Annotated in this window: 55 protein-coding genes and 1 pseudogene (2 of these 56 cut by a window edge); 30 read left to right on the top strand and 26 right to left on the bottom strand. The window is 64.8% G+C overall.

The window, feature by feature from the left end; genetic code table 11:
- From F2P46_RS03680 to F2P46_RS03620, 13 genes are all read right to left on the bottom strand, one after another.
- On the bottom strand, positions 1-451 hold the 5' portion of the coding sequence (locus F2P46_RS03680; RefSeq protein WP_166885298.1) for a prepilin-type N-terminal cleavage/methylation domain-containing protein. 101 nt of this gene lie to the left of the window's left edge; the window shows 451 of its 552 coding nt (coding positions 1-451); it begins with the start codon at positions 449-451; its stop codon lies beyond the left edge, outside the window.
- 58 nt (positions 452-509) lie between these two features.
- Positions 510-1,205, bottom strand: a complete 696-nt coding sequence (locus tag F2P46_RS03675) for a hypothetical protein (protein WP_166885297.1) — start codon at positions 1,203-1,205, stop codon at positions 510-512.
- Entirely contained in the window at positions 1,205-1,942 is a 738-nt protein-coding gene (locus tag F2P46_RS03670) for an ABC transporter permease (protein ID WP_166885296.1), read from the bottom strand. The genes F2P46_RS03675 and F2P46_RS03670 overlap by 1 nt, the downstream gene beginning before the upstream one ends.
- A gap of 3 nt (positions 1,943-1,945) precedes the next feature.
- Positions 1,946-2,653, bottom strand: coding sequence for a prepilin-type N-terminal cleavage/methylation domain-containing protein (locus tag F2P46_RS03665; RefSeq protein ID WP_166885295.1), 708 nt, complete (start codon positions 2,651-2,653; stop codon positions 1,946-1,948).
- Complete coding sequence (locus F2P46_RS03660) at positions 2,650-3,039, bottom strand: hypothetical protein (protein WP_166885294.1); 390 nt, start codon at positions 3,037-3,039, stop codon at positions 2,650-2,652. Before F2P46_RS03660 ends, F2P46_RS03665 begins: the two co-directional genes overlap by 4 nt.
- Positions 3,036-3,677 (bottom strand): hypothetical protein, encoded by a 642-nt coding sequence (locus F2P46_RS03655; RefSeq protein WP_166885291.1) that lies wholly within the window; start codon positions 3,675-3,677, stop codon positions 3,036-3,038. The genes F2P46_RS03660 and F2P46_RS03655 overlap by 4 nt, the downstream gene beginning before the upstream one ends.
- Positions 3,677-5,233 carry a hypothetical protein gene (locus F2P46_RS03650; RefSeq protein ID WP_166885289.1) on the bottom strand — a complete coding sequence of 519 codons (1,557 nt, stop codon included), beginning with the start codon at positions 5,231-5,233 and terminating at the stop codon, positions 3,677-3,679. The genes F2P46_RS03655 and F2P46_RS03650 overlap by 1 nt, the downstream gene beginning before the upstream one ends.
- A gap of 32 nt (positions 5,234-5,265) precedes the next feature.
- On the bottom strand, positions 5,266-6,471 hold the full coding sequence (locus F2P46_RS03645; RefSeq protein ID WP_166885287.1) for a type II secretion system F family protein: 1,206 nt from the start codon (positions 6,469-6,471) through the stop codon (positions 5,266-5,268).
- Positions 6,471-8,174, bottom strand: coding sequence for an ATPase, T2SS/T4P/T4SS family (locus F2P46_RS03640; protein WP_166885285.1), 1,704 nt, complete (start codon positions 8,172-8,174; stop codon positions 6,471-6,473). Before F2P46_RS03640 ends, F2P46_RS03645 begins: the two co-directional genes overlap by 1 nt.
- A gap of 4 nt (positions 8,175-8,178) precedes the next feature.
- A complete protein-coding gene (locus F2P46_RS03635; protein ID WP_166885284.1) occupies positions 8,179-9,597 on the bottom strand; it encodes a tetratricopeptide repeat protein in 1,419 nt (472 codons plus the stop codon).
- A gap of 1 nt (position 9,598) precedes the next feature.
- Entirely contained in the window at positions 9,599-11,473 is a 1,875-nt protein-coding gene (mshL, locus tag F2P46_RS03630; RefSeq protein WP_166885282.1) for a pilus (MSHA type) biogenesis protein MshL, read from the bottom strand.
- Between the two features lie 67 nt (positions 11,474-11,540).
- Positions 11,541-12,467, bottom strand: coding sequence for an AAA family ATPase (locus tag F2P46_RS03625; RefSeq protein ID WP_229509004.1), 927 nt, complete (start codon positions 12,465-12,467; stop codon positions 11,541-11,543).
- Positions 12,455-13,171, bottom strand: coding sequence for an ABC transporter ATP-binding protein (locus F2P46_RS03620; protein ID WP_166885279.1), 717 nt, complete (start codon positions 13,169-13,171; stop codon positions 12,455-12,457). The genes F2P46_RS03625 and F2P46_RS03620 overlap by 13 nt, the downstream gene beginning before the upstream one ends.
- Before the next feature lie 294 nt (positions 13,172-13,465).
- Here F2P46_RS03620 and F2P46_RS03615 point away from each other — a divergent pair, with 294 nt between their 5' ends.
- The 16 genes from F2P46_RS03615 (at position 13,466) to F2P46_RS03540 (ending at position 29,859) form a co-directional block, all read left to right on the top strand.
- A complete protein-coding gene (locus tag F2P46_RS03615; RefSeq protein ID WP_166885277.1) occupies positions 13,466-15,169 on the top strand; it encodes a GspE/PulE family protein in 1,704 nt (567 codons plus the stop codon).
- A gap of 3 nt (positions 15,170-15,172) precedes the next feature.
- On the top strand, positions 15,173-16,405 hold the full coding sequence (locus F2P46_RS03610; protein WP_166885275.1) for a type II secretion system F family protein: 1,233 nt from the start codon (positions 15,173-15,175) through the stop codon (positions 16,403-16,405).
- Positions 16,402-16,923, top strand: coding sequence for a prepilin-type N-terminal cleavage/methylation domain-containing protein (locus tag F2P46_RS03605; protein WP_166885273.1), 522 nt, complete (start codon positions 16,402-16,404; stop codon positions 16,921-16,923). The genes F2P46_RS03610 and F2P46_RS03605 overlap by 4 nt, the downstream gene beginning before the upstream one ends.
- Before the next feature lie 79 nt (positions 16,924-17,002).
- Positions 17,003-17,524 (top strand): type II secretion system protein, encoded by a 522-nt coding sequence (locus F2P46_RS38515; protein WP_166885271.1) that lies wholly within the window; start codon positions 17,003-17,005, stop codon positions 17,522-17,524.
- Between the two features lie 97 nt (positions 17,525-17,621).
- On the top strand, positions 17,622-18,164 hold the full coding sequence (locus F2P46_RS03595) for a type II secretion system protein (RefSeq protein ID WP_166885269.1): 543 nt from the start codon (positions 17,622-17,624) through the stop codon (positions 18,162-18,164).
- Positions 18,154-18,768: a type II secretion system protein gene (locus tag F2P46_RS03590; protein ID WP_166885267.1), complete on the top strand. Its 615-nt coding sequence runs from the start codon at positions 18,154-18,156 to the stop codon at positions 18,766-18,768. The genes F2P46_RS03595 and F2P46_RS03590 overlap by 11 nt, the downstream gene beginning before the upstream one ends.
- Positions 18,765-19,613 carry a type II secretion system protein gene (locus F2P46_RS03585; protein ID WP_166885265.1) on the top strand — a complete coding sequence of 283 codons (849 nt, stop codon included), beginning with the start codon at positions 18,765-18,767 and terminating at the stop codon, positions 19,611-19,613. Before F2P46_RS03590 ends, F2P46_RS03585 begins: the two co-directional genes overlap by 4 nt.
- Positions 19,610-20,083: a pilus assembly PilX N-terminal domain-containing protein gene (locus F2P46_RS03580; protein ID WP_166885263.1), complete on the top strand. Its 474-nt coding sequence runs from the start codon at positions 19,610-19,612 to the stop codon at positions 20,081-20,083. The genes F2P46_RS03585 and F2P46_RS03580 overlap by 4 nt, the downstream gene beginning before the upstream one ends.
- Positions 20,080-23,217, top strand: coding sequence for a DUF11 domain-containing protein (locus tag F2P46_RS03575; protein ID WP_166885261.1), 3,138 nt, complete (start codon positions 20,080-20,082; stop codon positions 23,215-23,217). The genes F2P46_RS03580 and F2P46_RS03575 overlap by 4 nt, the downstream gene beginning before the upstream one ends.
- Before the next feature lie 175 nt (positions 23,218-23,392).
- Entirely contained in the window at positions 23,393-24,334 is a 942-nt protein-coding gene (locus F2P46_RS03570; RefSeq protein ID WP_166885259.1) for an agglutinin biogenesis protein MshI, read from the top strand.
- Positions 24,331-25,056, top strand: a complete 726-nt coding sequence (locus F2P46_RS03565) for a PilN domain-containing protein (RefSeq protein WP_208296487.1) — start codon at positions 24,331-24,333, stop codon at positions 25,054-25,056. The genes F2P46_RS03570 and F2P46_RS03565 overlap by 4 nt, the downstream gene beginning before the upstream one ends.
- A complete protein-coding gene (locus tag F2P46_RS03560) occupies positions 25,053-25,739 on the top strand; it encodes a hypothetical protein (RefSeq protein WP_166885257.1) in 687 nt (228 codons plus the stop codon). The genes F2P46_RS03565 and F2P46_RS03560 overlap by 4 nt, the downstream gene beginning before the upstream one ends.
- Positions 25,736-26,104: a hypothetical protein gene (locus F2P46_RS03555; protein WP_229509003.1), complete on the top strand. Its 369-nt coding sequence runs from the start codon at positions 25,736-25,738 to the stop codon at positions 26,102-26,104. Before F2P46_RS03560 ends, F2P46_RS03555 begins: the two co-directional genes overlap by 4 nt.
- 47 nt (positions 26,105-26,151) lie before the next feature.
- Entirely contained in the window at positions 26,152-27,921 is a 1,770-nt protein-coding gene (mshL, locus tag F2P46_RS03550) for a pilus (MSHA type) biogenesis protein MshL (RefSeq protein ID WP_166885353.1), read from the top strand.
- 1 nt (position 27,922) lies between these two features.
- Positions 27,923-28,813: an AAA family ATPase gene (locus F2P46_RS03545; RefSeq protein WP_166885255.1), complete on the top strand. Its 891-nt coding sequence runs from the start codon at positions 27,923-27,925 to the stop codon at positions 28,811-28,813.
- Positions 28,810-29,859: a tetratricopeptide repeat protein gene (locus F2P46_RS03540; RefSeq protein ID WP_166885253.1), complete on the top strand. Its 1,050-nt coding sequence runs from the start codon at positions 28,810-28,812 to the stop codon at positions 29,857-29,859. Before F2P46_RS03545 ends, F2P46_RS03540 begins: the two co-directional genes overlap by 4 nt.
- 41 nt (positions 29,860-29,900) lie before the next feature.
- Here the strand turns inward: F2P46_RS03540 and F2P46_RS03535 are convergent, their stop codons facing one another.
- Positions 29,901-30,296 carry a RidA family protein gene (locus F2P46_RS03535; RefSeq protein ID WP_166885251.1) on the bottom strand — a complete coding sequence of 132 codons (396 nt, stop codon included), beginning with the start codon at positions 30,294-30,296 and terminating at the stop codon, positions 29,901-29,903.
- 137 nt (positions 30,297-30,433) lie between these two features.
- Between F2P46_RS03535 and F2P46_RS03530 the strand changes: the two genes are divergently transcribed.
- Positions 30,434-31,351, top strand: a complete 918-nt coding sequence (locus F2P46_RS03530; RefSeq protein ID WP_166885249.1) for a LysR substrate-binding domain-containing protein — start codon at positions 30,434-30,436, stop codon at positions 31,349-31,351.
- Positions 31,352-31,372: 21 nt separating this feature from the next.
- On the opposite strand, the gene F2P46_RS03525 is transcribed toward F2P46_RS03530, so the two are convergent.
- From F2P46_RS03525 to F2P46_RS03510, 4 genes and pseudogenes are all read right to left on the bottom strand, one after another.
- Positions 31,373-32,470, bottom strand: coding sequence for an HD-GYP domain-containing protein (locus tag F2P46_RS03525; protein WP_166885247.1), 1,098 nt, complete (start codon positions 32,468-32,470; stop codon positions 31,373-31,375).
- 24 nt (positions 32,471-32,494) lie between these two features.
- Positions 32,495-32,704 (bottom strand): annotated as a pseudogene (locus tag F2P46_RS03520) (methionine aminotransferase); the annotation flags it as partial.
- A 39-nt stretch (positions 32,705-32,743) separates the two neighbouring features.
- Positions 32,744-33,112 carry a hypothetical protein gene (locus F2P46_RS37450; protein WP_166885243.1) on the bottom strand — a complete coding sequence of 123 codons (369 nt, stop codon included), beginning with the start codon at positions 33,110-33,112 and terminating at the stop codon, positions 32,744-32,746.
- Positions 33,113-33,322: 210 nt separating this feature from the next.
- The gene (locus F2P46_RS03510) at positions 33,323-34,480 is read right to left on the bottom strand and encodes a pyridoxal phosphate-dependent aminotransferase (protein WP_166885241.1); all 1,158 of its coding nucleotides are present in this window, start codon (positions 34,478-34,480) and stop codon (positions 33,323-33,325) included.
- A 145-nt stretch (positions 34,481-34,625) separates the two neighbouring features.
- Between F2P46_RS03510 and F2P46_RS03505 the strand changes: the two genes are divergently transcribed.
- The 3 genes from F2P46_RS03505 (at position 34,626) to F2P46_RS03495 (ending at position 38,630) form a co-directional block, all read left to right on the top strand.
- Positions 34,626-35,657: a hypothetical protein gene (locus F2P46_RS03505; protein WP_166885239.1), complete on the top strand. Its 1,032-nt coding sequence runs from the start codon at positions 34,626-34,628 to the stop codon at positions 35,655-35,657.
- Between the two features lie 218 nt (positions 35,658-35,875).
- On the top strand, positions 35,876-37,297 hold the full coding sequence (locus tag F2P46_RS03500) for a hypothetical protein (RefSeq protein ID WP_166885237.1): 1,422 nt from the start codon (positions 35,876-35,878) through the stop codon (positions 37,295-37,297).
- A gap of 70 nt (positions 37,298-37,367) precedes the next feature.
- Positions 37,368-38,630, top strand: coding sequence for an NAD(P)/FAD-dependent oxidoreductase (locus F2P46_RS03495; RefSeq protein ID WP_368737873.1), 1,263 nt, complete (start codon positions 37,368-37,370; stop codon positions 38,628-38,630).
- Between the two features lie 81 nt (positions 38,631-38,711).
- Here the strand turns inward: F2P46_RS03495 and F2P46_RS03490 are convergent, their stop codons facing one another.
- Positions 38,712-39,164, bottom strand: coding sequence for a putative toxin-antitoxin system toxin component, PIN family (locus tag F2P46_RS03490; RefSeq protein ID WP_166885233.1), 453 nt, complete (start codon positions 39,162-39,164; stop codon positions 38,712-38,714).
- A 37-nt stretch (positions 39,165-39,201) separates the two neighbouring features.
- Here F2P46_RS03490 and yaaA point away from each other — a divergent pair, with 37 nt between their 5' ends.
- Entirely contained in the window at positions 39,202-39,972 is a 771-nt protein-coding gene (gene yaaA, locus F2P46_RS03485) for a peroxide stress protein YaaA (RefSeq protein ID WP_166885231.1), read from the top strand.
- Positions 39,973-40,304: 332 nt separating this feature from the next.
- Here the strand turns inward: yaaA and F2P46_RS03480 are convergent, their stop codons facing one another.
- A complete protein-coding gene (locus tag F2P46_RS03480) occupies positions 40,305-41,123 on the bottom strand; it encodes an outer membrane protein assembly factor BamD (protein ID WP_166885229.1) in 819 nt (272 codons plus the stop codon).
- A 65-nt stretch (positions 41,124-41,188) separates the two neighbouring features.
- On the opposite strand from F2P46_RS03480, the gene F2P46_RS03475 reads away from it, so the two are divergent.
- Positions 41,189-42,238, top strand: coding sequence for an RluA family pseudouridine synthase (locus F2P46_RS03475; protein WP_166885228.1), 1,050 nt, complete (start codon positions 41,189-41,191; stop codon positions 42,236-42,238).
- Entirely contained in the window at positions 42,238-43,026 is a 789-nt protein-coding gene (gene pgeF, locus F2P46_RS03470; protein ID WP_208296486.1) for a peptidoglycan editing factor PgeF, read from the top strand. The genes F2P46_RS03475 and pgeF overlap by 1 nt, the downstream gene beginning before the upstream one ends.
- Before the next feature lie 11 nt (positions 43,027-43,037).
- Here the strand turns inward: pgeF and F2P46_RS03465 are convergent, their stop codons facing one another.
- Complete coding sequence (locus tag F2P46_RS03465) at positions 43,038-43,421, bottom strand: hypothetical protein (RefSeq protein ID WP_166884739.1); 384 nt, start codon at positions 43,419-43,421, stop codon at positions 43,038-43,040.
- On the opposite strand from F2P46_RS03465, the gene phaC reads away from it, so the two are divergent.
- The 4 genes from phaC (at position 43,420) to F2P46_RS03445 (ending at position 48,713) form a co-directional block, all read left to right on the top strand.
- Positions 43,420-45,207, top strand: coding sequence for a class I poly(R)-hydroxyalkanoic acid synthase (gene phaC / locus F2P46_RS03460; protein WP_166885226.1), 1,788 nt, complete (start codon positions 43,420-43,422; stop codon positions 45,205-45,207). The two genes, F2P46_RS03465 and phaC, sit on opposite strands and share 2 nt — an antisense overlap.
- A 209-nt stretch (positions 45,208-45,416) precedes the next feature.
- Positions 45,417-45,971, top strand: coding sequence for a polyhydroxyalkanoate synthesis repressor PhaR (phaR, locus tag F2P46_RS03455; protein WP_166885223.1), 555 nt, complete (start codon positions 45,417-45,419; stop codon positions 45,969-45,971).
- Between the two features lie 135 nt (positions 45,972-46,106).
- Positions 46,107-47,486, top strand: coding sequence for a 30S ribosomal protein S12 methylthiotransferase RimO (gene rimO, locus F2P46_RS03450; RefSeq protein ID WP_166885221.1), 1,380 nt, complete (start codon positions 46,107-46,109; stop codon positions 47,484-47,486).
- 63 nt (positions 47,487-47,549) lie between these two features.
- Positions 47,550-48,713, top strand: a complete 1,164-nt coding sequence (locus F2P46_RS03445) for a cystathionine beta-lyase (protein ID WP_166885219.1) — start codon at positions 47,550-47,552, stop codon at positions 48,711-48,713.
- A gap of 82 nt (positions 48,714-48,795) precedes the next feature.
- On the opposite strand, the gene F2P46_RS03440 is transcribed toward F2P46_RS03445, so the two are convergent.
- Both F2P46_RS03440 and trxC read right to left on the bottom strand, forming a co-directional pair.
- Positions 48,796-49,173, bottom strand: coding sequence for a hypothetical protein (locus tag F2P46_RS03440; RefSeq protein WP_166885217.1), 378 nt, complete (start codon positions 49,171-49,173; stop codon positions 48,796-48,798).
- A 75-nt stretch (positions 49,174-49,248) separates the two neighbouring features.
- A complete protein-coding gene (trxC, locus tag F2P46_RS03435) occupies positions 49,249-49,692 on the bottom strand; it encodes a thioredoxin TrxC (RefSeq protein ID WP_166885216.1) in 444 nt (147 codons plus the stop codon).
- A 99-nt stretch (positions 49,693-49,791) separates the two neighbouring features.
- On the opposite strand from trxC, the gene F2P46_RS03430 reads away from it, so the two are divergent.
- The gene (locus tag F2P46_RS03430) at positions 49,792-50,583 is read left to right on the top strand and encodes a DUF72 domain-containing protein (protein WP_166885214.1); all 792 of its coding nucleotides are present in this window, start codon (positions 49,792-49,794) and stop codon (positions 50,581-50,583) included.
- Here F2P46_RS03430 and F2P46_RS03425 read toward each other — a convergent pair.
- Entirely contained in the window at positions 50,549-52,744 is a 2,196-nt protein-coding gene (locus tag F2P46_RS03425; RefSeq protein WP_166885212.1) for an ATP-binding protein, read from the bottom strand. The genes F2P46_RS03430 and F2P46_RS03425 overlap by 35 nt on opposite strands.
- A 114-nt stretch (positions 52,745-52,858) precedes the next feature.
- Positions 52,859-53,131 (bottom strand): hypothetical protein, encoded by a 273-nt coding sequence (locus F2P46_RS03420; RefSeq protein WP_166885210.1) that lies wholly within the window; start codon positions 53,129-53,131, stop codon positions 52,859-52,861.
- A 161-nt stretch (positions 53,132-53,292) separates the two neighbouring features.
- Here F2P46_RS03420 and F2P46_RS03415 point away from each other — a divergent pair, with 161 nt between their 5' ends.
- Positions 53,293-53,691, top strand: coding sequence for a GFA family protein (locus F2P46_RS03415; RefSeq protein ID WP_166885208.1), 399 nt, complete (start codon positions 53,293-53,295; stop codon positions 53,689-53,691).
- Positions 53,692-53,697: 6 nt separating this feature from the next.
- On the opposite strand, the gene F2P46_RS03410 is transcribed toward F2P46_RS03415, so the two are convergent.
- Entirely contained in the window at positions 53,698-54,108 is a 411-nt protein-coding gene (locus tag F2P46_RS03410) for a hypothetical protein (RefSeq protein ID WP_166885206.1), read from the bottom strand.
- A gap of 160 nt (positions 54,109-54,268) precedes the next feature.
- On the opposite strand from F2P46_RS03410, the gene F2P46_RS03405 reads away from it, so the two are divergent.
- Positions 54,269-55,685 carry the 5' portion of a serine/threonine-protein kinase gene (locus F2P46_RS03405; protein ID WP_166885205.1) on the top strand. It continues 761 nt past the right edge of the window, so 1,417 of the gene's 2,178 nt are visible here — the first part of the coding sequence; it begins with the start codon at positions 54,269-54,271; its stop codon lies off the right edge, out of view.

The following is a 55,685-nucleotide window of genomic DNA, read 5'->3' as shown; positions in this document are numbered from 1 at the left end:
TGTCGAGCTGCTGGGCGAAGGAGTCGGGCAGGTTGTCGAAGCGCAAACCATTGCCGCTGCGCCCGCCCACGGCGTCGTTGTAGATGTATACCGCGCCGCCCTGGGCGCTGGTCATGAAGTCGGTGGTGCCGTTGTAGGCGCCGGTAATGAAGCCGGACAAGGCCAGGTGCTGCGGCGCCGACAAGTATTCGGTGATCTGGCCGTCGCCGTTGCCGTTCGCTGTCGCGCCCGCCACATGGGTGGTGGCCAGCACATCGTCACCCGGCAGCGCGCGGAATTTATCCTGGTAGGCGTTCACCGCCGCCGACAGCGAGTTCGATTGCTGGATGATGTTCTTGACCTTGGCGCTGTCGATCAGCCCCTGGCCCTTGAGCACGCCGCCAAGCAGCAAGCCGATGATCACCAGCACGATGGCGATTTCGACGAGGGTAAAGCCTTGTTGTCGTTGCATGGAATTCTCTCTGTGGTGACGGCGGCGGCGTGTTATTCCTGCACATTATTCTAGCCTATCAAGGATGGGCCTGGCGTTGGCGCGCCGAAATGTCGTGCAGGCGCCGTTCCAGCAACGCCAGTTCGCGCGGATCGCTGACCTGGCCGGTAGACAGCATGGCGCCGATCAGCGCTTTGGCGCTGTCGTCCTCGCCCATGTCGTCGAGGATGAACAGTTCCATCTGGCGCGCCCACGCGGGCAGCACGCCAGGCGTGGTGCGCGTGCGGATGGCGTGCGCATAGTGGCGCGCCAGCGCCGCATCGTGCAGCCGGTGGCGCGCCACCAGCGCCGCATGCGCCAGCCATGGCCAGCGCCGGTCGGGATCTTCGCCAAATCGCCGGTAGACAAAATCGAGCATGATGCGCATGCGCGCCGGGTCGGTGCTGGCGGCGTACACCTGGCTGGCGGCCAGCAAGGGCGCCTGCCCGCGCGGATCGAGGTCGACGATGCGCTCGAACCAGCTGCGCAAGGCTGCGTAATCGATGCTGTTGAGCGGTGTATCGGCCGCGTCCTGGCCTTGCGCGTGCAGCGTCATGGCCTTGGCCAGCGCCACCGGTTCGCCCAGGCCGGCCAGGCGCAGCACGTCCAGCGGTGGCGCCTGGGCCAGGGTCGCCAAGGCGCGCTGCCGGGGCGCGCGCGTGGCCTGGTAGCTCACCTGGAGCGCCAGCGCGCCAAGCAGCAGCAGCGTGACGGGCAACGGCACGCGCGAGGCCATCACAGGTCCTTGCGGTAAAAGTCGAACAGGGCGGCGGCGCCCAGCAAGGTCACATAGATGGCCGTTTGCGCCAGCAGCGGCGCCACCTGGGCGCCGCCGTACACCAGCCATTCGCCGCGCGTGAACTGGTCGAGATGCGGCAGCATGGCCGACAGCGCGTCGATGGCGATGCGCGGTAGCGCCGCCGCATCCTGCGCCATCGCCTGCAGGGCGCCGATGGCGCGCGCCAGCACATAGAAGGCCAGCGTGGCCGCCAGCGCCGCAAGCACCTGCCCGAACGTGAGTACGCACAGCAGCGCAAATGCGGCGACGATGCACAGCTCGCACCACAGCGACAGCGCCCACGCGGCGCACCAGGGGGCCGGCGCCAGCGTCAATGCCATGGCGCCGAACAGCAGCGCGGGCAGCAGCGCCACCAGCGCGAAGCCCGCCAGTTTGCCCAGCACATACGCCGCGCGCGGCAGCGCCAGCGCAAGCAGCAGTTCCTGGCCTTTGTCGCCCGTTTCGCGCACCACGCTGGTGGCGACAAAGCCCGCGACCAGCAGTACGCAGCACACGCGCAGCAGCGCCGCCAGCAGGGCCGCTTGCAGCGCGCCGCTTTCGGTGAGCGCCAGCTGGCCCAGAAAACCGCCCAGCGCCACCGCGCCGATGGCAAGCAGGCCCAGTACCCAGGCCAGGCGGTTGCGCAGCGCTTCGAGCAGGGTGTAAGTGGCAATGGTGAAAATGTGGCCCGACATGGACTAGCGCGGCAGCGTGCCGGCGGCAACCATGCGGTTGAACAGCACATTCGGCGACAACCAGATCACCAGGTCGTCGTACTCGCCGCCCGGCGCGGTGGGACGCTCGCTCGGGGTGCGTGCCACGAAAGCGATCCCGGTGCTGTTGGCGTTGGTGCGCTCGTCGACGTTGGTGGTGCTGTTATCGAGACTGCGGATGCCGGTGTCGCCAAAGCCGCCGGCGCCGTTCTTCCCGTGCGAGACAATTACCGCCGGAATGTCGTTGATGGCGGTCGCCGCCACCAGGTTGCCGCGCGCATCGCGCGTGCCGATGGTGATGTCGCGCGGGCTTTGCAGCGTGAACATGGCGCCGCTGTTGCTGTAGGCTGGCGCCACGCTGTAGTGGAATGCGCGCCCCCAGCTATCGAGCTTGGGCAGGCCGAGCGTGGCCCACGGCAGCACGCCCTGGCGCTTGCCGTCGCGGCAGGTGGCGCCGCTGCGGTCTTCCAGGCCGTTGACCGGCGAGATGGCGGGGCAGGGCAGGTAGCCATTGCGCAGCGCGAAACCCATCAGCGCTTCGCGCGCTTCGTCCATGGTTTTTTGGGTGTCGCTGATTTTGCGCTGCTCCATCTGCACCGCCAGTGGCGTGAGCAAGCCGCCGATCATCAGGCCGGCGATGACCAGCACCACCGCCATTTCGACCAGGCTGAATCCTTCCTGCGCGCGCTTCATGGCTGGTGCTCGCTGACAGTGCCGGCGTTGGCGTCGACGCTCTGCCCGGGCTTGACGCTCACCTTCCGGCCCGAGGGCAGCGTCACCGTCACGCGCGGCGCCTGCGCCGGCCCGCTCAAGCGGTTGCGCGCGCCATCCTGCGCCTCGTTGTTGACCCACACGGTGGACTTGCCGCCGCTGCACCGCACGAAGCCGTTGACGGTCATCGGCTGCGGCGCGGGCGGCGCAGCGGCCACCGGTGGCGGTGGCGGGGGCGCCACCAGGCCGCGCGCGATGTCGAGCTGCTGGCGTTCGGCCGGCGTGGTGAACAGGCGCCCGATCTGGGGCTGGGCCCGGGCAGTCATGGCTGCGCCGAGCAGGATGCAGGCGCTGATCATCAATTTCATGGCGTTCCTTTGGCAAGCGTCAGGAACACCAGCGTGCAGTTGGCGTTCAAGCGCGCCACGCCGACCGATTCGGCCGGTGCGTCGGTGCGTTTCATTTTGCAGTCCTGGACCGTGAAGCGCCCGGCGCCGCGCAGATCGTCGATGAAGTGGAACAGGTCGAGTTCGTGCACCAGCCCCAGCTCGACGCGCATGCGGCTGCCGCGCAGTTGGTAGTCGCCCAGCGCCATCGGGCTTGCCAGCACCAGCGCCTGCTGCGGTTCGATCTCGTAACTGGCCGATATCAGCTTACGGTTGCCCTGGATCGCCTTGATCGCTTCGATCCACGCCAGCCGGTTTTCGTCGCCGATCAATCCCCCGGCCTGCAGTTCCACGAAGCGCGGCTGGTAGATGGCGATGTCCTGTTTTTCCGATTCGACGTTCTGGAAGCGGCTGGAAGCGGCGGCGCGCACCCGGGCCGCTTGCGCCAGTTCGCCCGCCTGTTGCGCAGCGTGCCACGACGCGGCGCCCACCAGCAGTGCGGCGCCGAGCAGCACCCCGGCGCACAGCCTGGCCGGCGCGGCGATCAAGTCCAGTTCATCGCGCCAGCTCGGCGTGCTGGTGTCGGCCTGCTTGCCGCGCGCGGGTGTCGGCTTGGCCATCATGGTTTCCAGGTCACGTTGATGGCAAAGCGGGGCTTGACGGAAGCGGCATCGCCGCTGTCGGTCTTGCCGCTTAACTTGACGCTCTGGCGCACGTCGACCGGCGCTTCGACGATGTGCACGGCCACGCCGGGGTTGGCCGCCATGTCGCGCGCGAACTGGTTCACGCTGTCGACGATGGCGCGGTAGTCCGATGGTCCGAATTCGACTTCGCCGTCGATGCGCAGCACCTGCGGCGGCGCCGCCGGCAGCCCGACCACGCTGGCGGCGATCGGTTCGGCGCCGCCGTCGCTCTGTTTCAGCGCACCGGCGTCGAGCCCCGGCTGCGCAATTGGCGCTTGCGTCGGTTGCGGCGCCGGCTGCACTTGCCAGTCCAGCGCCAGCAGGCGGATCGCCGGTGCGCGTTCGAGCGAGCGGCTCACCAGCGTCACCAGCGGCGCGGGAGCGGGCGCTGTGGCGGCGAGCAGGCCGTCGAGCTGCACCGCGGCCTTCATGTTGGCGCTGCGCGCGGCCGTCGGCGGCAGGCTCGCCATGATGGCGCGGTAGCGCGCGTCCAGTTGCGCCGCCTCGGCCAGCAGGCGCGTTCCTTCCTGGTCGTCGCGCACGCCGCCCCACACGCTGGCCAGCAGCCATAGTGCGCCCACCAACGCGATCGCGGCGCTGGCGCAGTTAAGCGCCAGGCGCGCGCGCCAGAGCTGGTAAAAGCGTCCGGCGGCGCCAGGCGGGTACTGGCCCGGCGGCGCGTCGCGCCCCAAAAGGCCCAGTAACAGCTGTTCGGCCGTGTCCATGTCCCCGGCCAGCTTGAGGCGCGCGCAGGCGCTGTCGATGTCGACGAAGTGAAAGGCCAGTTCCTGGTCGTCCTCGCAGCGCTGTTCCAGCGCTTCCACCCGCGCCAGGGGCGCGAGCACCACCACGTGCAGCATCTGGCCTCGTCCCAGCAGGCGGGTGCTGGTCAGGAACTGCTGCATCTTGGCCGTCTCCGAGGCAGTCGCTTCGACCACGTTGTCGTGCGCGGCGAGCACCGTCAGGCGCGAAAATTTGAGGTGAGGACCCTGGAAATAGCTCTGGCGCAGGCCGCCGCCTTGTTCGGCGATCAGCAGCAGGTGTTCCTGGGCGATGCCCATCCGTCGCACCAGCTGCGCCGACAGGTGCGCCGCCGAATACAGCCCCGCCAGCGGGACTTTGTTCTGCTCCATCAGCGCCACCCACGGCTGCACCATGGCGGCGTTGGTCAGGGCCGAGAACAGGGTATGGTCGTCGCGCCGGCCTTCGCTGTCGCGGTCCTGGATCTCGGCGTGGCGGAACGGGGTGTCGCGGTAGGCGTGCGAGAGGCGCCGTTCGACCAGGCTGCGCCCGGCCCGGCCACCCACGTGCGGCAGCAGGCAGCGCGCGAAGTCTTCTTCGACCAGGTCGGCGACCAGGTAGGCGCGCGCCTGTTGCGCGCCATCGAGATGACGCGCGAAGGCGTCCATGCCATCCCGGTCGGCGCCAAAGCAGGGGCCGGGCGTGAGCGTGCCGGCGCGCCAGTCGAAGGCGCACAGCCGGTCGTTCGTCACGTAGAATAATTGTTTAGGCAGCACACCCGTCCTTAGGTTTTCAACTGGCTCATGGTGTCGTAGATCGGTCCCAGCACGGACAGCATGATCCATCCGAGCAGCAGGCCAAGCGTGACCGTCATGGCCGGTTCGATCAGCGACTGCACGCGCTCGATCATTTCCTTCACTTCGCGATTATAGAAGTAGCTGACGTTGCGCAGCGCGCTCTCGAGCGAGCCGGTGGACTCGCCCACCCGCAGCATGCGCAGCACCAGCGGCGGAAAGATGCCGCTGTTCTGGAACGCCAGGGTCACGCTCTGGCCATCCGAGATCAAATGCGCCGCGCGTTGCAGGCCGGCCGCCACCACGCGGTTGGCGACAATGCCTTCGGACAGGCGGATGCATTCGAGGATGGTGATGCCGGAGCCGTACATCAGCCCGAAAAAGGTGGCGAAGCGCGCCAGGATGATCTTGTGCAGCACGGGGCCGATCAGCGGCAGGCGCAGTTTGAGCCCGTCGGCCAGCATGCGCGCGCTGTCGCTGCGGCGCAGCCACGCGCGCCCCCCGAACCAGGCCAGCAGCGGCAGGGCGAGCAAGATGGTCCAGTAGTGGATGAACACATTCGATACCGCGATCAGCGCCCTGGTATGGAACGGCAGCTCGCCACCCATGTTCTTGATGAAGGAGGTCAGTTGCGGCACCAGCACGATCATCAGGAAGAAGGTCACGGCCAGCACCACCACCGCGACCACGATCGGGTAGGTGATGATTTTCTTGGTCTGGGCGGCCAGTTCATCCTGCCATTTCAGGCTTTCCGACAGGTTGCGGAATACCTCGGCCAGCTTGCCGCTCGATTCGCCCGCCGTAATCAGGCTGGTGAAGGTGTTGTCGAACACTTCGTCGTGGTGGCGCAGCGCTTCGGACAGGGTCAAGCCGCCTTCGATCGACTCGATCAGGTCGGTGACGATCTCGCGAAAGCGCGGGTGGTCGAGCGAGTCGCGCAGGTCGCCCAGGCCGTCGAGGATCGGCACGCCGGCGGCGGTCAACTGCTCCATGTGGAAGCAGAAGTTGATCAGGTCCGTGCGCCGCACCACGCGCTTGCCGAAAGCGACCGCCCTCTGGCCCGCCACGCGAAAGTCGATCAGGTCCAGATCCATGCGGCGCAGGCGCAGTTCCAGGTCGGCGCTGTTGGTCGCGTCCATGGCGCCGGGCACCATCTGGCCGGCCAGGTCCATTGCGCGGTAGGCGTACAGCGGCATCAGGCCAGCCTGTCGGTCAGGTCGACCACGCGCGCCACTTCGTCGAGCGAGGTGGCGCCCTCCAGCACGCGGCGCACGCCGTCGTCCACCAGCGAGCGGAAGCCGGCGGCGCGCGCCGTCTCTTTCAGTTCGCGCAGCGAGGCGCGGCGGGCGATGGCTTCGTCGATGTCGGCGTTCACCTTGAGCAGTTCCATGATCGCCATGCGGCCCTTGTAGCCCTGGTGGCCGCAGGCTTCGCAGCCGGCCGCCTGGCAGATGGTGGCCGGCGGGTCTTCCTGGCCCAGGCCAAGCAGGCGCCGCTCGGTCGCGTCCGCGATCGCCCCGGTCTTGCATGACTGGCACAGGCGCCGCACCAGGCGCTGGGCGATGATGCCGATGATGTTCCCGGCCATGATGTCGGGCAGGATGCCGATGTCGAGCAGGCGCGAGACCGAGCCGATGGCCGAATTGGTGTGCAGCGTGGTGTACACCTGGTGCCCGGTCATGGCGGCCGAAAACGCCATCTCGGCGGTCTCCTTGTCGCGCACTTCGCCGACCAGGATGATGTCCGGGTCCTGCCGCATCATCGAGCGGATGCCTTCGGCGAAGCCCATCTTGGCCGATTCGTTGATCGAGGTCTGGCGGATCATGTTCATCGGGTACTCGACCGGGTCTTCCAAGGTCATGATGTTCACGCTCTCGGTGTTGATGTGGTTCAGGATCGAGTACAGGGTGGTGGTCTTGCCGCTGCCGGTCGGCCCGGTCACCAGGATCACGCCGTGCGGGCGCGCGATCATCAGTTTCAATAAGTGCAGTTCGTCTTCGCCCAGTCCCAGGCCGTCCAGCGGCACCAGGCCTTTCTGGCGATCGAGCACGCGCAGGACAAAATTTTCGCCGTGGGTGGTCGGTTGCGCGGAGGCGCGAAAGTCGATCTGGCGGCCCGAAAACTTGATCGAGATGCGCCCGTCCTGCGGCGCGCGCGATTCGGCGATGTTCATGTTGCTCATCACCTTCAGGCGCACCGCCATCGCCGGCCAGTACGACTTGTGCAGGCTGCGGATCTGGCGCAGGATGCCGTCGATGCGGTAGCGGATGCGCAGGAAACTCTGCTCCGGCTCGAAGTGGATGTCGGAGGCGCCGTTCTGCACCGCGTCGGCCAGCAGCGCGTCCATCAGGCGCACCATCGGCTGGCTGTATTCGTCGGTGGTGGCGGCCATGGCGGCGTAATTGACTTCGCCGGTTTCAATCTCCAGCAAGATGCCGTCGATCGACAGTTCGAAGCCGTAGTACTGGTCGATGGCGCGCGTGATGTCCGATTCGTTGACCAGCATGGCCTCGATCGTGATGCCCTTGACCAGCATGGCGCTGATCTGGTCGAGCGCGACGATGTTGCTGGTGTCGGCCATTGCCAGGATCAGGTTGTCGGTATCGCGCTCGTACACGATCGGGAAGACGCGGTAGCGCTTGGCCACGTCTTTCGGGATCAGTTTCAAGGCGATGGCGTCGACCACCAGGCTGGTGAGGTCGGCGCTTTGCTGGTTCAGGTTTTCGGACAGCGCTTCGCGCACCGTCGCTTCGGTGACGAAACCGAGCGTGATGAGCAGTTTGCCGAGCGGCTCGCTTGAGCGTTTTTGCTCGATGAGGGCGATCCGCAGCTGGTCTTCGCTGATGACCCCTTTCTGGATCAGCAGTTTACCGAGGGGGAATTTTGCGTGTTCCGTCATGCGCTTATGGTCCGCCCACTTGCGCGCCCAGTTCGCGCGCGCGCGTGGCCGCCGCGTCGCGCTCGAAATTGACGGCGCCGCGCGGCGCCAGCTCCAGCGCGCGCTGGTAGTACGTCAATGCCAGCTTGCCCTGGTTCAGGCGGTCCAGCCCAATGGCCAGGTTGAAGGCGTAGTCGGCGTTGTTCGGGTTGGCTGAATAGGCGCGGAAGTAGTGCTGCTGGGCTTCCGGCCAGCGGCCCTGGCGCGCGTACAGGTTACCGAGCGCGAACAGCAAGGGGCCGGATTCGGGATTGCGCTCGACCATGCGGCGCAGGCGCCCTTCGGACTGGCCGGGGTCGCCCTGGCGCACGCTGGACAGGCCGGCCAGCGCGTCGTTGTCGTTCGGATCGAGCTCGAGCAGGCGCGCGTAGATGCCGGCGGCTTGCTCGGCCTGGTTGTCGCGCGCGGCGAGCGCGGCCATGCCGAGCAGGGCGTCGCGGTTGTTCGGGTCTTGCCGCAGCACGGACTGGTAGCTCTGGCGCGCGGCCGGCAGGTCGCCGTTGTTGTAGGCCGTAAAGCCGTTCTGGAGCGAGGGGTTCACTTGCTCCGGCTTGGCAACCCGGGCCACGCGGATGCCGCTCGTATCGGCCGCCGCAACGGTGCGGGCACTGGCGCTGTTAGGTACTGGCGCGGGCGCGGCGGCTTGCGGCGGCGCCTGCTGTTGCAGTTGTGCCAGGCGCATCGCTTCATCCGGCGGCATCTGCTCGCGCGAGGAGGGCGCCGGCGTTGGCGGCGCATACGCCTGGACCGGCTGGGACGCTGGCGCTTCCACGCCGGCTTGGACGGCAAGCACGGGCACGCCGGCCACGGCGGCGTCGGGAGCGCTTGCCAGCGGCTGGTTCTGGCCCGGCATCGGCACCATCGGCAAGCCGCGGCTGGAACCGGGGCCGTACACGGCGTGCCAGTAGATATAGCCGAACACGGCGGCAATCAGCACGGCGATGCTGCCAAGCACCGCAATGCGGATGGTGCGCGCGTCCATGCGCGCCGCCATGGCGCGCTTCTGGGCCTTGACCCGGGGCGGCGCTGGCGGCGGGGCGTTGCGCGAGCGGCGCGGCGGTTCGGCCTGGGGATCGGGCGTGGCCATGCGCGGCGCCTCGGGGGCGAAGTCGATGGCCGGCCCGGTGCGCGCGGTAACCGGCGCGGCAGCCGACGCGGCAGCCGACGCGCTAGCCGACGCGCTAGCCGGCGCGCTAGCCGAAGCTTCGGCCGGCCCGGCGTCCAGCGGCGACAGGGTCAGCGGCTCGGCGGCCCTGGCGTCCTCCTGCGGCGTGAGCGCCAGCACTTCGTCGTAGGCTTCGGACGGCTTGGCCAGTTCCTCGTCGGGAACATGGTTTTGCTTGGCGCGCTCGGCTTTCTTGAGCGCCTGCATCAACAGGCTCATGTCAGTTCACCTTTACGCGCACGGGTTCGGAGTACGGCTCAGAGGCGGCGCCGGTGGTGTCCGGCAGCAGGTAACGGTAATCCTTGTAGTCGCCATTCACGCTGGCGTTCTTGACCACCACGGGACGGATGAAGATCACCAGTTCGGTCTTGCTGACTTTTTCGTTACGGTACGAGAACAGCTTGCCGAAGATCGGCACTTGGCCCGCGCCCGGCACGGCGTCCTTGGCGTTGTCGACCGAGTCCTGCATCAGCCCGCCCAGCACGGAAATATCGCCGCTGTAGACCTTGAGGATGGATTCAATTTCGCGCGCCTGGATCACCGGCACCCGGCTGGTCACTTTTTCGGCGGCCAGGGCCGGATTCGGGTCTTGCACGTAGTCGACGATGCGGGTGATGGTCGGGCGCACGTTGAGCGTGACTTCGTCGTTGTCGGCAATCTGCGGCGTGACGCTCATGACAAAGCCGACCGGCACCGTCTCGAGCCGCGATTCGTAGGTGGCCGGGGTGGTCACGTTGCCGTTCACGCCAATCACGGCGGGCGTGACCTTGATGGTGAAGAAGACGTTGTTGTCGACCACCTTCAGCATCGCGGTCTGGTTGTTCAGCACGCTGATCTTGGGGCTGGACAACACCTTGACCTTGCCGAACGATTCGAGCAACTGGATCGCGGCGGTGATGTTGCCCAGCGCCGAGGTCGGATTGACGTAATTGAGGGCGAAGATGCCGGGCGTGGCGCCCACCACCACGTTCGACGACAGCGGCGCGGTGCCGACCTGCCTTTGCGCGAGAGACAGGCCGCCCGAGACGCCGTCGCGCACGCGGCTCCAGTTGATGCCTTGCTGATACTGGTCGGACAGGCGCACTTCGATGATGGTCGCTTCGATCAGCACCTGGCGCTTGGCGCTGCCGAGCACGATGTCGAGGAATTGCTGGATTTTTTCGTGCTGGCGGCCGCTGGCGCGCACGGCCAGTAAACCCGCTTCGGCGTTGACGATCACCGACGGCGCGTTGCGCTGGCGCTCGCTTGATGAGGCGTTGAAGGCGGCCAGCACATTGTCGGGCACGGGCACGGGCACGGGCTGGGTCGCCTGCGCTTGTTGATTGGGCGCGACCGGGGCCGCGCCTGGCGCCGCCTGCACCGCTGGCGGCGGCGCCGACGAGATCGTGCTCGGTGCGTCGCCCAGCGTCGTTTCGCGCAGCATGTCGCGGATATTCTTTTCCAGGCTGCCCCAGAAGTTGTTTTCCGAGCGGTTGGTGACCGAGGTGGTCGAATTGTTGTTGCCCGACCCGGTATTGCCCGCCGCCGCGCCGCCGCTGGTGCTGCCGTTGGCGTTGGTCAGGGTCGGGGAACTCGAACCGCCGCCGGCGGTCGAAATCTGGGTGGCGATGTTGACGCTGCTGTTGGTGCTGCGCGCCATGTTCACATAATCGACCTTGTAATTACGCCACACCGGCGTGTCCGGCAGCACGCTCAGGGTGGCGCCGTCGATCTCGTAGCGCATGTCGATCTGGCGCGCGATGCGGGTAAGCAATTGCGGCAGGGTCTGGTCGAGCGCGTTCAGGGTGACCGTGCCTTCAATGCCGGGGTGGATGTCCACGTTCAGGCGGGCGTCGCGCGCCAGCGCGAACAGCAGCGACTGCACCGGCACCTTGTGCACCGTCACGCTGTAGGTGTCGACCTTGGGCGTGGCTTTGGGCGGCGGCAGCGGCGCGCTGTGCAGCACCGGATCGGGAATGCGGCCGGCGGCGCGCGGCGTTTCCGTCACATGCGAGGGCGAAGCGGTCATGGTGGGCGTGGCGCACGCGCTCAAGACGACGCAGACAATGGCGCTGCCGACAGTGCTCAGCGGAAAAACAGGTTTTTTCAGGGTCATTGGTGCGCTCTTGAGTGCCAAGGCACAATAATGGCGGAAAAGTAAGCGTGGGGCAATTGCCGCACGTCTAATGGAAGAAGATGCTGCGCGAAACAAGCCACGCCAGCAACGATAGCGTGGTCATGCCGACAACTGCCATTGCCAGCGTCTTGCCGCCGGCCCTGTTTGGGCTGGCAAAGGCGCAGTCGGCGATTGCCGCCTTGGCGTGGCGCGCTTCGACCCGGTCGGACTCGTCGATGTAGGCCGCCATCAGGGCTTTGTCCGCCAGAATGTTAATGCGGCGGACGATGCCTTGCGACACGCGCGCGATGTGCCTGGCGGCGGCGGCGCTGAACACGGCCGGGCCGTTGTAGCCGGCCGCATGCAGGCGGAATGCGAGGAAGTCGGCAATCACATCGGGCGGCATGGCCGGCACCACGAAATTGTGGGTGATGCGTTCCTTGAACTGGCGCATGCTGGCCAGGTTCAGGTGCGCGTCGAGCTCGGGTTGTCCGAACAGCACGATTTGCAGCAGCTTGTGGCGCGCCGTTTCCAGGTTCGAGAACAGGCGCACTTCTTCCAGCGTTTCCAGGGGCATGGCCTGGGCTTCCTCGACCAGCAGCACCACCTGCTTGCCGGCGCTGTGGCGGGCGATCAGGTCCGCTTGCAGCATGCGCGTGACTTCGTCGATGCGCTTGCCGCTCACGTCGAGTTCGAGTTCGCCGGCGATGGCGTAGGCGACCTCGGTGTTTTTCAGGGTCGGATTGGCCAGGTAGATCACGTCTATGTGCTTGGGCAACTGGTTTTCCAGCATGCGGCACAGCATGGTTTTTCCGCTGCCTACTTCACCGGTCACCTTGATGATGCCTTCGCCGTGCTCGACCGCGTAGAGCAGGGCGTCCAGGATCTCGCCGCGCGTGTTGCCCGCGTAGAAGAAGGCCGGGTTGGGCGTGATGCCGAAGGGCGACTGGTGCAGGCCGAAATGCTTGTGATACATCTTGTTCAATTCACGCATGCGAGAAAGGCCTGTTCCAGCGTGGCCGCGTGGTAGGCGGCGCGGCAGGCCGCCGGGGTGCCGATGAAGCGCAGCCGGCCGCCGTGCAGGATGGCCATGCGGTCGCACAGTTCCTCGATGTCGGCCAGCGCGTGCGAGCTGAAAAACACGGTGGCGCCCTGGGAGCGCGCGTGTTGCAGGCGCTCTTTCAGGCGGGCGCGCGCCTTGGGGTCGAGGCCGCTCATGGGTTCGTCGAGCACGTAGGCTTGTTTGTTGGCCAGGAAGCAGGCGGCCAGGCCGAGCTTTTGGGTCATGCCTTTCGATTGCTTGCGTGCGGGCATGGCGAGGGCAGCGTGGTCGAGCTCGAGCGCGTCGAGCATGGCGCGGGCCTCGGCGCTGTCGTAGCGATTGCCGTGCAGTTTGGCCATGTAGGCGAGGAATTCGGCGCCGCTGAGGTAATAGGGCGGCATGAAGCGTTCGGGCAGGAAGGCCAGCGCGCCGCGCGCGCCGGGTTCGCGGTGGCTGCGGCCGAAGATGTCGATGCTGCCGCTGTCGACCCGCACGAAATCGAACAGGCATTTGAGCAGGCTGGTTTTTCCGGCGCCGTTGACGCCGACCAGGCCCACGCATTCCCCGGGCGCGATGTCGAGGTCGATACCTTCCAGCACCGGCGTGCCGGCGTAGCGTTTGACTAGCTGGCGAAAGCGCAGCGCGGGTGTGCTCATGTTGGCAATGTTGGCGAGTTTGGCAAGGTTGAGCAGGGGACGAGGCTCCGACTGTAGCCTATTCAGTATCGCATGCACAATGGTTGCACGTTAGTACGACACAAAATCATTGCGATTGTAAAAAACGAGTGTTTCTGGAATAGAATAGTTCGACGGTTTTGCGCGCGCGGATGCAAATGCCGCTAACTCTACAACCGTCATTCCCGCCTGCGCGGGAATGACGGCGCTAAGTGCGGTGGGCAACAGGCGCAGCCGCCGTCTTATTCTCTCGACAAGCATTCAACAAGGGTCTTCATGGCACGGCCAGAAAAAGTCCGCCTCGGCGAAATCCTCGTCCAGCAAAAGCTGTTATCCGAAGAGCAATTGGGTGCGGCGTTGCAAGACCAAAAGCGCACCGGCCGCAAACTCGGCCGCGTGTTCATCGAAAACGGCTTCGTCACCGAGGAACAAATTTCGGGCGCGCTCGCCAAGCAGCTCGACATTCCCTACATTAACCTCAAGTTTTACAACACCAATCCGGACATCGTGCGCCAGTTGCCGGAAACCCAGGCCCGGCGCTTTCGCGCCATCGCCCTGGAAGACCGCCGCGGCGTCCTGCTGATCGGCATGTCCGATCCGACCGACCTGTTCGCCTACGACGAGATCGCGCGCCTGGTCAAACGCAATATCGAACTGGCCGTGGTCAACGAGACCGAAGTGCTGGCCGCGATCGACCGCATCTACCGCCGCACCGACGAGATCACCGACTTCGCGCGCGAACTCGAACAGGACCTGGGCGACACGTTCGTCGACTTCGGCACCCTGGCCGCCAATCCGGGCCTGGAAGAAGCGCCCATCGTCAAGCTGCTGCAATCGGTGTTCGACGACGCCACCCAGGTGCGCGCTTCGGACATCCACATCGAACCGCAGGAAACCCGGCTGCAAATCCGTTTCCGCATCGACGGCGTGCTGCACCTGCAAACCGAGGCCGATATCAAGATTGCCACGCCGCTGGCGCTGCGCCTGAAACTCATGTCCGACCTCGACATTTCCGAAAAGCGCTTGCCGCAAGACGGTCGCTTCGCCGTCAAGGTCAAGCAGCAGCGCATCGACGTGCGGATTTCGACCATGCCGACCCAGTACGGCGAATCGGTGGTCATGCGGCTCCTGAACCAGGGCGGCACCACCCTGCGCCTGGACGCGATCGGCATGCCGGCGCGCCTGGTCGAAAAATTCCGCGCCATCGTGCAGCGCCCCAACGGCCTGGTGCTGGTCACCGGCCCGACCGGTAGCGGCAAGACCACCACCTTGTACAGCGCCTTGTCGGAACTCAATTCTGTCGAGAAAAAGCTGATCACGGTCGAAGACCCGGTCGAGTACCGCTTGCCCGGCATTAACCAGGTGCAGGTCAACGACAAGATCGAGCTCTCGTTCGCGCGCGTGCTGCGCTCGGCGCTGCGCCAGGATCCCGACATCGTCCTGGTGGGCGAGATGCGCGACCAGGAAACCGCCCAGATCGGCCTGCGCGCCGCGATGACGGGTCACCTGGTGCTCTCGACCCTGCACACCAACGACGCCGCCAGCACCCCGCTGCGCCTGATGGACATGGGCGTGCCGCGCTACATGGTGGGCAGTTCCCTGCAAGCGGTGCTGGCGCAGCGCCTGGTGCGGGTGATCTGCGAAAGTTGCAGCACCACCTATGAAGCCACGCCGCTTGAGCGCCAATGGCTGCGCGCCGAACTGCGCGAGCTGGCCGAGACCACCCAGTTCTATCACGGCAAAGGCTGCTCGCATTGCAACGGCATGGGCTACCGCGGCCGGACCGGCGTGTACGAGCTGCTGGAAATGACGTCCGCCGTGGTGGACGCCGCCAACCATCCCGACCCGGCCCACTTCCTCAAGGCCGCGCACGCCGAAATGCAGGGCGAAACCTTGCGCCGCCACGCCGTGCAACTGGCCGTCCAGGGCCGCACCACGGTGTCCGAAGCGATGCGCATCAGTAATCAGATCGAGGAATAAACCGTGCCGTTTTTCGCCTACAAGGGACGTAATGCCAAAGGCGAGCTGATGCAAGGCGTGCTGGAAGGCGCCGACAGCGGGGCCGTGGCCGACCAGTTGTTCGGCAACGGCGTCACCCCGCTCGATATCACCCAGACCAGCCGCGCCGTCACCAGCGGCGTCGAGGAAGGCTTTTTCGAGCGCCTGTTCGAGAAAAAAGTCACTTCGATGGACGTCCAGTTGTTCAGCCGTCAACTGTACACCCTGCTCAAGTCGGGCGTGCCGATCATGCGCGGCCTGGCCGGGCTGCAGGAATCGGCCATCAGCAAGTCGTTCGGCAAGGTCATCAAGGACTTGCGCGAGTCGCTCGACTCCGGGCGCGAACTGTCGGCCGCGATGCGCCGCCATCCGACCGTGTTTTCGAACTTTTACCTGTCGATGGTGCGCGTGGGCGAGATGACCGGGCGCCTGGAAGACGTGTTCCTGCGCCTGTTCGACCATCTGGAATTCGACCGCGACATGCGCGAACGGGTCAAGACCGCTACCCGCTATCCGACCTTTGTCATGATCGCGATGCTGCTGGCGATGATCGTGGTGAACATTTTCGTCATTCCCCAGTTCGTGAAGGTGTTCGAAAGCTTCAATTCGCAACTGCCGCTGATGACCCGCATCCTGATCGGCAGCTCGAACTTCATGGTGCGCTTCTGGCCGGCGCTGCTGGTGGGCTCGCTGATGGCTTTTTTCGGCTGGCGCACGTATATCAACTCGGTGGAAGGGCGCATGTGGTGGGACCGGGTGCGCCTGCGCCTCCCGATCGCCGGCAAGATCGTCCTGAAAGGCACCATGGCGCGCTTTGCGCGCAGTTTCGCGCTGTCGATGAAGAGCGGGGTGCCGATGGTGCAGGCGCTCACGGTGGTCTCGCAAACGGTCGACAACGCTTACCTGGCCTCGCGCGTGGAAGCAATGCGCGATGGGGTCGAGCGGGGCGAGAGCATCTTGCGCACGGCGGTGGCGGCCGGGGTGTTCACGCCGATCGTGCTGCAGATGATCGCCGTGGGCGAAGAAACCGGCTCGCTCGACGACCTGATGGATGAAATCGGTCAAATGTACGAGCGCGAGGTCGATTACGAACTGAAAACCTTGTCGGCCCAGATCGAGCCGATCATGATCGTGTTCCTGGGGGCGATGGTGCTGGTGCTGGCGCTCGGCATTTTCCTGCCGATCTGGGACCTGGGCAAAGCCGCTTTGCATAAATGAGACAGATTGCCACCCCATCAACGTTGTCAAATGCGCGTGGCTTTTCGCTGCTGGAACTGGCGGTGTGCGCGGTGGTGGTGGCGATACTCACGGGGGTGCTTTTACAACGCTTGCTGGACTATCGCGAACGGGCCGAACTGGCCGCCGTCGAGCAGCTCGCCGGGGTGCTGCGCACCGCGCTGGTGTTGAAGGTCGGCCAGTTGCGGGTGCGTGGGAAAGAGTCGGAGATCGCCTCGCTGGCCGGGAAAAACCCGATCGACTTGCTCGCCGAAAAACCGCGCAATTATGCCGGCGAATATTTCACGCCCACCCCGGAGCAGGTCGCGCCGGGCAACTGGTATTTCGACCGCAAGACGAAAACGCTGGTGTACTTGATAAGCAGGGAAAAGAAATTTCCACAAGGCACCGCGAAGCGCATAAGTTTCAAGGTAGAATTAACTCGCTTGCCCACAATCCCCGCCAAGCAGAGTGGTACGCCAGATGCACGGACCGTTGCCCTTACTCAAGTTAATAGATAAACCGCCGTTAAAGAATACGGTACTCGTGTTTCTGTTACGCACCTCATTGTTCACTGCTTAAAACGAATTGGAGATTCACATGAAAATGCAATCCATCGGTAAGTTCCGCCACGCCACCCAAGCTGGTTTCACCCTGATCGAACTGATCGTTGTCATCGTCATCCTCGGCATCCTGGCGGCCACCGCCTTGCCGAAATTCGCCGACCTCGGCGGCGACGCCCGCGGCGCCACCATGAAGGCGGCCAAGGGTTCGCTGGAAGCGGTGTCGGCCATGGTGCACGGCAAGTTCCTGATCAACCCGACCGCCACCGTGTCACTCGAAGGCGTGGTTGTGAATGTGGCCAACGGCTATCCGGTCGGCGACGCCAAGCTGCTGGAAGCGGCCGGCCTGAGCGCCAACGACTACGAACTCATCACCGCTGTCGGCGGCGGCACCAACTCCCCGACGCTCGCCGCCGGCGACGTGGCGGTGGTGCCAACGAGCGTGAAAGGTACCCCGAAAGGCTTGAACTGCTACGCGCTGTACAAGGCGGCAGTCGCCGGCGCCGCTGGCGCCGACCCGACCCCACCGAAGATCACCGCGGTTGTGACGTCCTGCTAAGCAGTCGCCGAGCGTGACTGACCGACTGGCGCATCGCAGCATGGGTAGCGCGGCCACGGCCGCAACCCATCGCGCCAGTCCATCCTGCAACACCCCCATGAGCAACCAGGTCCCACGCCAGCGCAGCGGCCAGCAAGGCTTCACGCTGGTTGAGCTGATCACCGTGATGGTGATCGTCGGCATCCTCGGCGCCGCCGCGGCGGCCCGCTGGTTCGACCGCGCCGGGTATGACGCGCCCGCCTTCACCGAGCAGGCAAAATCCCTGATCCGCTATGGCCAGAAAGTGGCCGTGGCCCAGAACCGTCCCGTCTTCGTGCGCCTCGACGGCGCCAGCGTGGCGCTGTGCTTCGCCGACGCCGCCGCCTGTCCGGTCAACCAGCGCGTGCCGGCCGCTTCCGGCAGCAACAGCGGCGAAAAAACCACCCTGAACCGCTGCGACCAGTCCGCCAGCTGGGCCTGCGAAGGCGCCTTGGGCGGCGTGAGCTACGTCACCAGTCCCGCCACCGCCATGTTTTTTTTCGATTCGCTGGGCCGTCCGGGCGTGGGCGGGGCGGGTTTTTCAAAAATGAGCATGACGGTCAAGGCCGGCGCCAACAGCGCCAGCCTGGTGGTCGAAGCCGAGACCGGCTATGTACATTGAGCCCTCACGCCCGCATCGCCCCACGCTGGCGCGCCAGCGCGGCATCAGCTTTGTCGAACTGATCATCTTCATGGTGATCATCGGGGTCGGCCTGACCGGCATCCTCAGCGCCATGAACCTGACTACCCGCACCAGCGCCGATCCGCTGGTGCGCAAGCAGGCGCTGATGCTGGCCGAAGGCTTGATGGAAGAAGTCCAGCTGGCCCGCTTCACCTTTTGCGACGCGACCGACGCCAGGGTCGAGGAGGCCAAGGCGCCGGCCCTGGGCGGCGAGAACTGCGCCAGCCTGGTCGAGAACGTCGGCAACGAGGCCGGCGCCACGCGTCCCTTCGACAACGTCAACGATTACGTGGCCGCCTACGGCACCCCGAGCGCCGCCTTCCTCAATGCGGGCAGGCTGAGCGATGCCGCCGGCCAGGACATCGCCTTGCCCGGCTATACGGTCATGCTGACCGTCTCTCCCACCGGCGGCCTCGGCCCGGCGGGGCGGCAAGTGCCGCAGACCGAAGCGCTGGCGATCCGCATCGCCGTCTATTTCAACAACGTGGAAAGCGTGGTGCTGGAAGGCTACCGCGTGCGCTACGCACCGAATGCGCCGCCATGAGCACGCGCCCCCGCCAGCACGGCTTTACCCTGATCGAAGCGATCGTGGTGATCGTCATCACCGGCATCCTGGGCGCCATCGTCGCCACCTTCCTGCGCCTGCCGGTGCAAAGTTATGTCGACAGCGCCGGCCGCGCCGAGTTGGCCGACACGGCCGATACGGCGGTGCGGCGCATGGTGCGCGAAATCCGCCTGGCCCTGCCGAACACGGTACGGGTGTCGGGCAACGCCATCGAATTTGTGCCGACCAAGACCGGCGGGCGCTACCTGGCGGCCGAAGATACGCTGGTGCCGGCCAACAATCCGGCCGGCGACCACCTGAACTTCGTCGACCCGGCCGACCTGACTTTCCGCGTGCTTGGGCCGCTGCAGGACGGCCCGCAGCGAATCGCCGCCGGCGACCTGGTGGTGGTCAACAACCTGATGATCAGCGGCGACGCCGCCAACGTGTACGCGGCCGTGCCGACCAACCGCGCCGAGGTGGCGGCGGTCGACGCCGCCAGCAAGGTGGTCACGCTCAAGGCCAATCCGTTCGCCGTCCAGAACCCGCCGATGGCCCATCCGATGCACCGCTTCCAGGTGACCGGCCAGCCGGTCACCTACAGCTGCGCCAACGGGGTGCTGGCGCGCCACGCCAACTACGGTTTCAATGCGAGCCAGAACAGCTATCCGAGCGCCGCGCCGGCGCTGCTGGCGGCCAATGTCGCGTCCTGCGAATTCCATTACACCCTGATCGGCAACACGCGCGCGGCGCTGGTGAGGCTGAGCTTGACCTTGCGCCGGCCGGACGGGCGCGATGGACCGATCCGCATGACGCAGCAAGTGCACGTGGACAATACGCCATGATCGCCCGCCCGACCTTGCGCCATATGCGCGGCGTGAGCCTGGTCACCGCCATCTTCCTGCTGGTGGTGCTGTCGGGCCTGGCGGTGGCGATGGTGACCCTGTCCACCACCGCGCACACCAGTTCCATGCTGGACGTGCAGGGTACGCGCGCCTATCTGGCCGCGCGCGCCGGCACCGAGTGGGGCGTGTACCAGGTCACGCGCGGGAACGGGGCGTGCACCACCGCGGCCTCGGGCGAGGCCAGCATCAGCACCTTCGCGCTGCCGGGCGACGGCGGCCTGGCGCGCATGACGGTGACGGTGGTGTGCCTGCGCACCATCGACAGTGCGACCCAGCAGGCCCGCTATACCGTGCGCAGCACCGCCTGCAACAGTCCGGGCAGCGGCGGCTGTCCGAATCCCAGCAACAGCGTCGATTACGTGCAACGCGTGGTGCACGTCGAATTCAGCGCGTCGGCGGAGGAACCATGAGGCCGCGCTGTTCATCATCGTGGAACGGGGCGCTGGGCACCCTGTGCGCGGCCGGCCTGCTGCTGGCGAGCCTGCCCGCGCGCGCCGATACGCCGATTTCGCTGTTCAAAAGCTACGCCGGACGCCTGAACTTTACCGGCGTCCAGAAGACCATGCGCACTGGCTCAAACAGCAACAATCCGTGCGCCATCAGTACCGGCACGCTGAGCGCCACCCTGGCCGGCATTCCGGCGACCGCCAAGATCGTCAGCGCCCATCTGTACTGGGCCGGATCGGGCTCCACCCCCGACTACACGGTCCTGCTGGACGGCGCCTCGGTCAGCGCGGCGAGCAACCGGCGCTTTACCACCGCCACCATCGGCTACAACTACTTTTCGGGCGCGGCCGACGTCACCGCCCAGGTCACGGCCAAGCGCAACGCCACGTATACCTTCGGCGGCTTGTCGATCGACAATGGCAATACCTATTGCGGGGTGCAGGGCGTGCTGGGCGGGTTTTCGCTGCTGGCGATCTACTCCGTGCCGGCGCCCGGAGAAACGTTTCGTGTGCTCAATCTGTACGAGGGTTTCCAGTACATCCGCACCTACGGCGCCGACAACATCAAAGTCAACCTGAACCTGAGCAACTTCAAGACGCCATCGCCGCTCGGCACGGCCACCGGGCGCATCGCCCACGTGACCTGGGAGGGCGACACCACGCTCTCGGGCGGCGGCGAAAACCTCAAGTTCAACGGCGCCGAGATGGTCGATTCGGCCAATCCGTCCGGCAACCAGTTCAATTCGACCAGCAATATCGGCGCCGCTGTCGACAACGCCTCCTACGGCATCGACTTCGATTCCTACGTGCTGGCCAGCCCCAAGCTGTTCGCCGGCCAGACCACCGCCACCATGCTGTACGAGTCGGGCCAGGACATGGTCTTGCTCAACGCCGAAATCGTCTCGGTGCCGAACGTCGACGTGGCCGACCTGTCGCTGGCGATCACGTCCAGCGGCACGCCGGCGCGCGGCAGCGTCATGAACCTGATCCATGCGGTGAGCAACAACGGACCCTTGCCGGACGCCGGCCCGATCACCGTCAAGCACACCTTGCCGACCGGGCTAGATTTCATCTCGGCCGGCGGCACCGACTGGACCTGCTCGCGCTCGGGCCAGGTGGTCACCTGCGTCTCGCCCGAGCAGCTGGCGGTGGGCGAGGTGGCGCCGGCCCTGACCATCAGCACCCGGATCGCCCTGACCGCGCCGGGCAGCATGACCGCCAACGCCAGCGTCGGCGGCTTGCAGTTCGATAACGACCTGGCCAACAACAGCGCCAGCAAGACCATCAGCTTTTCCAGCGCCAGGTATGTGTTTACCGACGGACCGTGCCGGACCGGCATCACGCCCGGCAGTGTCGGCCAGTGCAATTACCTGAGCATGCCGACCCAGCAGGCCGCGGTGAACGGCACGGTCTACATCACGGCGATCGACAACACCGCGCTCGACCTCAATTTCAAGACCGTGGTGCCGCCCAGCACCACGCCGACCCTGCAGTTTTCGATGAAGTGCGTCAACCCGACCACGGGGGCCGGCGGCGTCGCCAAGCTCAAGAACATTGCCCTGAAAGCGTGCATCGGGGCGTCCGCGCCGCAAAGCGCGACCCAGTGGCAAGCCATTCAAATGAGCTTCGATCCGAATACGGCCACTTCGCTGCCGGTGTCGTTCGTGTACTCGGACGTCGGCCAGGTCGAACTGCTGATGGCCGAGACCGCCTCGGCGCTGGCGCAGGTGAGCACCAGCGGCCAGTTCGTCGTGCGGCCGTACAAATTCGCCTTGAGCACGCCGCTGGCCAATCCGGCCGGCCTGGTCGAGCAGACCAAGATGACGGCCGATATCGGCCGCTTCTGGAAGGCCGGCGCCGGCTTCACCCTCGATGTGATCGCGCAAAACTTCGACGGCCTTCCGACCCCCAATTTTGGCAGGGAAACCACGCCGCAGATGGTCGACCTGATCACCACGGTCGCCATCGATTCGCAAAACTACGCCGATCCGGGCGACCCCACCTCGGAAACGCTGGCGTTCGCCGACATGGCGGTCGAGAACGGCGATCCGTTTCCCCAGGTGGAAGGGGAGTTTGCGCCGTTCAGCGGCGGGACCGCCACCGGTGCCAACTTTACCTTCGCCGAAGCCGGCATCATCAATGTGCGCGCGCACATGCAAGGGTCGGCCTATCTCGATACGGCCGACGTCACCAGCAACGGCATCGCGCTGGGCCGCTTTTATCCGGGCTACTTCCAGACCGAAGTGCCGATCATCATGTATTGCGCCGCGCCGCATCCGCTCGCCTGCAACAATATTGGCCTGCATTATTCGAAGCAACCGATCCAGACCGTCGTGCGCGCCTTCAATGCCGTCGGCCAGATCACCAAGTTCTACCAGGGCAAGTTCGTCAAGTCGCCCAAGCTGCTGCCGTTCACTACGATGGGCGGTGGGGCCCAGGCCACCAAGGGCACGCTCACGCCCAGTGCGATCACCGATGCGCAGACGGTGTTCATTCAGGGCGTGGCCACCACCTGGCCGAGCTACGACTATGCCGCCATCACCTACGAGCCGCTCGATATCTACCTGCGCGCCAGCGACGCCGACCTGGTCACCTCGGGCCGCGCGGGCTTGTCGGTCGAGGGCGGCACGAAAATCGCGCGCGGGCGGATGCTGGTCGAAAACGCTTTCGGTTCGGAATTGCTGCCGCTGGCGGTGACCATGCGCGCCCAATACTGGACCGGCACCACCGCCACCAACGGCCGCTGGGTCGGCAGCGCCAGCGACGCCATCAGCATCCCGCCGCCACCGGAAGCCGGCTCCGGCCAGGTGACCTTGCCGCACAGCGTCGCCAGCGCCCAATTGCGGCTCAGTTACACCCAATGCAAGGGCAACATGACGAGCTGCAATAGCCTCGCGCCCTTTCCGGACCCCAAGGCCACGCTCGGCACGGCGTACATGAAGGAGGGCGTGCTCAAGTTCAAGCTGGCGCCGACCGGCAAGACCGGCAGCGTCGACGCCGCCCTCAACCTGCCCGTGTGGCTGCCGTCCACCCCCGGCAGGCTCACCTTCGGCGTGTACAAAACCACGCCGCTGATCTACATCCGCGAGATTTTCTGATGGGCGCGCCGGGGGGGACAGCTAAGGAACATTCCATACTGCTATCACTATGCGGTGGAAATCCGACGGTTTCAGTTGCTGATCGCAAATTTCGTGTTAAATCGCGATGAAACTTGAATATAATCAAGAAGCTACCGCACGACCTTCGCGCGCGGTATTGATATAGATTGCGGGCATGGGATTTTTCTCGAGATCAAAGAAGAAGGATGGCTTGCTGGTCATCGCCCTGCATGGCGAGGGCGTGTTCGCGGCGCGCGTCAAGCGCCAGGCCCAGGGCAAGCCGCGCGTCACCCTGGCCGCGTTTTATGCGGCCGACAAAAGCGCCGGTCCGGACATGCTGGAAAAGACCGGCAAGGACTTGCACGCGAGCAGTTTTCGCTGCTCAACCGTGCTCGGCGCCGGTGAATACCAGTTGCTCTCGGTCGAGGCGCCCAACGTGCCGGCCGACGAGCTGCGCACCGCCGTGCGCTGGCGCCTGAAGGACATGCTTGATTTTCCGGCTGACCAGGCCGGCATCGACGTGCTCGACATTCCCACCGACAAGGCCCAGGGCCGCAGCCAGTCGCTGTTCGCGGTCGCCGCGCGCAACAGCCTGATCGAAAGCCGCCAGAACCGCTTCGTCGACGCCGGCGTGCCGCTGGCGGTGATCGATATTCCCGAAATGGCGCAACGGAATATCTCGGCCCTGCTCGAACCGGAAGGGCGCGGCGTGGCCGTGCTCTCGTTCAGCAGCGAGGGCGGCTTGCTGACCGTCACCTACAACGCCGAGCTGTACCTGGCGCGCCGGATCGACGTGACGCTCGAACAATTGCTCGACAGCGACCATGATCGCAAGCACGTGTGCTACGACAAGATCACCCTTGAGTTGCAACGTTCGCTCGACCATTTCGACCGCCAGTACAACTTCATCAACGTCTCGAAACTGGTGCTGGCGCCGACCGGCGCGAGCGGGCTTGACGAATACCTGTCCAGCAACCTGTACACCAAGGTCGAGTCGCTCGACCTGGCCAGTGTGCTCGACCTGGACGGGGTGCCGGAACTGGCCGCCGCCGCGCAGCAGCAACGCTTTTTCCTGACCCTGGGCGCGGCCCTGCGGCATGAGGAGGTTGTCTCTTGAGCCAGCAAATCAATCTGTTCAACCCGGAGTTTCTCAAGCAGAAGAAGATTTTTACGTCCAGCAACATGCTGCTCGCGCTCGGCGTGCTGGTGGCCGGCGCGCTGGCCATGGTGATGGTGGGCCGCCACAGCACCGGCCGGCTGGAAGCCGAAGCGGCCGCCGGCGCCGACCAGCTGGCCCTGAAAAAGGAACGCCAGGCCAGGGTCATCGCCGAATTCGCCCCGCGCCAGAAAAGCCGCGAGCTCGAGCTGGAGATCGCCCGCGCCGAAGCCGACCTCGCTTCCTTGCACGATGTCTCGAAGGTGCTGGGCGGGCAAACCCTGGTCGTGGCGCGCAAAGGGTATGCGCGCTACTTCAAGGCGCTGGCGCGCCAGGGCGGCGGCGACCTGTGGCTGACCGGGGTGCGCATCGGCGGCGACGGCCACCATATCGGCTTGCAGGGCAGGGCGCTCGACGCCAGCCTGGTGCCGGCCTTCGTCACCCGCCTGGCGCGCGAACCGGCCATGCAGGGCAAGAATTTTTCCAGCCTGCAAATGAGCCGGGCGCGCCTGCAGCTTGACGGCAAGGATGCGCCAGACCCGGGCCAGATGGCGCCGTATGTCGATTTCACCCTGCAGGACGTGGCGCCGGCCCGCGTGGCCGGCGCGCCGCGCGCTGCCGACGTCACGCCGCCCGACATGAAGCCGGTGGCGGCAAGCATCAAAGCGGAGGCCGCCAAATGAAAGCGCGCCTGCTCAAGCTGCAAATGAAAATCGACGCCATGAGCGTGCGCGAGCGCGCCATGGTGTTCGGCGCCACGGTCGGCGTGGTCGTGTTCGTGCTGTTCGCCCTCCTGTTCGATCCCCTCTTCGCGCGTCAGAAGATGTTGCGCAACCAGATCAGCCAGCAGCAAAACAATATGCTCGGCATCGATGCCGAAATCACGGCCCTGGCGCAAACGAACGCGGTCGACCCCGACCGCGACAACCGCGCGCGGCTGGCGGTGATCAAGGGCGCCAGCGCCAGGTTGTCGGACAGCCTGCGCACCGCGCACAACAGCCTGGTCACGCCCGAAAGCATCGCGCCGCTGCTCGAACGCATTCTCAAGGCCAACGGCCGGCTGCGCCTGGTGGGCATGAAAAGCTTGCCGGCGATTCCCTTCGCCGGCTCGTTCGACCCCGAACCAGGCCTGGAGGAGGCCGCGGCGCCGGCGCCCGGCGCCGGCCGCGCCATCTACGCGCACGGCGTCGAAGTGACGGTGCGCGGCAATTACCTGGATATGGTTAACTACATGGATGCGCTCGAAAGCATGCCGGTCCAGCTGTTCTGGGGCAAGGCCCAGCTCGAGGTCGAGACCTATCCCGACGCGCGCCTGAGCCTGACCTTGTACACCTTGAGCCTGGACAAGAAATGGATCACCTTATGAGCGCGCGCCGAGGGCTGTGCGCGGTGTCGCTGGCGCTGGTGTGCGTGGGGCCGGGCGTCGCCGCCGGGCCGCTGCCCGACCCGACCCGCCCGCCGGCGCGCCTGTACACCCCCGCCGGCGACGCCGCGGCGGCGCCGCAGAGCATGGAGCCGCAGTTGCAGTCGGTGCTGATCGCGCGTCATGCGGGCGGGCGCCACGTGGCCGTGATCGACGGCCAGACGGTGCGCCTGGGCGAGCAATTCCGGGGTGCGCGCGTGACCCGGATGACGGACAATGAAGTTGTACTGGTGAAAGGCAGGGAACACCGCGTCTTGCGCCTGTTCCCGCGCACGCCATCCCCTCAGCGGCTTAACGAGAGAGACTGACAAAGAGCATGCACAAACACCGTGTGGACCACCTCGTGATGGCATCAATGATCGCAAGCGCCCTGACCCTGGCCGGCTGCAACAGCGCGCCCAAGCGCGACACGTACGAAAACATCACCGCCGAGATGGCGCTGGCCGCCAGGCGCACGCCGCCGCCGCTCGACGACGCGGTCAGCGCGGCCCTGCTGCCGCCGGTCGCGGCGCTGGCCGGGCAACTGCCCAAGTCGCGCCAGGCGCTGGAAGAACGCTTCAACGTCAGCTTCAACAATGTGCCGGCGCAGCATTTCTTTCATTCCATCGCCACCGGCACGCGCTACAACATGCTGGTCCATCCCGAGGTGAGCGGCAACATCACCGCCAACCTGAAGGACGTGACCCTGGCCGAAGCGCTCGACGCCGTGCGCGAAATGTATGGCTACGATTTCCGGATCGAGGGCAACCGGGTCTCGGTCAAGCCGCTCACGATGCAGACCCGCATCTTCCAGGTGAACTACCTGGTCGGCAACCGCAAGGGCAAGTCGAACCTGCGCGTGACCTCCACCTCGGTCACCAACGCCGCCAGCAACAGCCAGAACAACGGCGGCAACAGTGGCGGCAATAGTGGTGGTAACAACGGCGGCAACAACAGCGGCGGCAACAACAATGGCCAGGATGGCGGCAACAACAATAGCGGCGGCAACGGACCAAGCGACAGCACCAACGTCAGCACCACCTCGGACAGCGACTTCTGGCTTGAACTGAAGACCTCGCTCGCGGCGATCGTCGGCTCCAAGGACCTGGGCCGCAGCGTGGTGGTCAACCCGCAGTCGGGCGTGGTGGTGATCCGCGCCATGCCGGAGGAACTGCGCAATGTCGACATGTTCCTCAAGGCGACCCAGCTGTCGGTCGGGCGCCAGGTCATCCTGGAAGCCAAGATCCTCGAGGTGGAACTGAACGACAGCTTCCAGAGCGGCATCAACTGGGCCTCGTTCGCCTCGTTCCGCGGCGCGCACGGCAACCGCGTCTCGACCGGTTTCGTGCAGCCGGGCACCTCGCTGGCGCCGCTGCCGTATGCCGGCGGCCAGCCGGCGGTCATCGGCGACGCCAAGTCCCTGACGGCCAGCACCGGTTTCCTGCTCTCGAATGCGGCGGCCTCGGCCGGGTCGATGTTCGGCCTGGCTTTCCAGACCAGCAATTTCGCCGCCCTGATTTCCTTCCTGGAATCGCAGGGCACCGTGCACGTGCTGTCGAGCCCGCGCATTGCCACGATCAACAACCAGAAAGCTGTGCTCAAGATCGGCACCGACGAGTTTTACGTCACTGGCGTGTCGACCACGACCAGCACCGGCGACAACAACAATACCGTCAGCCCGAGCGTGACCCTGCAACCGTTCTTTTCGGGCGTGGTGCTCGACGTGACCCCGCAGATCGATGAGAAGGGCAATATTTTGCTGCACGTGCACCCGTCGGTCAGCCAGGTCAGCACGGTCAGCAAGTCGGTCAACCTGGGCAGTGCCGGCAACCTGAGCCTGCCGCTGGCGGCCTCGTCCACGTCGGAAATCGACAGCATGGTGCGCGGGCAGGATGGGCGGGTGGTGGCCATTGGCGGCCTGATGCGCCAGTCCTCGACCGCCGACGGCAACCAGATCCCGGGCGCGGGCAATATTCCGGTGCTCGGCAACCTGTTCCGCAACAAGAGCAACGTCAACCAGAAGCGCGAACTGGTGGTGCTGATCAAGCCGACCATCGTCGACGGCGCCAACAGCTGGAACCAGGACCTGATCGACACCAGCCGCCGCTTCGACGAACTCGATCCGCGCGCGGCGGGACAACGCTAGCATGTACACCTCGCACTTCGGCCTGCGCGAAGTCCCGTTCGGCATCACGCCGGACACGAGTTTCTTTTTCACCAGCCCGCATTCGCAGGAAGCGCTCAACACCCTGCTGGTGGCCGCCAGGAATGGCGAAGGTTTCATCAAGATCACGGGCGAAGTCGGCACCGGCAAGACGCTACTGTGCCGCAAGTTCATGGCGACCTTGGGCGACGGCTTCGTCACCGCCTACATTCCCAACCCCTACCTGGAACCGCGCACCCTGATGCTGGCGCTGGCCGACGAACTGGCACTGGTGCTCGACAAAGATGTCGACCAGCACCAGCTGCTCAAGGCCATCACGCACAGGCTGATGGCGCTGGCGAGCCAGGGCAAGCGCGTGCTGCTGTGCCTGGACGAAGCGCAGGCGATCCCGATCGAGAGCCTGGAAGCGCTGCGCCTCTTGACCAACCTGGAAACCGAAAAGCGCAAGCTGTTGCAGATCGTGCTGTTCGGGCAGCCCGAACTGAACCGCAACCTGGCGCTGCAATCGATCCGCCAGCTGGCGCAGCGCATCACCTTTCACTACCATCTGGGGCCGTTGACGCGCGACGACGTCGAGTATTACCTGGCGCACCGGCTGCGCGTGGCCGGATTTAGCGGTGCGCGGCTGTTCAGCCGGTCGGCCGTGGGCGCCTTGTACGCGGCCAGCGGCGGCATTCCGCGGCTGGTTAACATTCTCGCGCACAAGGCGCTGATGCTGTGCTACGGGCAAGGCAAGCAGCAAGTCAGCCGGCGCCACGTGAGCGCAGCGGTGCGCGATACGATTTCCGCCAGGCGCCGTCGGTGGCCCTGGCTCGCCGCGCTGGCGCTGACCCTGGCGGCGGGCGGCGGACTTACCTGGGCCTTGAACACATGAGTCTGATCAACAAGATGCTGCAAGACCTCGACGCGCGCGGCTCGCAGGGCGGCGACGCGGCGCCGTCCGATGTGCGCCCGGTCGGGCGCGGCGAACGCGCCGTGCCGGCCCCGCTGGTGATGGGGGCGCTGGCCGGCGTGCTGATCCTCTCGGTGGGCGGCGTGTATGGCTGGCGCGTGCTGCACCAGCCAACCGTGGCGCCGGTGGCGCTGGTGACGCCGGCCACGCCGATTCAACAGGCTGTGATCAATGCGCCGCAACCGTTGCCGGAGGTGGCGCAGGCGCCGCAGGTGGCGGCCGTGGCCACGGCGCCGCCGGCACAGCCCAAGCCGGCATTGCCGGTGGAACCGGCGCCAGCCGAGCCGCCGCGCGAGCGCGTTGCGGCAGCGCAGGTGGAGAAGCCGGCACTGCAAGCGCGCCGCGCCAGGACGGTTGCGAGCGGCGAGGCGATCGCGCCGCAGGCCGGCCGCCAGGCGGCGGGCGGGCAGGGCGCCGAGGGTGTCTACCGGCGCAGCCTGGCCAGCCTGCAGGACGGGCGCGTGAGCGACGCGGTGGCGCAGCTGGAGCAGGCGCTGGCGCTTGACCCGCGCCATGAGGCGGCGCGCCAGACCCTGGTCGGCATCCAGATCGAACAGGGCCGCACGGTCGAGGCGATGCGCTTGCTGCAAGCCGGCCTGGCGCTCGACGCCAGGCAGCCGGCCATGGCCATGCTGCTGGCGCGCATGCAGATCGACGGCGGCGCGTCCGGCGTGGATACCTTGATGGCAAGCTTGCCGGCAGCCGGCGGCAACGGCGAGTACCGCGCCTTCCTGGCCGGCGCCTTGCAGCGCGAACGGCGCCACCAGGAGGCGGTGGAGCAGTATCAGGCGGCGCTGCGCAGTGCGCCGGACAACGGCGTCTGGTGGATGGGGCTGGGGATGTCGCTGGAGGCCGAGAAGCGCTTGCCGGAGGCGCTGGCGGCGTTCCAGCGCGCCAGGGCGACGGGCAACCTGTCGCCGGAACTGCAAGGCTTTGTCGAGCGCAAGGTGGGGGCGCTGGGAGGCTGACCGGTTTCCAGGCATGCCCGACTCCCTGCCCATTTCGCCTGTCAATTCCCGGCGTGTGGACGCACCGCAGCGATGGCCTCGATTTCTATCATGGCCGCTGGATCGTACAGGGCCTTGACTTCGGCGATGGTATCGGCCGGGTAGGGCGCGCTGAAGAACCGGCGACGCAGGTCCACTACCTCGTTGAAGTTGCCCATGTCGGTCACGAAGATCGTGACCTTGACGACGGCGTCGAGGCCCGAGCCGCCGGCGTCGAGCACGCGCTTGAGGTTGGCGAAAGCCTGTTCGCCCTGGGCGCGGAAACCGCCGTCGACGATTTTCCCATCGTCGCCGGCGCCCGCCTGCCCGGAGACGAAGAGCAGGTCGCCCAATTTGATCGCTTGGGAAAGCAGGAAGGGCTCGTAATTGTCCGGCTGGGTGATAATTCGTTCGAGCATGGTTGACTCCTTGGTCACGGTAGGGGGATGTGGGTGCGGCGCCAGAGGTGCCGCAGGGAGAAGATAGGCGTGCGCCGTGATGTTGACAAACGCTCATTTGTCAGGCATAAGATGAGTTTATTTCATCTGTATGCGCAATGCGGCGACTTCCCCCACTTTCGGCACTACGCGCGTTCGAAGCGGCAGCCCGGCATGGCAGCTTCAAGCAAGCTGCCAATGAACTTGCCGTCACGCCGACCGCGATCAGCCATCAGATTCGCGCTCTCGAGGAATTGACTGGATTGACCCTGTTCGAGCGGCAGGTGCGCAAAGTCGTCCTGACCGACGCCGGGGTGGAGCTGTATCCGGTGCTGCGTGACGGTTTCAATGCATTCGAAACGGTCTTGCAGCGCCTTGAGACCGCGCAGGCACGGCGCCGGGTCATCATCTCGGCGACCAATGCGTTTATGGCGCGCTGGCTTGCGCCCCGGGTGGCGCACTTTCGACAGCTGTACCCGGACATCGATCTGGAGCTGCACGCATCCGATCAGGCAGTCGAGCTCGGGTGCGACCGCGCCGACATAGCGATTCGCTACGGGCGCGGGCCGTATGCGGGCATGGTCGCGCAGCCGCTGTTCGCCGACCGCTTCGCGCCGGTCTCCGGCCCCCAGCTTGGCCCGTTGACACTGGCGGATCTGGACCAGGTTCCGTTGATCGATTTCAAGTGGAGCCACGCGCATCCGCTCAACCCGACCTGGAAGAACTGGTTCGCCCAAGCGGGCTTGCCGTGGAAGTCACATCACGGGCAGCTACTTTTTTCTGGTGAAGACCATGCGATCCAGGCGGCGCTGGCCGGTCAGGGAATTGCTCTTCTGAGCCTGGAACTGGTGGCCGCCGACCTCGCAGCAGGGCGCCTGGTGCAGCCGTTCGGCCCGAGCATGGCGGGGCATGCGTATCATCTGGTCCGCAGTGCGGGACAGCGGCACGGGCCACATGTCGACGCGGCATGGGAATGGTTGCGCAGCCAGGCCGAAGGACCGACCAGCCCTTTCGCGCTGCCCGGACCCACCGGGTGAGGCGGGGGAACGACGAGTTAGCTACAAACTCGCCAACTCGCCCCAAATCTGCTTCATCGGAAACCTTAACTTCGCGTGATCCTCATGCAAGGCTTCCGCAATCGCGCAGCCCGGCTCGCTGGTGACACGCTCGCGCGCCTCGCCCGGGCTCTTGCCATCGGCCGTGCGCAGCACATGCACGCCGACTCCCGCGCCATCCCGGGCGCGGTGCGACACCACGCCCAGTTCGGCATTCTCGAGCCGCACCAGCGTCCCCGGAGGATAGGCCCCGATCTGCGTGGCGAAGTGGCCCAGCACGATCTGGTCGTACGGCATCTCGTTGCCGGCCCCCAGGCGTTCCAGCGCCTGCGGCGGCAGCAGGGAGCGCCGGTAATTGCGCGCTGAAACGAAGGCGCAGTAGCGGTCGGCCAGCCCGATCAGCTTGGCGTTCTGCGAAATCTCATCGCCGAGTTTGCCGGCCGGATAGCCGCTGCCGTCCTCATTTTCATGATGCAGCAACACCAGGTCGAGCCACGCCTCGTCGTGCACGCCGGCCCAGCGCAGCATCTCGACGCTGGCCGACGGATGGCGCCGCACCAGCGCCCGTTCTTCGTGCGACAGCGCGCCATCCTTGTTCTGGAACAGTTCCGCCTGGCGCACCATGCCCACATTCATGCTCAGCGCCGCCGCCGTGACCACCAGCACCTCGGCCGCCGACTTGCCCATTGCGCGCGCGATCATGCAGGCGATCACGGCCGCCTCGGTGCAATGGCGCACCGCGTACGCACCGGCAATCTGGTTCAGGAAAATGGCGGCCAGCGCCACGTCGCCGCCGCGTTCGACGGTGGCGATCAGCTCGGCGGCGACGGCGCGCAGTTCGCGGTCGGCGCCGCCCTGGTCGCGCAAGTCCATCAGGGTGCGTTCGAGGCCGCGGTTGATCTGGTTGAGCGATTGCAGCACCGACACCGGCGCCGACGCTTCGGCGTACAGGCCGGCCGCGAGCCAGTCGTCAAGCTGGCCGGGCGCGAGCACCTGGCCTTTTTGCAGCAGCGGACGGCTCGCCGATGGCGTGCTGAAAATATCCCAGCGCAGCGGTTCGCCGAACGCCAGGTCTGCCAAGGTGATGCGCCTGATTGCCATGATGGGGTATCGAGCTCCGGTGGATCACAATCGGGCCAGACGCTCCAGCGCCAGGCGCCAGGTGTCGTCTTCCTTGGTGAAGCAAAAACGCACCATGCCCGACTCCTGGCCCTTGCTGTCAAACGCGCAGATCTTGATCGCGGTGGTCAGCCATTGTGCGAATTCCGACTCCAGTATAGGCGAAATCGCTCCGTACCTGAGACATTGAAAACAGGTGCCGTCGGCTGGCAACAACGTGCATGACCCCGTACAGGAGCTCGATGAGCACGCGGTTTAGCTGTAAGCGGCTGTACCTGTAATTGAGGCGTGGCTGAAGCACCACGCGAACATGATATCGGTCGTGGCATTTCTGATCGTTTCTTCTATGTCGATGGTGACTCTGCCGACATTCACAACACGCACCCTCGGATTCTTATGCGCCCTGTCCTGATAGGCAAATACACGATCGGCATAGTCGTCACCGCTGAAGTTGCCCTCCGGGTCGCCATGGGTCCCGCTGTAGATCGTCAATGTGCCCTCATGGAGGTATTGATCAACCACCTCTTTGACGCTCACACCGCTGACCGTCCGATTGTTGGCACTCCAGACGATGTGGTCGCCATAAACTCTTTTTATGAAAAATCGCGTGCTATGGAATTCCACTTTTTTGATCTCCCGTTAATTGACTGAAGGCGTTCCTTCCGACGGAAGGCGCGAACCATGTGAAAGCTTTCCAAGCCGTGCTCCCTGGTGGCCTCTTGAACTATCGACGCGGTTGTTGCATTTTAAGGTGGAATGTATGTTTGTGCAATGTTGTGAGGGTAGGGCGGGATAAACCTGGCCATGCTGACGCATGGAAGCGCCCTCGTTCCATCACAGCCTGGCAAGGCGCTCCAGCGCCAGGCGCAAGGTGTCGTCTGTCTTGGCGAAGCAAAAGCGCACAATCCCCGATTCCTGGCCCTTGCTGTAAAACGCGGACACGGGAATGGCGGCGACCTTGATGTCGGTGGTGAGCCATTGTGCAAATTCGGACTCCGGCATCGACGACATCGCGTCGTACCGGACACATTGAAAATAGGTGCCGTCGGCTGGCAATAAAGTGAAGCGGGAGCCCTTCAAGCCATCGCGGAACAGGTCGCGCTTGCGCTGGTAAAACGCCGGCAAGTCCAGGTAAGGCGCGGGGTCGGCCATGTAGCTCGCCAGGCCATGCTGCATCGGCGTGTTGACGCTGAAGACATTGTATTGATGTACCTTGCGGAACTCCGCCATCAGGCTGGCCGGGGCGGCGACGTAGCCGATTTTCCAGCCAGTGACGTGATACGTCTTGCCGAAACTCGATACCACGAAGCTGCGTTCGGCCAGGTCCGGATAGCGGCTCACCGACTCGTGGCGCGCGCCGTCGTAGACCATGTGCTCGTATACCTCGTCCGACAGGATCAGTATGTCGCTGCCGCGTACGATGTCGGCCAGCGCTTGCATGTCGGCCGCGCGTAGCACCGAGCCGGTCGGGTTGTGCGGGGTGTTGATGACGATCAGGCGCGTGCGCGGCGTGACCACTGCTGCGAGCCGGTCCCACGGCACGCTGTAGCCTTGTTCGCCGAGCTCCATCGCGACCGGCACCGGCACGCCGCCGGCCAGGGCGATGGCCGGCAAATAGCTGTCGTAGGCCGGTTCGATGATGATCACTTCATCGCCCGGATGCACGCAGCAGAAGATGGCGGTGGTCAGGGCCTGGGTGGCGCCGGCGGTGACGGTAATTTCGCTGGCGGCGTCGTAGCGCGCGCCGTACACGGTCGCGATCTTGGCGGCGATGGCGGCGCGCAGGGCGGGCACGCCGGTCATCATCGGATACTGGTTGTGGCCGGCGCGCATGGCGCCGTCGACATGATCGAGCAGGGCCGGCTCGCAGGCGAAATCGGGAAAGCCCTGGCCCAGGTTGACCGCCCCATGCTCGCTGGCCAGCGCCGACATCAGCGAAAAAACAGTGGTGCCGACGGCGGGCAGGCGGGTGTGCAGGACGGGAGTGGACATGGAGCGATCGGAAAGTTAAGCGGACAGCTATTCTAGCGCAGGCGCGCGTTGCCACCCGCCGGCCGGATGGGAACCAGCGGAGGGCTGGTATGGTGGCTCACCGGAGGGTTCATTCCGGTTGTTAGCAAAGAAAACAGGAAAACGGATGGCGAAAAAGCAGAAATACGACGCAGCGCTCACTTTCATGACCGGATGCGTGATCGAGAAGGACTATATCTATCTGTGCGCAGAGCTAGACAGTCTCGACCCCGAAGACCGGTATTCCCGTGTCCTCTTCTTCGACAATCAACAAGCGCAGGATCAATGGGTTCACCTCGACTTACCCGGTTGGACAGGTGTTTCGGTGTGCGTTGCCAGGGCCGGCCCGCGCCGTATGTATTGCACCCTGTCCAGCGAAGGGCAGGTGCGCCTCGAATACGTGGGCGGCGAGATCATCGAGCAGATTGCCGACGCCGGCTTGAGCACGCCCGAGGCGGACAAGTACGGCTATGTGAGCGCCATTCGTGAAATCGGCCAGCGGCTGTACGTGTGCGGCGGCATGGGGCAGGTGTATCGCCGCGAGCATGACACCTGGGTGCATGCCGACCACGGCTTGCTGCAGTCGTCCAGCAGCGTCGATCTCATGGTGGCCCGACTGCACGCGGGCGATCTCAGCGACATCGACAACTTGTTCGCGGACACCCTGATGCTCAGCGATATCAACGGTATCAGTGAGACGGATATCTACACGGTCGGCGATTCAGGCAGGATTTTTCACCATGACGGAACGGCCTGGCGTGCGGTCCGGTGCGATACGGATGCCATACTGCTCGCCGTCTGCTGCGCCAGCGCGGACGCGGTGTGGGTGTGCGGCTATCATGGCACCCTGCTGCACGGCAATTGGAAAGAGGGCTTCGCCGCAGTCGGTGCTGGCGATGCCGATGAGATCTTTTCCAGCGTCGCCGTGTTTGGCGATACCGTCTATCTCGCTTCGGAAAGCGGCCTGTTCACCTTCAACGGCGAACACATCGAGCGCTTGCGCACCGGCCTGGTTCCGGACATTGCCGACGCCAACGTGCTGGACGTGCACGATGGCGTGCTGTGGTCGTTCGGATTCAAGGACCTGGCGTGCTTCGATGGAACGACATGGACGCGTGTGGCGTTTCCGGATAATCCTCCGCTGCGCCAAGGGAGCTGACGTGCCGGCGCAACCGCGCTGAAATAGTACGCCGCTGCGCCGGAAGTCGTTCATTGATCGGCGCTTCCTCAGGGTGTGCTACAGTCCGCCAGCGCGGCGATACCTGCTGCCGCAAGCGGTACTCACATCATCACATCATCACATTTTAGCGGCGCAGCGCCATACATGACACCTTGGCTGGTTTCTGCATCATCAGGGCACACGAACGCCAAGGGCGCATGACCGAACTCACAGAGCAATCCTCCGATCTCTACAGCGAGCAGCTGACCTATGCGGCTTGCGGCTTATGGCTGCTGTCTTTGGCGCTTCCTGGTTTCATGGTCGAGACCCGCGCCGAACCTTTGTTTGGCGGGACGATTCTCCAGTTCGGGCTCCTGTACGGCTGGGCCGTCGGTGGGTGGTCGGCATACGCGAATATCTTCTTTCTTGTGGCGGCCGCTGCACTTTTCTCGGGACGCCAACCGCGCGGATCGGTATTCGCGATGCTCGCGCTCGCAGCCACGCTGCCGCTGTTCAAAGGCGTCATTCCAATTCGAGATGGAATCTCAGGGACAATCCTTCCAGTAGTGAGCTGGGGCTGGGGAGCGCTCTTCTGGATCTTCTCGCTTATTCTGCTAGCCGCGGCCGCAGCCACCCGAGCGCAGCGACTCTCTCGCCCGGGCGCCAAAGTCGTGCTCGGCCTGCTGCTGGCGAGCCTCGTAGTGATGGCCGGTTTCCATCTGAATCAGCGTTCCGCCGCAAACTCTCAAGAACGCAGCCTCTACTTGTCCTGGGGCATGGCCTTCACGCGGGTGCCGCCATGCGGCCTGCCGTTGACATCCGTCGACGCGCCCTTCTTGCCGGGCGATGCAATCGTGGCACTGGACATCGACCCGGACCTGGTCAATCCCGCATCAGGCATGCCATATCTGTGGCTGCCGAAGCTGCCGAACTACCAGGAGAGTGACTCTGCGTGGATTACATTCGGCGACCCAGTCGTTTCGAGCAGCGAAGTCATGGTCCGCGTTGCCGTCAGCGCGGATCGGCCCGTGCTCCAGGCGCGAAAAACGGAGCAAGGCGCCGTCCTGCGACTTCTCAGCCGACCGTCGGGCTCCGTCCTGTACGAGCAGGAGCTGAAGATAACGTTCACGCTTGGCGGAAGGCCGCTGTACTGTCCAATGTCAACTCAGAACTTGACCGGGCTGCGAACCGGGTACGACACGAACATTCTGCGAGCCGTGGGGCACGATCAAGCCATCGCGCCGCGACGGGAGACGCTGGTCGAGGAAGCGGCTCGAACACCTTGTAGTCTAAGTGTAGAGGACAAGGACGGGATGAAGGGGTTGAGGGATTGGGACGGCCGAGAAGTAATCCTGCAGCCCGAGTCCGTCCGCACCAGGCCAGGCTTCTGCTCAGATACATACATTGTGCTCACCTACGTCAGCGATCATTCCGGTGGGGGTATGACGGATCTTAGCCCGGTTGCCCAAGTGTTTGATCGCAAGACACTTCGCCCCCTTGCCGCATTTAATGATGGACGCCCGTGTCCGGGTGCGCGTTGTGACGAGGTGCCTCGTGAGACCGCCCGGGGTGTCCGTGTATCGGACACTCAGATTATTGTAGAGACAACGTCTGGTGATCTGGTAGCAAAGCGGTTGTAGAGTGCCCGACAAGTCAATCGGAACGACATTCTATCGACCACCGGCCATTTTGCTGTACACGGCCGCGATCATGGCCGCGCCGGCGCCGGCGACAGCCCCGGGCCGGCAGTACTGGCGCGTACCCATGACGTTCATGCGGGGCGTCGATTCTGTGGCAGCATGCCATGCGCAATGCCGTGCACGGCAGAGGCAATCGGACAGCGTTCGCATTCATTACCGATACAGGAGGTCAATTGTCAGCTGTAAGTCGATACAAGGCACTTCAATGAAGCAGGTCGAACCCAAGCGCATCATCGTCATCGGCGCGGGCATTGTCGGGGCAGCGCTCGCGTACCACCTGGCGCGCAAGGGCGCGCAGGTCACGGTCGTCGAGGCCGGCGCCATCGCCTCCGGCGTGACCGGGCGATCATTCGCATGGATTAATACGTCCGCCATGAGTCCCGATCCCATTGCGCAATTGCGCGGTGTCGCCATCCATGCGTACCGCCGCCTGGAAACGCAGCTGCCTGGACTGAAGATTCAATGGACGGGCGCCCTGTCGTATGGCCTCGACGCAGGGGAAGCCATGCCGCCTGGCACGGTACTGGTGGACCGGTCCCGGATAGCCCGGCTGGAACCGCATCTCAGGGACCCGCCCAGCCAGGCCGCCTACGCGCCAGAGCAGGGCGCGCTCGATGCGGTGGTGGCGACGCAGGCATTGATCGCAGGCGCCAGGGAGCATGGGGCGACGATACTCACGCAGACGCCGGTTCTCGGCCTTGCAGTCGAGGGCGCGCGGGTGACGGGGATCGAGACGGGCAGCGGCACGATCGACGCCGACACGGTAGTGCTGGCAGCCGGCACCGGCATCGGACGACTGACCGACAAATTGCATGTCTCGCTTCCAATCGTATCTTCCCCGGCGGTATTCATGCGCTACACATCCCGGCCCGGTCTTGTTCGCACCATTATCTCCAGCGCTGCAATTGAGGTGCGGCAAGGCGCGCATGGGACCTTGTTCGCGGCCGAGGATTTTCTCGATGACTCTGTCGACAACCAGCCATTGGCCATGGCGCTACGCACCGCTGGCGCAATCGGCAATGAACTCGACGGGGCTGGCGAGATCACGCCGGCATGGGCCTGCGTTGGCCTGCGGCCCATGCCGGCCGATGGGATTCCCATCATTGGCTATCTGCCCGCTGTCGCAGGCCTGTATGTTTGCACGATGCATCCGGGAGTGACCTTGGCGGCGATCGCTGGCCGACTTGCGAGCGAGGAGATCATGGATGGCGAGCGATCGGCAGCCCTCGGCCCATGCGGTCCGGAACGTTTTCTGGCCAGTCCGGCGACCTGACATTGCCAGCCCGGCGCGCTGTCGGCGGGCGTGTGATTTTGGCATCGTGCGCAGTACAAAACAGGCGCATCTGCACACGGTTCAGACGGCCTCGGCAGCGGTCAGCTTGACCCAGGCTTCCGGCAGCATGATGCGGAACATGCCGGCCTGGGCCGTCTTGCGGGCCAGTTTCAGCAGGGCCTTGTCCTTGGTGATGAGAACGTCGGCCCCGGCATCGCGCGCCAGCTCCAGGAATTTCTGGTCGTCGCGGTCGGTGCAGACCGGCAGGCGCACCGGTTTGGCGTCGGGCGCGAGCACGGTGATGAGGGCGTCGAAGCGCGCGGCCGCGAGCGGGCGGCTGGCCTCGTCGAGCGGCAGGTGCTTGTAGTGCAGCACCACCAGGTATTCCTCGCGACAATCGGCGCGCGTGACGGCCTCGACCGAGCCGCTGTCGATGGCGGCCAGCAGGCTGGCCCAGCGGGGATCGTGGAAGACGAACAGGTCGAGGCAGACATTGGTGTCGAGCACGATGCGTTTGGCTGGAGCGGGTATCATATTGGTCTGATTATTCGTAGTAAGTTGATTGAATCTTATGCTGATTGTTTTGTCGCCCGCCAAATCGCTGGACCTGGACACGCCCCCGACCACCAAACTCCACAGTACGCCCGCTTTCCTGGACCGATCCAGCGCCCTGATCGATGTGCTGCGCCACTATTCGCCGGCCGAGTTGGGCAGCCTGATGCACATTTCCGACGCGCTGGCCGTGCTCAACGTCGGCCGTTATGCCAGCTGGAGCGTTGACACCAGGGAAGCGCGTCAGGCGATCATGGCCTTCAATGGCGACGTGTACGCCGGTTTCGACGCCCGTTCGCTCAAACCGGGCCAGCTCGACTATGCGCAACGCAGCGTGCGTATTCTATCCGGCCTGTACGGCGTGCTGCGTCCGCTCGACCTGATTCACCCGCACCGGCTGGAGATGGGCACCAAGCTGGCCACCGGGGCGGGCAAGGACCTGTACGCTTTTTGGGGCGAGACGGTCACGGGCGCGCTCAACGCCGCCATTGCTGACAAGGAGGCCAGGGTACTGGTCAACCTGGCGTCGGAAGAATACTTCAAGTCGGTCAAGCCCAAGTTGTTGACGGTGCCGGTGATCACGCCCGTGTTCGAGGACTGGAAAGGCGGCAAGTACAAGATCATTTCGTTCTACGCCAAGCGGGCGCGCGGCTTGATGGCGCGCTACGCGGCGGTCAAGGGCATCGTGGACGCCGACAAGCTCAAGGGCTTCAAGGTGGACGGTTATGCGTTCGACAAGAAGGATTCGGACGAGCGGACCTGGATTTTCCGGCGCAAGGTGGAGGCGTAACGAACTTCCCCCACCGGTCCCCCCGGTGTCAGGTCTGACATTCGGACACGAGCTGAGCCTTCCTGCCGGTGCTCCGGCCGGTGTCAGGTCTGACATTCGGACACGAACTCAACAATCATCGCATCTGCGGTGGATACCGTGCTAACGAATGTCCAGTCTGTGTCCGAATGTCAGACCTGACACCAAGGGGGTGTCCGAATGTCAGACCTGACACCAAGGGGGGAGACGCACTCTAAAGCTAAGCTCGTGTCCGAATGTCAGACCTGACACCGGCGGTGGGGGCAACAAAAAACCGGGTTTCCCCGGTCTTTTACCTCATCGCCAGCGCCGCATCAGCGTGCCGGACGGCTCGACCTGGCCCAGAATTTCCACCAGGCCTTCTCGCCCGAATTCGGATCGAGATACTTGCTGGTCGGGTAGTTGCGCTCGAAAATGCGCCTGGTGTCGTCGCGCAGTTGCGGCATGCCCAGCTTGTCGTAGTTGCGCATCATCAGGAACAATGCCTCTTCGCGCGCCGGCGCATCCTGGTAGTCCGCCACCGCCGCCATCGCACGGTTCAGCGACGCCAGGTAGGCGCCACGGTCGTGGTAGTAGTTGGCAACGTGGACTTCGTACTGCGCCATCGCGTTGATCAGGTACTTCATGCGGGCGATCGCATCGGCTGCGTAGATGCTGTCGGGGAACTTGTCGACCAGCGCCTTGAAGGCGGCGAACGCTTCACGCGTCGCTTTCGGGTCGCGCTCGGTCGGGTCTTGCTCGTACACGAAGCTGAGGAAACCGATCTGATCGTTGAAGTTGATCAGCCCGCGCAGGTAGTACATGTAGTCGACGTTCGGATGGTTCGGGTGCAGCTTGATGAAGCGCTCAACCGCCGCCAGCGCTTGCGCCTGGTCCTGGCTCTTGTAGTGCGCGTAGGCAATTTCCATCTGCGCCTGCGCGGCATAATTGCCGAACGGGTAGTTGGTTTCGAGGCGCTCGAACAGCTTGATTGCCGCCTCGTAGTGACCACCCGCCATTTCTTCGCGTGCCTCAGCGTATAATTTCGTCACCGGCCAGTTTTTGGTCTCGTCGGTTTTTTCCGGCAACAAGCTGCAAGCGGATAAACCGAGCAGAAGAGTAGTAGCAATAACGCGCGATAATTTTTTTTGCATAACTTTTTGCAAGAGAGTATTAACTGAGATTCAACGAAAGGCTGATTATAGCCGATGGGACTGCTGTGATATTAACTCCAACGCCGAATTCGGCGGATTTGCCCTTAGACCCCGATCTGGAGATCGACCTCGACGACGAGGCAGGCGACGAATACGTTCCTGCCGCCACCGGCATCGACCTCTCTCCAATCCACCTCGAACTGACGCCGGACGCCTGCGGCCACCGTCTGGACAAGGTCATTGCCGGCCTGGTTCCGCAATTTTCGCGCAGCCGCCTGCAATTGTGGTTCGAAGCCGGCCACGTGCTGGTCGACGGCAAGCCCGCACGCGGCAAAGACACGGCCTATGGCGACGAAACGGTCGTCATCCTGCCACAAAGCGCGCCGGAAGACGAGGCCTACACGCCGGAAGCGATGGAATTGAACATCGTTTTCGAGGATGAGCATATCATCGTCATCAACAAACCGGCCGGGCTGGTCGTGCATCCGGGCGCCGGCAACTGGGCCGGCACCTTGCTCAACGGCTTGCTGCACCATTGCCCGCAACTGGCCGGCGTGCCGCGCGCAGGCATCGTGCACCGGCTCGACAAGGACACCAGCGGCCTGATGGTGATCGGCAAAACCCTGGCGGCGCAAACCGACCTGGTACGCCAGTTACAGGCGCGCACCGTCAAGCGCGAGTACTTTGCGCTGGTCTGGGGCACGCCGCAACTGAGCAGCACCATCGACGCGTCGATGGGCCGCCACCCGAAAGACCGGGTCAAGATGGCGGTGTCGACCAATTTTTCGGCCAAGCCGGCCATTACCCATTACCAGCGCATCGCTACCGGCATGTTGGACCGTCGTCCCGTCAGTTTGGTTCAATGCCAGCTCGAGACCGGCCGGACCCACCAGATCCGCGTGCACATGTTGTCGATCGGCTTCGCGCTGGTGGGCGACGCCGTGTACGGCAAGCAGCATCTGACGCCGGTATTTCCGCGCCAGGCGCTGCAGGCGCGCCGCCTGGGGCTGGTGCATCCGGCCAGCGGCGAGGATATGGAATGGATCGTGCCGCTGGCCGATGATTTCGCCGAGCTGATCGAGCGCGCCGGCATTCCCGAGCCCGAGCAGGTCTGATGCCCGGCGTGCATGTCATCGCACCCGACTGGCCGGACATGCCGGCCGGCGTGGGGGCGCTTGCCACCACCCGCGTCGGCGGCGTCAGTCCGGCGCCGTATGACGACGGCGCCGGCGGCGGCGGCCTGAACCTGGGCAACCATGTCGGCGACGATCCGGTATTGGTCGGCCTGAACCGCGAACGCCTGTGCCGGTCGCTGCCAGGCGAGCCGGCCTGGATTTCGCAGGTGCATGGCATTGCCGTGGTCGAGTCCGCCAGCGTGCAGCCGGGCCAGCCGGTGCAGGTGGGCGACGCCAGCATCGCGCATGCGCCCGGCGTGGTGTGCGCGGTCATGACCGCCGATTGCCTGCCGGTGCTGTTCGCTTCACTGGACGGCAAGGTGGTGGGCGCGGCGCACGCCGGCTGGCGTGGGCTGGCTGCGGGCGTGCTGGGCGAGACCGTGGCGGCCATGCGCGCCGCTGGCGCTGGCGAAATCAGCGCCTGGCTGGGGCCGGCCATCGGTCCGAGCCAGTTTGAAGTCGGCGCCGATGTGGTCGACAGCTTTGCCGCGCAGGCGCGTGGGGAAGAAGAGGCGGCATCGATGGCGCAGGCCTTCGCCGCGTTTCCCGGGCGTCCGGGCAAGTTTCTGGCGGATATTTATATGCTGGCGCGTATCGTGCTGGCGCGCGATGGCGTACACCGTGTTTCCGGCGGAACCTATTGCACGGCAAGCGAGCCCGGCCGCTTCTATTCCTACCGCCGCGACCAGGTCACCGGCCGCCAGGCCAGCCTGATCTGGATTAAATGACCCGCGCGGCGTCAGTCGCCGCCGGAGCCGCCACCGTCTCCGCCGCCGCTGTCACCGCTGCCGCTGTCACCGCCATCGTCATCACCGCTGCCGCCACGGTCGCGCGACGGGCGCTGATCCGCGCGATCGCCGGTGACGTCGTGCTCCTGTTGGCGTCCCGCGCGTAGGCGGCGCGCCATTTCTTCTTTCTGTGCGATCTTCATGCGCCGCATCTTGGAACCGGCGATGTACCAGACTATTGACAAAGGCAACACACAATAGCCCAAAAAAGTCATAATCCCTGCGACAATACTGTGCTCGGTAAGCGCCATCAGTCCGACCACATAGATCCATGCAATAGCGACAAGCCACATACAACTTTCCTTGGAAAAGATTGAAACAATGAACGCAAACATGAATATGCCCGACCCGCAAGCGATGGCCTCCGCATGGATGGCGCAAATGACCGATCCATCCGCCTGGCAGGCGCTGTTCCGCCCGGCGCCGCTCGACACCAGCCCGGTCGCCACCCTGCTCAAGGACGCCGGCGCCACCATCCCGCAGCAAGAGCTCGATGCGCTGCGCAACGACTATCTGCAAAAAGCAGCGGGATTGTGGCAGGAATTCCTGTCCGGTAAAACCCCGGCGCTGGCCGACCGCCGCTTTGCCGCGCCGGAATGGCTGGCCAATCCGATGTCCGCCTACAGTGCCGCATCATACCTGTTAAACGCCGAATTCCTGACCGCCATGGCCAATGCCGTGGAGGCCGCTCCGCGCGAACGGCAGAAGATCCGTTTCGCCGTGCAGCAGATGGTCGACGCCATGTCGCCCGCCAATTTTTTGGCGACCAATCCGGAAGCGCAGCAACAACTCATCGAAACGAAGGGCGAGAGCCTCTCGCGCGGGCTGTCCAACATGTTGGGCGATATGCAGAAAGGGCGCATTTCGCTGTCGGACGAGTCGGCGTTTGAAGTCGGCCGCAACGTGGCCACCACGCCCGGCCAGGTGGTGTTCGAAAACCATCTGTTCCAGCTGATCCAGTACAGCCCGGCCACGCCGACCGTGCACCAGGTGCCGCTGCTGATGATGCCGCCTTGCATCAACAAGTTCTACATCCTCGATTTGCAGCCGGAAAACTCGGTGGTGCGCTATGCGGTAGAGCAGGGCAACACCGTATTCCTGGTGTCGTGGCGCAATCCAGATGCTTCGCTGGGCGGCACCACCTGGGATGACTACGTCGAGACCGGCGCCATCAAGGCGATCGAGGTCGCGCGCGCCATTTCGGGCAGCGAGAAGGTCAACGCCTTCGGCTTTTGCGTCGGCGGCACCATCATGAGCACGGCGCTGGCGGTGCTGGCCGCGCGCGGCGAACAACCGGCCGCCAGCCTGACCCTGTTGACCACCTTGCTCGACTTCGAGGACACCGGCGTGCTCGAAGTGTTCATCGACGAAACCCAGGTCGCCATGCGCGAAAAAGCCTTGGCCAAAGGCGGGCTGATGCCGGGCCGCGACCTGGCGACGACGTTTTCTTCGCTGCGTCCGAACGACCTGGTGTGGAACTATGTGCAGTCGAACTATCTGAAAGGCAAGGAACCGCCGCCGTTCGACTTGTTGTACTGGAATTCGGACAGCACTAACCTGCCGGGCCCGATGTTTTGCTGGTATCTGCGCAATACTTACCTGGAAAACAGCCTCAAGGTGCCGGGCAAGCTGACCGTGGCCGGGTCCAGGGTCGACCTGGGCGCGATCGACGCGCCGGTGTTCGTGTACGGCTCGCGTGAAGACCACATCGTGCCGTGGAAGGCCAGCTATGCGTCGCTGGGCCTGCTCAATCCCGGCAAGGGCGGGGCCAACCGCTTCGTGCTGGGCGCGTCCGGGCATATTGCCGGGGTGATCAATCCGGCATCGAAGAACAAGCGCAGCTACTGGACCAACGATCCCGCCCCGGTGGCGACGCCGGCCAAGGGGAAAGGCAAGGGCAAGAAGGCTGCGCCGGAAGCCGACGCCAACGCCGCCATCGTGCCGGCCGAGCAATGGTTCAGCGGCGCCACCGAGCATGTCGGCAGCTGGTGGCCGGAATGGGCGGCCTTTTTGGCCAATAACGGCGGCAAGGATGTCAGTGCTCCAAAGAAACTTGGGAATGCCGACTTCCAGCCGATCGAGCCGGCGCCGGGGCGTTATGTGAAGGTGCGGGCCGACTGAATCTTGCAATGAGGCAGGGCAACGGCCGTTGCCCGGTACTTACGGTTTGGGTGCGGCGCACTATTTGCTGCGCCCGACCGCGTAAAGTGGCATTTTTGCGAATATCCACTCTATAATGCAAAAAGTAGGCGTGTCAGGAGCGGACCTCAGTCCGCTTTTTTTTCGTGATCAGTCAACATGCGCTGCGGCGCAATAAGTGGAACCTTGAGATGAGTAGTGCAAAAAAGAGTACGGAACGCCTGATCAAGAAGTACCCGAATCGTCGTCTGTACGATACCCAGACCAGTTCGTATATCACCCTGACCGACGTCAAGCAGCTCGTGCTCGACGCCGACGAGTTCACCGTCATCGACGCCAAGAGCAGCGAAGACCTGACCCGCAGCATCTTGCTTCAGATCATCCTTGAAGAAGAAGCGAACGGCGCGCCAATGTTTTCGAGCGGCGTGTTGTCACAGATCATTCGCTATTATGGCCACGCCATGCAGGGGATGATGGGCTCGTACCTGGAGAAAAACGTCCAGGCGTTCACCGATATCCAGAGCAAGTTCACGACCGGCCAGACCGGGGCGTTCGAAGGCAAGCCTTTCAGCCCGGAGATGTGGACCCAGTTCATGAACGTGCAGGGACCGATGATGCAGGGGATGATGAACAACTACATCGACCAGAGCAAAAACCTGTTCGTGCAGATGCAGGAACAGATGCAGAACCAGAGCAAGAGCATTTTCGGGGCGGCGTTTCCGTTTCCGCCGGTGGAGAAGAAGTAAGCATGCCGATCCCGCGCCAAGGCGCGGGATCGGCGGCGGGGGAGCCGGCGGTATCGCAAGGCAACACTCAAACCACCAACTCCCCGTCCCAAACAGGTATAATCGCAGATTACTCTGCTTTATTGTGCCTCCAACATGTCCGAACTTCGTCGTATTCCCCTTCCTGGTGCCGCTCCAAAAGTCGGCTTTGTCTCGCTCGGTTGCCCTAAGGCGCTGGTCGACTCCGAACAGATCCTGACCCAGCTGCGCGCCGAAGGCTACGAAACCGCGAAGTCGTACGAAGGCGCGGATCTGGTCATCGTCAACACCTGCGGCTTCATCGACGCCGCCGTGCAAGAATCGCTCGACGCCATCGGCGAAGCGCTGGCCGAAAACGGCCGCGTCATCGTCACCGGCTGCCTCGGCGCCAAAAAAGATGCTGCCGGCGACGACATCATCATGAAGGTTCACCCGAAAGTGCTGGCCGTCACCGGTCCCCACGCCCTCGGCGAAGTCATGGACTCGGTCCACCTGCACCTGCCCAAGCCGCACGAGCCGTTCTTCGACCTGGTGCCGGCGCAGGGCATCAAGCTCACGCCGAAGCACTACGCTTACCTCAAGATTTCCGAAGGCTGCAATCACCGTTGCAGTTTCTGCATCATCCCGTCGATGCGCGGCGACCTCGTGTCGCGTCCGATCGCCGACCTGATGATGGAAGCCGAAAACCTGTTCAAGGCCGGCGTCAAGGAATTGCTGGTCATCTCGCAAGACACGAGCGCCTACGGCGTCGACGTCAAGTTCCGCTCCGGTTTCTGGAACGGCCGCCCGGTCAAGACCCACATGACGCAACTGGTCGAAGCGCTGGGTCAGTTGGCCGCGCAGTTCGGCGCCTGGGTGCGCCTGCACTATGTGTATCCGTATCCGCACGTCGACCAGATCATCCCGATGATGAGCGGCGGCAATGTCCTGCCTTACCTCGACATTCCGATGCAGCACGCCCATCCGGATGTGTTGAAGCGCATGAAGCGTCCGGCCAGCGGCGAGAAAAACCTCGACCGCATCCAGGCCTGGCGCGCCATGAACCCGGACCTGACGATCCGCTCGACCTTCATCGCCGGCTTCCCGGGCGAAACCGAAGCCGAATTCGAGTACCTGCTGGACTTCCTCAAGGAAGCCCAGATCGACCGCCTCGGCTGCTTTGCGTATTCGCCGGTGGAAGGCGCAACCGCCAACCTGCTCGATAATCCCGTGCCGGACCAAGTGCGCGAAGAGCGGCGTGGCCGCGTCATGCTGCTGCAAGAAGAAATCTCGGCCAAGCGCCTGCAGGCCAAGGTCGGCAAGACCATGCGCGTGCTGGTCGATGAAGTCGGCGGCAAGGAAGCCATCGGCCGCTCGTGGGCCGACGCGCCTGAAATCGACGGCGTGGTCCACATCAAGCGCTCGCTGGTGCCGGGCAAGAAGCTCACCGTCGGCGAATTCGCCGAGGTCACCATCACCGCCGCCGACGCCCACGATCTCTGGGCTTCGGTAGTCTAGTCCCCCACGGCTGGCACGGCCGCAGCAAGTGGCCGCGCCGCCACTGCCAAGCCTGCCAGCACGATGAAAACAACTTCCCCGCAAACCCAACTGATTCACGACGCCTACCAGCCGCCCGCCGGCTTCGCGGCGTTTCCCACCCCGATCCATCACGCCTCGACGGTCCTGTTCAAGGATGTCGCGGCGATGCGTTCGGGCGACTGGAAAGACAAAAGCGCCTATACCTACGGACTGCACGGCACGCCCACCACGTTCACGCTGGAAGCGCGCCTGGCCGCCATCGAAGACGGGCAGTTCTGTCTGCTGGCGCCGAGCGGGCTGGCGGCGATCGCCATGGTCGATTTTGCGCTGCTCAAAAGCGGCGACGACGTGCTGCTGCCCGATAATGTGTACAACCCGAACCGCGAACTGGGGCGCTGGCTCAGCGCCGACTTCGGGATCACGGCGCGCTATTACGATCCAATGATCGGGGCCGGCATCGCGCAACTGATGCAGCCGAATACCAAATTGGTCTGGACCGAGGCGCCGGGGTCGGTGTCGATGGAAGTGCCCGACCTGCCGGCCATCTGCAAGGCGGCGCATGCCGCCGGCGCGCTGGTGGCGCTCGATAACACCTGGTCGGCCGGGCTGGCGCTGCGCGGCTTCGAGCATGGCGTCGACATCATCATGCAGGCGCTGACCAAGTACCAGTCGGGTGGCTCGGATGTGCTGATGGGCGCCGTGATCACGCGCGAGCGTGCGCTCAACGACCGGCTGGCGATGGCGCATATGCGGCTCGGCATGGGTGTCAGCGCCGACGACGCGTATCTGGTGCTGCGCTCGCTGCCCACCATGCAGCTGCGTTTTGCGGCGCACGATGCGGCGGCGCGCAAGGTGGCGCTCTGGCTCAAGGCGCGTCCCGAGATTGCGCGCGTGCTGCATCCGGCGTTTGCCGATTGTCCGGGTCATGCACACTGGAGGCGCGATTTTACCGGGGCGGGAGGTTTGTTTTCGGTAGTGTTCGATGCCCGTTACAGCGAAGAGCAGACCGACCGCTTCGTGGACAGCCTGGCCTTGTTCGGGATTGGCTACAGCTGGGGTGGGGCGAACAGTTTGGTCATGCCGTACCGGGTGCAGGCAATGCGCAAGGATTGGAGAGATGCGGGGGTGCTGGTGCGCTTCAATATCGGGCTGGAAGAGGCTGATGACCTGATCGCGGATCTGGAGCAGGGCTTGGCGCGGCTGTGAGCCGCGTGTGCGGTCCGGCCACCGGCAGCGAGCTGCCAGTAACGACGAGCTAACCGGTGGCGGACGGTCCGGCTTTCCGTCGTCAAGCCGGCATCGCCTGGTTCTTCTCCAGATCGAAAAATCCTTTCAGCAGGCGATACGCTTTCCAGATCCACGCCAGTCCGCCGATGACCCATGCGATGAACAGGCCGATACCGAACACCCAGCCCAGCGCCACCGCAAAGAAAATAGCGACCACCATCCAGAAAACGAACCACCAGAACGAGCGGATCATCCAGCTGTGATGGCTGTACACGAAAGTCCCTTGCGCCTCGCCGCGCTTGATGTAGTTGACGATCAGCGGGATCACCGACAGCATGCCCAGCGAGAAAACCAGTGCCAGCGCATGCACAATGTACAGAATGCGCGCCATGTTTTTCTGTTCTTCCATATTCCGTTCCAGGGTCAGGTCTTGCGTCATGTTGCATGCTCCTTTAACAATATGGGCCGATTGTAGCAGTCGCGCTGCCGCCTATCCTGAAATTTCGCATGCATATCATGCGTTTCGCATGAGAGCGTCCACCCAGGAAACAATCCCGGTCACGTCCATCGCACCCGGCTGGCGCGCCACCTCGCGGCCGTTGCGAAACAGCGCCAGCGTGGGAATGCTGCGGATATTGTAGCGCGCCGCCAGGTCCTGCAAGTGCTCGGTATCGACCTTGAGCAGGCGCACGCGCGGCTCCAGCCGTTTGGCCGCTTGCAGGTAGGCCGGCGCCATCATCTTGCACGGCCCGCACCATTCGGCCCAGAAGTCGACCAGCACCGGAATGTCGTTGCGCTCGATATGCTTGTTGAAACGCGCCGTGTTGACGTCGATCGGCGCGCCGACGAACAGCTCTTTCGCGCATTTGCCGCATACCGGCGTGTCTTTCAGTCGCTCCTGGGCGAGCCGGTTGACCGCTTCGCAATGCGGGCAGACGATGTGGACGGGGTCGGTCATGAAATCCTCCTGCGTACGGATTGGTAAAACGTCATTGTAGACCGCGCGCCGTCCAAGCGTGTTCGGCTTGGCGCGCGAGGGCTGCTACACTTTCGCATCATGACAAATACATCACATCAGGCGCCCGGCGTGCTACGCATCGGCTGCGCCGGCTGGACTATTGCGCGCGAGGCGGCGGCCTCTTTCGGCATCGAAGGCAGTCACCTGGAGCGCTATGCGGGCGTGCTCGGCACGGTCGAAATCAACTCGTCCTTCTATCGGCCGCACCAGAGCAAGACTTACGCGCGCTGGGCCGCGAGCGTGCCGCCGGCGTTTCGTTTCGCGGTCAAGATGCCGCGCACCATCACGCATGATGCGGGCCTGGCCGGCATCGACGCGCCCCTGCGCCAGTTCGCCAGCGAAGCCGGGGCGCTGGGCGACAAGCTTGGCTGCCTGCTGGTCCAACTGCCGCCCAAGTTCGGTTTTAACGCCGCCGTCGCCGGGGATTTTTTCACGCGCGTGAAAGACACCTTCGGCTGCATGCTCGCCTGCGAAGCGCGCCACCCCACCTGGTTCGGCGAGGACGCGAGCGCACTGCTCGAACGCGCGGGCGTCACGCGCGTGATCGCCGATCCGGCCAAGGGCCAGCCAGGGCCGCACGTGCCGACCACGCAGGCCATTTACGTGCGCCTGCATGGCTCGCCGCGCATCTACTACTCGTCGTATTCGCCGGCCTACATTGCGCAGCTGGCGCGTGACATGGCCATCCACGCGCAGCAGGGGCGCGACGTCTGGATCATTTTCGATAACACGGCGTCCGGCGCGGCGCTGCCCAATGCGCTTGAGCTACGCGCCGCGCTCGGACTTGACCCGGCGCTCACGCCAGCGCCAGGTCCAGGTCTTCCAGCCTGATCGGCTTGGTGAAGTGGCGTGTGAATCCGGCGTCGATGGCTTGGTTGCGGTCTTTTTCGCTGCCGTAGCCGGTCAGCGCAATGAGTTCGATGCCGGCCGTGCGGGCGTCGGCCTTGAGCGCGCGCGCCAGCGCATAGCCATCCATGCCGGGCAGGCCGATGTCGATCAGCGCCAGTTCCGGCTGCGTGGCCAGGGCCGTGGCAATCGCCTCAAGCCCGCTGGCGGCGCTGACCACCTCGCAGGAACGCAGTTGCAGCAGCATCGACATCATCTCGCGCGCGTCGGCGTTGTCTTCCACCAGCATCACGCGGCGCAGGCGCGGCGCAGGCGCGCTCACCGCACCCGGCAGCGCCGGCGTGTGCCCGGCCAGGCGCGGCAGGGTGACGGTGGCGATGCTGCCCTTGCCGCTGCCTTCGCTGTCGATGCGCACAAAGCCACCATGTAACTCGACCAGCCGGCGCACCAGCGACAGGCCGATGCCCAGGCCGCCATGCGCGCGTTGCAGGCTTTGCTTGCCCTGCACGAAAATATCGAACACGTGCGGCAGCAGCTCGGGCGCAATGCCCAGGCCCGCATCGCGCACGGACAGTTCCGCCGCCTCGCCCACCTGGCGCACGGTGAGCACGATCTCGCCGCCGCCCGGACTGTATTTGATGGCGTTGTCGAGCAGGTTGTCGATCACCTGCAGCAGGCGGGTGGGATCGGCGTTGACCGTCGCCGCCACGCTCTCGACGCGCACGCTGAAGCCGGCGGTGCGCCCGCTGGCCGTGAGCGTGTCGACGCAGCGCTGCGCCACCTCGGCCAGGTCGACCGGCGCCTTTTGCAGTTCCAGCTTGCCCATCAGGGCGCGGTTCACTTCGAGCAGGTCGTCGACCAGTTTGCGCAGGTGGTCGGTCTGCCGCCGCAGCACGTCGCGCGCGCGCTGGGCCATGGCGTCGTCGACTTGGCGCGCGTTGTCGAGGATCGAGACGGCGCTGGCCACGGCGCTGAGCGGGTTGCGCAGCTCGTGGCCGAGCATCGCCAGGAATTCATCCTTGGCCGCATTCTGTTCTTCGGCGCGGGCGCGCGCGGTTTTTTCGGATACCAGCAGCGCATTGCGTTCGTTCTCGGCGTCGGTGCGCGAGCGCATTTCGGCCTGGAGGCGGTCGCTCGCTTCGCGGATCGCTTCGTTCAGGCTTTCCAGTTCATGGATGCCGGAACGCGCCAGCGCGCGCACTTCGCCGCCCCGGCCGAGCAGCGCGGCCGCTTGCGAAGCGCGCGCCACGAAACGCACCAGGTGGCGTCCGGCCAGCATGGCCAGCGCCAGCGCCGCCGCCAGCGCAATCACCAGGCCTGCGCCCATGACCGGCACGCCGCGCCAGACGGCCGCGTTGATCTCGGCCACCGGCGCGCCGATGACGATCGCCCAGCCCGAGCGCTCGGAGCGGGTGAAGGCGTCCACCACTTCCTTGTCGTCGCGCGACAGATGCTTGAACACGCCGCTGGGGGTCTTGTTGATGACCGCCAGCGTTTCCGGGCGCACCGTGAGGCCGACGAATTTGTCGGCGTTCTCGCTGCGCGCGATGATCACGCCGGCGCGGTCGAGGATCGCCACGCGCCAGCCGGGCGGCACGGCGCGCCCGGTAAACGAGTGCGCGAAAAAGGCTGGCGAAAAGGCCTGGCCGATTACGTAGCGCTGCCCGGACGCCGTTTGTATCGGCTCCTCCACCATCACGAAATGGTTCTTCAGCACTTCGCCCCATTTGATGCCGGTGACCTGGCCCTGGTTTGATGCCAGCATGGCGCCGACCTGGTCCGGATCGGGACGCTTGGGCAGTGCGATGCCGTAGGGGCGGCGCGTATTGACCAACTGCTGGCCATGGGTGTCGTACAGGATGATCCAGCCGCCCGGCGCGGCGCTGGCCTCGCGCGCCTCCTCGTAGAAGTGGGCCAGGTCGCCCTGCGCCAGCGCGTGCGAGCGCCCCAGCACCTTGAGCACCGACTGGGCGCGGTAAATATCGGCATCGATGGCGCGCGCGGTCAGCGTGGCGCTTTGCTCGATGCGTCCGATAGCGGAACTGTGCTGGGTTTCCTGCAAAATGTGCAGCGCAATGGCGCCGAATACGGCGACCGGGACGACGATCGAGAGGGCCAGGACGATATAATGGGAACGCAGGCGCATCAGTGGGCGACGCGGCGGAAGTGGTTGAAATGCTCTGGCATGGATCGATGGCGCAAGGTGAGGGGGACGGTGCGCAATTTTACCGCACCGCCCGGCCGGCTTGCGAGAATCGCTTCAGCGCCCGCCGCCGCGCAGCCGGCGCTGCTCCACCTCGTGCACCGCCAGCGGCAAGGTCGCGCGCCACAGGGCCAGCCCGGCCAGGCTGGCGCCGCCGCACAGCCAGCCGCGCAGGTCGAGGGTCGGTTGCGAGGACAGGAACCACATCATCGCCACCATGCCGCCGATCATCAGGAGCATGCCGGCCAGCGCCGCCCAGGCGCGCCAGTTGGCGGCCTTGGCTTGGGCGACGGTGCTCAGGGTCAGGGCGATCTGTTGGGTGATGTTCATGCAGGCAAGCATACAAGCTGGATGGCCGATTGTCCATTGGCAATAGCGTCGCGTACGCGAGTGGCGTTAGCGCGTTCCTTGCTGGTACACTCAGCTCCAATGCTTAACTGAAACTAACTCTTAACTTCATCCAGACGATACTGCGGGGCTGTGAACTGACGATGAAAACGTATCTTGGAAGTTGCCATTGCGGCGCGGTGCGCTTCGAGGCCGATATTGACCTGAGCCTGGACACCTTGCGCTGCAACTGTTCGATGTGCAAGAAGATCCGCTGGTGGGCGGCCATCGTGAAGCCGGAATCGTTCCGCCTGCTGTGCGGGGCGTCCGAGCTGGGCGACTACCAGTTTCACCGGCGGGTCGAGCATCACCTGTTTTGCCGCCATTGCGGCGTGCGCCCGTTCAGCATCGGCCAGTCGCCCCGGCTCGGCAAGTTTTATGGCGTGAGCGTGGCCTGCCTGGACGGCGTGTCGGATGAAGAACTGTCGTGGGTGCCGATCCGCTACGTGGACGGGCGCAACGACGAGTGGGACAAGGCGCCCGCCGAAACGGGCTACCTGTAGGGCTTGTCAGCGGTGGCGCCAGCCGCGCCCCACGTGGGCGCGCCCGTAGCCGTGATGGCCCCACGAACGCCCGAAGCCGAATCCCAGGCTGAGCGACACCGGCGGATACCAAATCGGTTCCTCGATGTACACCGGAGCCGGTACATACACCGGCCGCTGCACGTAGATAGGCGACTGCACGTAGACCGGTTGCGTCACGGTGACCGGGCGCGAGGAATATTCGACGCGCGAACCGTTGGGCGAGGCCGCCGCCACCTTGTCGCCGGTGCCCGGCGCGACCGGCGTGACCGACACCACGCGCCACTGCGACGGGTCGGACGGCTGGGCGTAGCCGCCGTTGGCATAGCCAGGCGCGGACGGATAGGTGGCGCAGCCGCCCAGCGCGACCAAGGTTCCGATAAGTAAGAGGTTTTTCATGGCAAGGCACTCCTTATTCTGATCCGATCACTATAGGCAAACGGCGCATGCCGGCGCTGCTACTTACACGTTGTTACACTCATGATAAGACATGAAACTTTTTTGTCATTGACAGTGCCAAACATGTACACTACGGAAATGTTTTTGTAACTGATATAACGTGGAGCGCAATTTGCAGGATGAAGAGCAGGGACCGGGCCATTATCAGCTGAAGCGACTGTTGGGAGAGGGTGGCTTCGGGCAAGTGTACGAAGCCTGGGACTCCAAGCTCCAGCGTATTATCGCCATCAAGCGGCTCAAGCCGCAACTGCTTTCGGCGCGACCAGAAAACCTGCTCGACGAGGCGCGTCTCGCCGCGTCCCTGCGCCATCCCGGCTTCGTGCGCATCTTCTCGATCGAGGGCGACGCCGCCCAGCAATCGATCATCATGGAATTCGTCGACGGCTGCACCTTGCGCGAAGCCGGCAAGCGCGGCCCGATGCCCGAGGCCCAGGTGCTCGACATCGTCGACCAAGTGGCCGACGCCATGTGCGAAGCCCACGCCGCCAAGCTGATCCACGGCGACCTCAAGCCGGCCAACCTGATGCTCGAACCCGGCGGCAGGGTGCGCATCATGGATTTCGGGCTGGCGCGCAAGATCGACCCGCAAGCGACCGAATCGGTGGTGTTCGACCAGACCGAAGGCACCATCGCCTACCTGGCGCCGGAACTGATGATGGGCTCGACCCTGAGCCCGCAAAGCGATGTGTACGCGCTGGGCGTGGTGATGTATGAATTGCTGACCGGCACGCGCCCGTTTTCGCACCTGAGCGGGCTGGCCCTGGCCGCCGCCCATATCCAGTCGTCCTCGGGCGTGTGGCCGTTTCCACCGGACGCCAGCCCGGACGTGATCGCCCTGGTGCGGGCCATGGCGGCGCGCCAGCCCGAGGACCGCCTGGCCTCGATGCAGGCGGTGCGCGCGGCGCTCGCCGCGCTGGGCGGCGGGCCGGGCGCGCCCTCGGCGGCGGCTGCCCCGACGCGCTCGCTCAGGAGCCGCGCCGCCGCGCTGTTGAACACGCCGGCGCGCCGCTACGGCTTGGTGGCCGCCGCTGTCGTCGTGTGCGCCATCGGCGCCGGGCAAGCGCTGATTGCGCCCGCGTGGTTCGGACAGCACACGCCCTTCTTTTCCGAGTCGGCCGCCATGCGCGGCGGACTGGCGGCCCTGACCACCTTCGACCGCGACGAGAGCCTTGACCTGGCGATTCGCAACTTCACCTCGATTCTCGACCGCCAGCCCGATCACGCCGCCGCCGCCGCCGGATTGTCGCTGGCCTACGCGCTGCGCCACACGGGCGACACGCGCGACGATGTCTGGCTGCGCCGGGCCGACGCCAGCGCCCAGCTTGCCTTGAAGCTGAACGACCAGCTGGCGCTGGCGTACGCGGCGCAGGGCGTGGTCCGGATGGGACAGCAACGCGACGCGGAAGCGCTCGGTTTTGCCGACAAGGCCTTGCGGCTCGATCCGATGAACCGCTTCGGACTGCTTCTCAAGGGCGATGCCCTGACCCGCATGCGGCGCTATGCGGAGGCGGAGCACA

Source organism: Massilia sp. CCM 8734 (assembly GCF_011682155.1).
GTDB lineage: Bacteria > Pseudomonadota > Gammaproteobacteria > Burkholderiales > Burkholderiaceae_D > Telluria_A > Telluria_A rubra.
Note: the sequence above shows the minus strand (reverse complement) of the source record. Positions and strands in the feature narration are given on the sequence as shown.

Bases quoted from the DNA above. Each gene is read 5' to 3' on its own strand.
- F2P46_RS03675 (WP_166885297.1), bottom strand. From the start codon at position 1,205: ATGGCCTCGCGCGTGCCGTTGCCCGTCACGCTGCTGCTGCTTGGCGCG.
- F2P46_RS03670 (WP_166885296.1), bottom strand. From the start codon at position 1,942: ATGTCGGGCCACATTTTCACCATTGCCACTTACACCCTGCTCGAAGCG.
- F2P46_RS03665 (WP_166885295.1), bottom strand. From the start codon at position 2,653: ATGAAGCGCGCGCAGGAAGGATTCAGCCTGGTCGAAATGGCGGTGGTG.
- F2P46_RS03660 (WP_166885294.1), bottom strand. From the start codon at position 3,039: ATGAAATTGATGATCAGCGCCTGCATCCTGCTCGGCGCAGCCATGACT.
- F2P46_RS03655 (WP_166885291.1), bottom strand. From the start codon at position 3,677: ATGGCCAAGCCGACACCCGCGCGCGGCAAGCAGGCCGACACCAGCACG.
- F2P46_RS03645 (WP_166885287.1), bottom strand. From the start codon at position 6,471: ATGCCGCTGTACGCCTACCGCGCAATGGACCTGGCCGGCCAGATGGTG.
- F2P46_RS03640 (WP_166885285.1), bottom strand. From the start codon at position 8,174: ATGACGGAACACGCAAAATTCCCCCTCGGTAAACTGCTGATCCAGAAA.
- F2P46_RS03635 (WP_166885284.1), bottom strand. From the start codon at position 9,597: ATGAGCCTGTTGATGCAGGCGCTCAAGAAAGCCGAGCGCGCCAAGCAA.
- mshL (WP_166885282.1), bottom strand. From the start codon at position 11,473: ATGACCCTGAAAAAACCTGTTTTTCCGCTGAGCACTGTCGGCAGCGCC.
- F2P46_RS03625 (WP_229509004.1), bottom strand. From the start codon at position 12,467: ATGCGTGAATTGAACAAGATGTATCACAAGCATTTCGGCCTGCACCAG.
- F2P46_RS03620 (WP_166885279.1), bottom strand. From the start codon at position 13,171: ATGAGCACACCCGCGCTGCGCTTTCGCCAGCTAGTCAAACGCTACGCC.
- F2P46_RS03615 (WP_166885277.1), top strand. From the start codon at position 13,466: ATGGCACGGCCAGAAAAAGTCCGCCTCGGCGAAATCCTCGTCCAGCAA.
- F2P46_RS03605 (WP_166885273.1), top strand. From the start codon at position 16,402: ATGAGACAGATTGCCACCCCATCAACGTTGTCAAATGCGCGTGGCTTT.
- F2P46_RS38515 (WP_166885271.1), top strand. From the start codon at position 17,003: ATGAAAATGCAATCCATCGGTAAGTTCCGCCACGCCACCCAAGCTGGT.
- F2P46_RS03595 (WP_166885269.1), top strand. From the start codon at position 17,622: ATGAGCAACCAGGTCCCACGCCAGCGCAGCGGCCAGCAAGGCTTCACG.
- F2P46_RS03590 (WP_166885267.1), top strand. From the start codon at position 18,154: ATGTACATTGAGCCCTCACGCCCGCATCGCCCCACGCTGGCGCGCCAG.
- F2P46_RS03585 (WP_166885265.1), top strand. From the start codon at position 18,765: ATGAGCACGCGCCCCCGCCAGCACGGCTTTACCCTGATCGAAGCGATC.
- F2P46_RS03580 (WP_166885263.1), top strand. From the start codon at position 19,610: ATGATCGCCCGCCCGACCTTGCGCCATATGCGCGGCGTGAGCCTGGTC.
- F2P46_RS03575 (WP_166885261.1), top strand. From the start codon at position 20,080: ATGAGGCCGCGCTGTTCATCATCGTGGAACGGGGCGCTGGGCACCCTG.
- F2P46_RS03570 (WP_166885259.1), top strand. From the start codon at position 23,393: ATGGGATTTTTCTCGAGATCAAAGAAGAAGGATGGCTTGCTGGTCATC.
- F2P46_RS03560 (WP_166885257.1), top strand. From the start codon at position 25,053: ATGAAAGCGCGCCTGCTCAAGCTGCAAATGAAAATCGACGCCATGAGC.
- F2P46_RS03555 (WP_229509003.1), top strand. From the start codon at position 25,736: ATGAGCGCGCGCCGAGGGCTGTGCGCGGTGTCGCTGGCGCTGGTGTGC.
- mshL (WP_166885353.1), top strand. From the start codon at position 26,152: ATGATCGCAAGCGCCCTGACCCTGGCCGGCTGCAACAGCGCGCCCAAG.
- F2P46_RS03545 (WP_166885255.1), top strand. From the start codon at position 27,923: ATGTACACCTCGCACTTCGGCCTGCGCGAAGTCCCGTTCGGCATCACG.
- F2P46_RS03540 (WP_166885253.1), top strand. From the start codon at position 28,810: ATGAGTCTGATCAACAAGATGCTGCAAGACCTCGACGCGCGCGGCTCG.
- F2P46_RS03535 (WP_166885251.1), bottom strand. From the start codon at position 30,296: ATGCTCGAACGAATTATCACCCAGCCGGACAATTACGAGCCCTTCCTG.
- F2P46_RS03530 (WP_166885249.1), top strand. From the start codon at position 30,434: ATGCGGCGACTTCCCCCACTTTCGGCACTACGCGCGTTCGAAGCGGCA.
- F2P46_RS03525 (WP_166885247.1), bottom strand. From the start codon at position 32,470: ATGGCAATCAGGCGCATCACCTTGGCAGACCTGGCGTTCGGCGAACCG.
- F2P46_RS03510 (WP_166885241.1), bottom strand. From the start codon at position 34,480: ATGTCCACTCCCGTCCTGCACACCCGCCTGCCCGCCGTCGGCACCACT.
- F2P46_RS03505 (WP_166885239.1), top strand. From the start codon at position 34,626: ATGGCGAAAAAGCAGAAATACGACGCAGCGCTCACTTTCATGACCGGA.
- F2P46_RS03500 (WP_166885237.1), top strand. From the start codon at position 35,876: ATGACCGAACTCACAGAGCAATCCTCCGATCTCTACAGCGAGCAGCTG.
- F2P46_RS03495 (WP_368737873.1), top strand. From the start codon at position 37,368: ATGGCCGCGCCGGCGCCGGCGACAGCCCCGGGCCGGCAGTACTGGCGC.
- F2P46_RS03490 (WP_166885233.1), bottom strand. From the start codon at position 39,164: ATGATACCCGCTCCAGCCAAACGCATCGTGCTCGACACCAATGTCTGC.
- yaaA (WP_166885231.1), top strand. From the start codon at position 39,202: ATGCTGATTGTTTTGTCGCCCGCCAAATCGCTGGACCTGGACACGCCC.
- F2P46_RS03480 (WP_166885229.1), bottom strand. From the start codon at position 41,123: ATGCAAAAAAAATTATCGCGCGTTATTGCTACTACTCTTCTGCTCGGT.
- pgeF (WP_208296486.1), top strand. From the start codon at position 42,238: ATGCCCGGCGTGCATGTCATCGCACCCGACTGGCCGGACATGCCGGCC.
- phaC (WP_166885226.1), top strand. From the start codon at position 43,420: ATGAATATGCCCGACCCGCAAGCGATGGCCTCCGCATGGATGGCGCAA.
- F2P46_RS03465 (WP_166884739.1), bottom strand. From the start codon at position 43,421: ATGTTTGCGTTCATTGTTTCAATCTTTTCCAAGGAAAGTTGTATGTGG.
- phaR (WP_166885223.1), top strand. From the start codon at position 45,417: ATGAGTAGTGCAAAAAAGAGTACGGAACGCCTGATCAAGAAGTACCCG.
- rimO (WP_166885221.1), top strand. From the start codon at position 46,107: ATGTCCGAACTTCGTCGTATTCCCCTTCCTGGTGCCGCTCCAAAAGTC.
- F2P46_RS03445 (WP_166885219.1), top strand. From the start codon at position 47,550: ATGAAAACAACTTCCCCGCAAACCCAACTGATTCACGACGCCTACCAG.
- F2P46_RS03440 (WP_166885217.1), bottom strand. From the start codon at position 49,173: ATGACGCAAGACCTGACCCTGGAACGGAATATGGAAGAACAGAAAAAC.
- trxC (WP_166885216.1), bottom strand. From the start codon at position 49,692: ATGACCGACCCCGTCCACATCGTCTGCCCGCATTGCGAAGCGGTCAAC.
- F2P46_RS03430 (WP_166885214.1), top strand. From the start codon at position 49,792: ATGACAAATACATCACATCAGGCGCCCGGCGTGCTACGCATCGGCTGC.
- F2P46_RS03425 (WP_166885212.1), bottom strand. From the start codon at position 52,744: ATGCGCCTGCGTTCCCATTATATCGTCCTGGCCCTCTCGATCGTCGTC.
- F2P46_RS03420 (WP_166885210.1), bottom strand. From the start codon at position 53,131: ATGAACATCACCCAACAGATCGCCCTGACCCTGAGCACCGTCGCCCAA.
- F2P46_RS03415 (WP_166885208.1), top strand. From the start codon at position 53,293: ATGAAAACGTATCTTGGAAGTTGCCATTGCGGCGCGGTGCGCTTCGAG.
- F2P46_RS03410 (WP_166885206.1), bottom strand. From the start codon at position 54,108: ATGAAAAACCTCTTACTTATCGGAACCTTGGTCGCGCTGGGCGGCTGC.